General features: G+C 64.4%; 42 protein-coding genes and 2 tRNA genes (2 of these 44 cut by a window edge). 21 read left to right on the top strand and 23 right to left on the bottom strand.

All coding sequences use genetic code 11. The features are described from left to right. The 5 genes from AC1DRD_RS08970 to AC1DRD_RS08990 form a co-directional block, all read right to left on the bottom strand. Positions 1–1,083: the 5' portion of a sensor histidine kinase gene (locus AC1DRD_RS08970; RefSeq protein ID WP_478041117.1), read on the bottom strand. Its footprint begins 21 nt before the window's first position; the window shows 1,083 of its 1,104 coding nt (coding positions 1–1,083); it begins with the start codon at positions 1,081–1,083; its stop codon lies beyond the left edge, outside the window. A 193-nt stretch (positions 1,084–1,276) separates the two neighbouring features. Beyond that, on the bottom strand, positions 1,277–2,293 hold the full coding sequence (gene rtcA / locus AC1DRD_RS08975) for an RNA 3'-terminal phosphate cyclase (protein ID WP_478041118.1): 1,017 nt from the start codon (positions 2,291–2,293) through the stop codon (positions 1,277–1,279). 103 nt (positions 2,294–2,396) lie between these two features. Then, a complete protein-coding gene (locus AC1DRD_RS08980; RefSeq protein WP_478041119.1) occupies positions 2,397–3,623 on the bottom strand; it encodes an RtcB family protein in 1,227 nt (408 codons plus the stop codon). A gap of 793 nt (positions 3,624–4,416) precedes the next feature. After that, complete coding sequence (locus tag AC1DRD_RS08985) at positions 4,417–5,964, bottom strand: vWA domain-containing protein (RefSeq protein ID WP_478041120.1); 1,548 nt, start codon at positions 5,962–5,964, stop codon at positions 4,417–4,419. Between the two features lie 17 nt (positions 5,965–5,981). Further along, positions 5,982–6,059: transfer RNA gene (locus AC1DRD_RS08990), tRNA-Pro, on the bottom strand. A 262-nt stretch (positions 6,060–6,321) separates the two neighbouring features. Between AC1DRD_RS08990 and rtcR the strand changes: the two genes are divergently transcribed. Further along, entirely contained in the window at positions 6,322–7,914 is a 1,593-nt protein-coding gene (gene rtcR, locus AC1DRD_RS08995) for an RNA repair transcriptional activator RtcR (RefSeq protein WP_478041121.1), read from the top strand. 138 nt (positions 7,915–8,052) lie between these two features. Next, positions 8,053–8,126: transfer RNA gene (locus AC1DRD_RS09000), tRNA-Gly, on the top strand. Positions 8,127–8,859: 733 nt separating this feature from the next. On the opposite strand, the gene AC1DRD_RS09005 is transcribed toward AC1DRD_RS09000, so the two are convergent. After that, a complete protein-coding gene (locus AC1DRD_RS09005; RefSeq protein WP_478041122.1) occupies positions 8,860–11,772 on the bottom strand; it encodes a TonB-dependent receptor domain-containing protein in 2,913 nt (970 codons plus the stop codon). Positions 11,773–12,111: 339 nt separating this feature from the next. On the opposite strand from AC1DRD_RS09005, the gene AC1DRD_RS09010 reads away from it, so the two are divergent. Then, the gene (locus AC1DRD_RS09010) at positions 12,112–13,656 is read left to right on the top strand and encodes a peptide MFS transporter (protein WP_478041123.1); all 1,545 of its coding nucleotides are present in this window, start codon (positions 12,112–12,114) and stop codon (positions 13,654–13,656) included. Positions 13,657–13,845: 189 nt separating this feature from the next. Beyond that, complete coding sequence (locus tag AC1DRD_RS09015; RefSeq protein WP_478041124.1) at positions 13,846–16,764, top strand: TonB-dependent receptor; 2,919 nt, start codon at positions 13,846–13,848, stop codon at positions 16,762–16,764. A 323-nt stretch (positions 16,765–17,087) separates the two neighbouring features. Here the strand turns inward: AC1DRD_RS09015 and AC1DRD_RS09020 are convergent, their stop codons facing one another. After that, positions 17,088–19,826 (bottom strand): DUF5695 domain-containing protein, encoded by a 2,739-nt coding sequence (locus AC1DRD_RS09020; protein ID WP_478041125.1) that lies wholly within the window; start codon positions 19,824–19,826, stop codon positions 17,088–17,090. An 8-nt stretch (positions 19,827–19,834) separates the two neighbouring features. Next, on the bottom strand, positions 19,835–22,138 hold the full coding sequence (locus AC1DRD_RS09025) for a S9 family peptidase (protein ID WP_478041126.1): 2,304 nt from the start codon (positions 22,136–22,138) through the stop codon (positions 19,835–19,837). A gap of 408 nt (positions 22,139–22,546) precedes the next feature. Between AC1DRD_RS09025 and AC1DRD_RS09030 the strand changes: the two genes are divergently transcribed. Genes AC1DRD_RS09030 through AC1DRD_RS09045 form a run of 4 tightly spaced genes read left to right on the top strand, consistent with a single transcriptional unit; the run spans position 22,547 to position 29,292 of the window. Next, positions 22,547–24,922 (top strand): beta-L-arabinofuranosidase domain-containing protein, encoded by a 2,376-nt coding sequence (locus AC1DRD_RS09030; protein ID WP_478041127.1) that lies wholly within the window; start codon positions 22,547–22,549, stop codon positions 24,920–24,922. Positions 24,923–24,951: 29 nt separating this feature from the next. Next, complete coding sequence (locus AC1DRD_RS09035; protein WP_478041215.1) at positions 24,952–25,953, top strand: Ldh family oxidoreductase; 1,002 nt, start codon at positions 24,952–24,954, stop codon at positions 25,951–25,953. Between the two features lie 2 nt (positions 25,954–25,955). Beyond that, the gene (locus tag AC1DRD_RS09040) at positions 25,956–27,728 is read left to right on the top strand and encodes a DUF885 domain-containing protein (RefSeq protein WP_478041128.1); all 1,773 of its coding nucleotides are present in this window, start codon (positions 25,956–25,958) and stop codon (positions 27,726–27,728) included. 1 nt (position 27,729) lies between these two features. Next, a complete protein-coding gene (locus AC1DRD_RS09045) occupies positions 27,730–29,292 on the top strand; it encodes a family 43 glycosylhydrolase (protein WP_478041129.1) in 1,563 nt (520 codons plus the stop codon). A 69-nt stretch (positions 29,293–29,361) separates the two neighbouring features. On the opposite strand, the gene AC1DRD_RS09050 is transcribed toward AC1DRD_RS09045, so the two are convergent. Together AC1DRD_RS09050 and AC1DRD_RS09055 are read right to left on the bottom strand one after the other, a co-directional pair. Beyond that, positions 29,362–30,543: a M24 family metallopeptidase gene (locus AC1DRD_RS09050; RefSeq protein WP_478031469.1), complete on the bottom strand. Its 1,182-nt coding sequence runs from the start codon at positions 30,541–30,543 to the stop codon at positions 29,362–29,364. Next, the gene (locus AC1DRD_RS09055) at positions 30,540–31,775 is read right to left on the bottom strand and encodes an NAD(P)/FAD-dependent oxidoreductase (RefSeq protein ID WP_478041130.1); all 1,236 of its coding nucleotides are present in this window, start codon (positions 31,773–31,775) and stop codon (positions 30,540–30,542) included. The genes AC1DRD_RS09050 and AC1DRD_RS09055 overlap by 4 nt, the downstream gene beginning before the upstream one ends. Before the next feature lie 80 nt (positions 31,776–31,855). Between AC1DRD_RS09055 and AC1DRD_RS09060 the strand changes: the two genes are divergently transcribed. Genes AC1DRD_RS09060 through AC1DRD_RS09080 form a run of 5 tightly spaced genes read left to right on the top strand, consistent with a single transcriptional unit; the run spans position 31,856 to position 37,484 of the window. Then, positions 31,856–32,770 (top strand): dihydrodipicolinate synthase family protein, encoded by a 915-nt coding sequence (locus AC1DRD_RS09060; protein WP_478031466.1) that lies wholly within the window; start codon positions 31,856–31,858, stop codon positions 32,768–32,770. A 12-nt stretch (positions 32,771–32,782) separates the two neighbouring features. Next, positions 32,783–33,781, top strand: coding sequence for a 4-hydroxyproline epimerase (locus AC1DRD_RS09065; protein ID WP_478041131.1), 999 nt, complete (start codon positions 32,783–32,785; stop codon positions 33,779–33,781). Positions 33,782–33,812: 31 nt separating this feature from the next. Next, positions 33,813–34,469 carry a GntR family transcriptional regulator gene (locus tag AC1DRD_RS09070; RefSeq protein ID WP_478031464.1) on the top strand — a complete coding sequence of 219 codons (657 nt, stop codon included), beginning with the start codon at positions 33,813–33,815 and terminating at the stop codon, positions 34,467–34,469. 21 nt (positions 34,470–34,490) lie between these two features. Further along, a complete protein-coding gene (locus AC1DRD_RS09075) occupies positions 34,491–35,903 on the top strand; it encodes an amino acid permease (protein ID WP_478041132.1) in 1,413 nt (470 codons plus the stop codon). 3 nt (positions 35,904–35,906) lie between these two features. Next, positions 35,907–37,484, top strand: a complete 1,578-nt coding sequence (locus AC1DRD_RS09080) for a glycoside hydrolase family 27 protein (RefSeq protein WP_478041133.1) — start codon at positions 35,907–35,909, stop codon at positions 37,482–37,484. A 158-nt stretch (positions 37,485–37,642) separates the two neighbouring features. Here AC1DRD_RS09080 and AC1DRD_RS09085 read toward each other — a convergent pair whose 3' ends face one another. Both AC1DRD_RS09085 and AC1DRD_RS09090 read right to left on the bottom strand, forming a co-directional pair. Beyond that, on the bottom strand, positions 37,643–38,374 hold the full coding sequence (locus AC1DRD_RS09085; RefSeq protein WP_478041134.1) for an RES family NAD+ phosphorylase: 732 nt from the start codon (positions 38,372–38,374) through the stop codon (positions 37,643–37,645). After that, positions 38,371–38,784 (bottom strand): MbcA/ParS/Xre antitoxin family protein, encoded by a 414-nt coding sequence (locus AC1DRD_RS09090; RefSeq protein WP_478031545.1) that lies wholly within the window; start codon positions 38,782–38,784, stop codon positions 38,371–38,373. The genes AC1DRD_RS09085 and AC1DRD_RS09090 overlap by 4 nt, the downstream gene beginning before the upstream one ends. A 393-nt stretch (positions 38,785–39,177) precedes the next feature. On the opposite strand from AC1DRD_RS09090, the gene AC1DRD_RS09095 reads away from it, so the two are divergent. Further along, a complete protein-coding gene (locus tag AC1DRD_RS09095; RefSeq protein WP_478041135.1) occupies positions 39,178–39,948 on the top strand; it encodes a class I SAM-dependent methyltransferase in 771 nt (256 codons plus the stop codon). A 91-nt stretch (positions 39,949–40,039) separates the two neighbouring features. On the opposite strand, the gene AC1DRD_RS09100 is transcribed toward AC1DRD_RS09095, so the two are convergent. From AC1DRD_RS09100 to AC1DRD_RS09110, 3 genes are read right to left on the bottom strand one after another with little or no spacing between them, the layout of a single operon-like run. Continuing rightward, positions 40,040–40,417, bottom strand: coding sequence for a hypothetical protein (locus tag AC1DRD_RS09100; RefSeq protein WP_478041136.1), 378 nt, complete (start codon positions 40,415–40,417; stop codon positions 40,040–40,042). Beyond that, positions 40,414–40,944 carry a CYTH domain-containing protein gene (locus tag AC1DRD_RS09105; protein WP_478041137.1) on the bottom strand — a complete coding sequence of 177 codons (531 nt, stop codon included), beginning with the start codon at positions 40,942–40,944 and terminating at the stop codon, positions 40,414–40,416. The genes AC1DRD_RS09100 and AC1DRD_RS09105 overlap by 4 nt, the downstream gene beginning before the upstream one ends. Continuing rightward, on the bottom strand, positions 40,941–41,708 hold the full coding sequence (locus tag AC1DRD_RS09110; protein ID WP_478041138.1) for a competence/damage-inducible protein A: 768 nt from the start codon (positions 41,706–41,708) through the stop codon (positions 40,941–40,943). Before AC1DRD_RS09110 ends, AC1DRD_RS09105 begins: the two co-directional genes overlap by 4 nt. Positions 41,709–41,760: 52 nt before the next feature. On the opposite strand from AC1DRD_RS09110, the gene map reads away from it, so the two are divergent. Then, on the top strand, positions 41,761–42,588 hold the full coding sequence (map, locus tag AC1DRD_RS09115; protein ID WP_478041139.1) for a type I methionyl aminopeptidase: 828 nt from the start codon (positions 41,761–41,763) through the stop codon (positions 42,586–42,588). A gap of 16 nt (positions 42,589–42,604) precedes the next feature. On the opposite strand, the gene AC1DRD_RS09120 is transcribed toward map, so the two are convergent. Continuing rightward, entirely contained in the window at positions 42,605–42,952 is a 348-nt protein-coding gene (locus AC1DRD_RS09120; RefSeq protein WP_478041140.1) for a DUF2200 domain-containing protein, read from the bottom strand. A gap of 3 nt (positions 42,953–42,955) precedes the next feature. Next, positions 42,956–44,119, bottom strand: a complete 1,164-nt coding sequence (locus AC1DRD_RS09125; RefSeq protein ID WP_478041141.1) for a sterol desaturase family protein — start codon at positions 44,117–44,119, stop codon at positions 42,956–42,958. 110 nt (positions 44,120–44,229) lie between these two features. Here AC1DRD_RS09125 and AC1DRD_RS09130 point away from each other — a divergent pair, with 110 nt between their 5' ends. Continuing rightward, positions 44,230–46,401 (top strand): PQQ-dependent dehydrogenase, methanol/ethanol family, encoded by a 2,172-nt coding sequence (locus AC1DRD_RS09130; protein WP_478041142.1) that lies wholly within the window; start codon positions 44,230–44,232, stop codon positions 46,399–46,401. A gap of 90 nt (positions 46,402–46,491) precedes the next feature. On the opposite strand, the gene AC1DRD_RS09135 is transcribed toward AC1DRD_RS09130, so the two are convergent. Beyond that, positions 46,492–47,289: a helix-turn-helix domain-containing protein gene (locus AC1DRD_RS09135; RefSeq protein WP_478041143.1), complete on the bottom strand. Its 798-nt coding sequence runs from the start codon at positions 47,287–47,289 to the stop codon at positions 46,492–46,494. 119 nt (positions 47,290–47,408) lie between these two features. Between AC1DRD_RS09135 and AC1DRD_RS09140 the strand changes: the two genes are divergently transcribed. Then, the gene (locus tag AC1DRD_RS09140) at positions 47,409–48,254 is read left to right on the top strand and encodes an alpha/beta fold hydrolase (protein WP_478041144.1); all 846 of its coding nucleotides are present in this window, start codon (positions 47,409–47,411) and stop codon (positions 48,252–48,254) included. Here AC1DRD_RS09140 and AC1DRD_RS09145 read toward each other — a convergent pair. Further along, positions 48,251–49,327, bottom strand: a complete 1,077-nt coding sequence (locus AC1DRD_RS09145; protein ID WP_478041145.1) for a S41 family peptidase — start codon at positions 49,325–49,327, stop codon at positions 48,251–48,253. The genes AC1DRD_RS09140 and AC1DRD_RS09145 overlap by 4 nt on opposite strands. A gap of 83 nt (positions 49,328–49,410) precedes the next feature. On the opposite strand from AC1DRD_RS09145, the gene AC1DRD_RS09150 reads away from it, so the two are divergent. The 3 genes from AC1DRD_RS09150 (at position 49,411) to glnA (ending at position 51,952) form a co-directional block, all read left to right on the top strand. Further along, on the top strand, positions 49,411–49,917 hold the full coding sequence (locus tag AC1DRD_RS09150; RefSeq protein WP_478031444.1) for a MarR family winged helix-turn-helix transcriptional regulator: 507 nt from the start codon (positions 49,411–49,413) through the stop codon (positions 49,915–49,917). Positions 49,918–50,048: 131 nt separating this feature from the next. After that, positions 50,049–50,387 (top strand): P-II family nitrogen regulator, encoded by a 339-nt coding sequence (locus AC1DRD_RS09155; RefSeq protein WP_478041146.1) that lies wholly within the window; start codon positions 50,049–50,051, stop codon positions 50,385–50,387. Positions 50,388–50,539: 152 nt separating this feature from the next. Continuing rightward, positions 50,540–51,952 (top strand): type I glutamate--ammonia ligase, encoded by a 1,413-nt coding sequence (gene glnA / locus AC1DRD_RS09160; RefSeq protein WP_478041147.1) that lies wholly within the window; start codon positions 50,540–50,542, stop codon positions 51,950–51,952. Positions 51,953–52,135: 183 nt separating this feature from the next. Here the strand turns inward: glnA and AC1DRD_RS09165 are convergent, their stop codons facing one another. From AC1DRD_RS09165 to AC1DRD_RS09175, 3 genes are all read right to left on the bottom strand, one after another. Further along, complete coding sequence (locus AC1DRD_RS09165; RefSeq protein ID WP_478041148.1) at positions 52,136–54,226, bottom strand: TonB-dependent receptor plug domain-containing protein; 2,091 nt, start codon at positions 54,224–54,226, stop codon at positions 52,136–52,138. A gap of 161 nt (positions 54,227–54,387) precedes the next feature. Further along, a complete protein-coding gene (locus tag AC1DRD_RS09170) occupies positions 54,388–56,010 on the bottom strand; it encodes a M56 family metallopeptidase (protein ID WP_478041149.1) in 1,623 nt (540 codons plus the stop codon). 2 nt (positions 56,011–56,012) lie between these two features. Then, on the bottom strand, positions 56,013–56,396 hold the full coding sequence (locus AC1DRD_RS09175) for a BlaI/MecI/CopY family transcriptional regulator (protein WP_478041150.1): 384 nt from the start codon (positions 56,394–56,396) through the stop codon (positions 56,013–56,015). A 218-nt stretch (positions 56,397–56,614) separates the two neighbouring features. Here AC1DRD_RS09175 and AC1DRD_RS09180 point away from each other — a divergent pair, with 218 nt between their 5' ends. Next, complete coding sequence (locus AC1DRD_RS09180; RefSeq protein WP_478041151.1) at positions 56,615–57,397, top strand: hypothetical protein; 783 nt, start codon at positions 56,615–56,617, stop codon at positions 57,395–57,397. On the opposite strand, the gene AC1DRD_RS09185 is transcribed toward AC1DRD_RS09180, so the two are convergent. Beyond that, positions 57,398–57,671, bottom strand: the end of a protein-coding gene (locus AC1DRD_RS09185; RefSeq protein ID WP_478041152.1) for a quinone oxidoreductase family protein. 701 nt of this gene lie beyond the right edge of the window; 274 of the gene's 975 nt are visible here — the last part of the coding sequence; its start codon lies off the right edge, out of view; it ends in the stop codon at positions 57,398–57,400.

The following is a 57,671-nucleotide window of genomic DNA, read 5'->3' on the forward strand; positions in this document are numbered from 1 at the left end:
GGAAGTGAAGGATGCCCGCGTCACCGAGACGGTCAGTCCCGGCCCCGTATCCGAATGCTCGACGCTTGCGCCCAATTGCTTGGACAGCGCCTTGATGATGGTCGTACCCAACCCGGCCTCCGCGGGTATTTTTTGAGGGACGGACCGGCCTACGCCGTTGTCGGAGACGGTAAGCTTCCAGTCGGGCCCCTTGACCTCATAGGTCACCATGATCCGGGCATCGGCCTTGCCGCCGGGAAAGGCATATTTGATCGCGTTGATGACGAGCTCGGTCACGATCAGCCCCAGACTGACCGCGGTAGCCGATTCGATCATTCCCTCATCGGCCATTGCTTCGATAGTGACGGGACTTGCTTCGCCGATCATCGACGCCGCCAGCCCGGCGCACAATTTGGCGAGATAGGTAGCAACGTCGATCTGATCGATGCCGTCGGTGGTGTGGAGATATTGCTGGACCGCAGCCACCGACATCACGCGTTGATGGGCGTCGTGCAAATGGCCCCTGGTCTCCTCCGACAGCACCGCCCGCGCCTTCAACAAGAGGATGCTGGCGATGATCTGGAGGCTGTTGGCGACCCGGTGGCGCATCTCTTCGAGCAGAACCTGCTTCTGGCCGAGCAGATCTTCGGTCTGCGTCAGCAGCGCGCTTTTCTCGCGCTCGATTGCGCGCCGCGCAGTGATGTCGCGGAAAGCCAGCAGGATGGTGATGTTCGGGCTGTCCTGGTAGATGACCTTGCGGGCATTCAGCAGCATGATCCTTCGCCCGACATCGGGAAAATCATGCTCGACCTCGAAATTGTCCATCGCGATGCGATCCGGAATGACCGTCTCGAGCAAATGACGCAGCGCGGGGATATTCCACTGCCCATCCCCCAGATCGAACAGCAGGCGGCCGTCGGTGTGGTGGGCTTCGACCTTGAAGACCTCGTAGAAGGATCGGCTCGCGGTAAGCACGCGAAACTCCTCGTCCAGAATCAGGAACGGCTCGGGAATCGTATTGACGATCGCCAGCGCGAGCACTTGTGCCTCGGCGAGATCGTGAATCGGATCGATGGGAATGCCTCCGCTTGCAGGCGGGAGCACGTTCGTCTCTCGGTTGCCGTTGCCTGCGGGGCGGATGGGCAATGCCGTCCTATACCATCACCCGCCAGCGCGACCTAGGGCATCGTTCGTTTGGTGGCACCGCCGTCGCGCTTGCTTCCTCACCCCCGCGATTAGTCCACAAACCGCAATTTTCGCGGTTTGTGGGATAATGGCTTCGATCCACCTCAGCTGCCTATTTGCTCTGCACCAAATGGCTACCGTCCGGTAGCTGCTCGAACGTCCAATGCTGGCCGGTGAACCGCTGGATCACCTCCGCTGCCGTCCGCGCGTGCTGGCTGGGCTTCACCGTGGTGAAACTCCCGCCGCCGGCAAGTGCGAATGGCAGCAGCAACTGGTCCGCCAGATAGGGACCCGCGAAGGCGTCCGACGCGAGGAATCCCGCCATCCGCTGCGCTGCCGTCTTCGCCAGCGATTCGGCCGATACGCCCAATTTGCCGAACCCGGTCACCACTTCGACCGCGTTCTCGAACACTGCCTCGAGCAACAACGCGTTGCCCGGGCCCTGCTCCTCGGGCAGCTGACGAACCGAGAAGGCGTCCTCTGGCCAGTCGGGCAGCAGCTTGCGTGCAACCTTGATCTCGCGGTCGGCGATGTCGAACGGAAGTCCGGCGAACAACGCGGTGGCCGAGACCGACTTCAACGGACCACGATCGAGACACTCCAGCGCCGACAGCTTGCCGGGCGTGATGTCGATTTCGATCCGCCCGCCGCCGCGAGGGAAGAAGCCATGTCGCGTCAACCGCGCGGACACTTGCGGTCCCATCCGGTTGATGACCGGCAGGAACGCGCGCTCGATGAACTCGAACGGTGGCGCCATCATGTTGTGCGTGCCGCCTTCCAGCGCCAGCCGCGACGGCGCGTCGGCGAGCAACAGCGGCATCAGCACGGTCTGCAGCACCAGGCTGGTGCTGCCCGCCGTACCGACCGCGAAACGATAGTCGCCGGGCACGATGCGACCCGGCGTGAAGGTCAATTCGGACGAGCCGACCGACACGCCCTCGCACACCGCGCCGCCGATCGTGAGCGCAGCCTCGATCGCGGTCACATGCTGACGCATCAGCCCGGGCTTCTCGCGCCCGCCGCGAATGTTCGTGATACGAAACGGCTGGCCCGTGACCAGCGACAGCGCGAGCGCATTGCGCACGACCTGTCCCCCGCCTTCGCCTTCCGATCCGTCGATGATGATCATGGTGTTTCTCTTATGATCGGTGACGCGTGTGGAGGTTTTCCGCGGCCGCTTGCGCGGCCGGTGAAACGGGGCGGCATCGCCCCGCGATGCCGCTTATCCCGTTTCACCCCTTCACGCACACCACCTGCTTCAGCGTGTGGACGACCTCGACCAGGTCCGCCTGCGCGGCCATTACGGCCTCGATCGGCTTGTAGGCCTTGGGCGTCTCGTCGATCACGCCCTCGTCCTTGCGGCACTCGATGCCCGCCGTGTCTGCGATATGCTCGTCGAGCGTCACCAGCTTCTTGGCGGCGGTCCGGCTCATCACCCGACCGGCACCGTGCGAGCAGCTGTCGAACGATTCCGGGTTACCCAGCCCGCGCACGATGAACGACTTGGCGCCCATCGATCCCGGGATGATGCCCATCACGCCCTTGGCCGCGCGAACCGCGCCCTTCCGCGTCACCAGCACATTCTCACCGAAGTGATTCTCGCGCTGGACGTAATTGTGGTGGCAGTTCACCGCCTCCATTTCCGCGTCGAACGGCTTGGCGATCTGGCCCCGCAGCGCGCGGATGACGTTGGTCATCATCATGCGCCGGTTGAGCGCGGCGAAGTCCTGCGCCCAGCCGACCGCCTCGACATAATCGTCGAAATGGTCGGTCCCTTCCGGGAAGTACGCCAGGTCCTCGTCGGGCAGGTTGATATGCCATTTGCGCATGTCCTGCTTGGCCAGTTCGATGAAGAACGTGCCGATGGCATTGCCCACGCCGCGCGATCCCGAATGGAGCATGACCCACACCCGCTGCTCTTCATCGAGGCACAGCTCGATGAAGTGGTTTCCGGTGCCGAGCGTGCCGAGATGCACGAGGTTGTTCGTGTTCTTGAGCCGCGGATGCTTGTCGCAAAGCCGATCGAACCGCTGCGCGAGCGTCGCCCAGGCCTCGACGATCGGCGCCGGCGGGTCACCCCAGGAGCCGTTGTCGCGCTTACCGCGTCCGACCACACGGCCGTGCGGCACCGCCTGTTCGATCGCCGAGCGGATCGCTTCGAGATTGTCCGGAAGGTCGCTCGCGACCAGCGAGGTGCGCGCCGCCATCATGCCGCAGCCGATGTCGACGCCAACCGCCGCCGGAATCACCGCGCCCTTGGTCGGGATCACCGAACCGACGGTCGCGCCGATGCCGACATGGACGTCGGGCATGACCGCGACATGCTTGAACACGAACGGCATCTGCGCCGCGCGCGCGAGTTGCGCTCGCGCGCCGTCTTCGACCGGCACCCCGCGCGTCCACATCTTGATCGGCACGCCGCCCTCGACATGCTGGTAATCGTACGTCGTCTCGGTCATCGCGACCTCCTTCGTTCATCATGGTGCCGGCGACGAGGCGTGGCGAGACATTCTTGCTGAGCTATCCGGTTGCCCGGAGGCGGAATTGAACCACCGACCTCCTGCCTCTCGGCAGGTGCTCTACCTGTAGCCCCACCGGCATTCGCCGACTGAAATTTGGGTGCTGGCGACGAGGTGAGGCGGGACACCCGGATTGCTCCGGGGCGGAATCGAACCGCTCGGCCTTTCGGCCTTTACCGATGTAGTCCCGCCGGCATTCGCCAGCTTGTATCTGCGGTTCCGGCGACGAGAAATGCGAAAGACGGCCCCCTAAGGGACATCGTGACAAGATGTAGTCCTTGCGCGGCATTCGCCGGATTTAGTCGTTCATGGCGACCAGGTGTTTGACAGACGTTCCTGCTCTACCAACTGAGCTACGGGCCCGTGGAAGGCCCGGCGGGATTCGAACCCGCGACCTGGCGATTAACAGTCGATGTAGTCCGTCAGGCATTCGCCATGTTGATCTCGTCCACGGCGACGAGAGTTGGAGGACATTTGTGCTCCACCGACTGAGCTACCCGCTTGCGCGGAGCGGGAATCGAACCCGCGACAACCATGTAGTCCTGCCGGCATTCGCCGTGTTGTTGTTATGGGCCGTGGCGACGAGGAACGGCGAGACGCGGTCCTTAAGCTACGTTCCGGCGGCGGGATTCGAACCCGCATCTCCCATCCGGCCTTGCGGCTTTCCGGGCGCTTTACTCGTCGGACCATCTTGGCGGATGTAGTCCCACCAGCATTCGCCACGACCCGGTTCTTATACCTCCACTTGCTTGATGATCTCGACCCAGTCGCGCGTCTCGCCGGAGACGAACCGCGCGATCGTGTCGAACACGGCGTCGGAGAATCCCCCGACGTTGAGGATGTCCGCCCGGCTCTGTGCCTGCGTGGTCCCGTACGGCTGGATGTCGATGCAGACGAGCCTGGCGTCCGGATTCCGGCGCTTCAGCTTGTGCCACTCCTCCATCGTCGCCGTCGACCCGCGCCGGCTGGCATCGACCCAGGACTCGTTGTCCGAGACGATGACCACCAGATCGACCGCCGCCCGTTCGGCATTGAGCAACGCCAGCGGTGCCGAGACGTTCGTCCCGCCCCCGCCGACCGCCGCCAGCTTCGCCGCATTGACGGCGATACAGGCATTGGCCTCGAGCTTCAGCTTCACGACCCTCTGCTCGAACGGCAGAACGCGCGCGTCCCGGTTGCTCCGCAGCATCGCCGCCGCGACCAACGCCGCGACATCGACGCACCGGACCTTCGACGAAGCACCCTTGCGGTAGCCCGTCGCCGGCGATCCCATCGACCCCGATACGTCAGGGCAGACGACGATCCGGCCCGGCACTTTCGGCACGCCCCGGAGCGACAGCTCCAGCGCTTCCTCCAGCGCCGCCTGGACCTTGAGCGGCACGCTATCGCCGACCTGACCCAGTGCCACCATCAACTGATAGGGCATGGGCCGGACCGCCCGCAGCGCGTCACGGTCGACCAGCCGGGCCGCAACCGCATCGGTAACCCCGTCCACATCGTACGCGCCGTTGCGCGCCAGCGTGTTGAGGTTCATCCGCAGCGCCTGCCACCCGATGCGACCGGCGAGCTCACCCCATTGCGCCGCGGTCAGCGGGCATTGAGTAAGCCACTCGAACGGCACCGGCGGGAGCGGCAACGTGCCGTCCGCCTTCCAGGCCTCGAACGCGACGATTTCGGCGGGCAAAGCCGCGACGTCATAGGGACGCCCGATCTGCCAGCCATAAAACGCCTTGCGCGCGGCATCGGCCGGCTTGGGGTGAACCATCCGGACGATGTCGGCGAGGCTCGGGGCACTGCCCGTCGCCGCCGCCATCAATTGCGGCATCGTCGCCTGCTCCAACCAAAGCTGAACCAGCCGCTTCGGCCGCGTGCCGAGCGACGTCCGCCCGACCTGCCCGGAACGCATGATCTGCACGAAATTGCGCAGCATCCGCCCGTTGTGGATCACACGGTTGAACACCGCGACCGACAAATCGGGATCGGCGACCGTGAGATACGCCGCCAGCAAGGCCGGCATGTCCTTCATGGCACCCGACGTGCGAGCATAGATCGCGGCCTGCGCCACGAAATACGGATCGACTGCCTTGGCCGCCTTCAGCACGTCGGCGAGTTGCGTTTCCGCCACACCGTAGAAATTGTCCGCCAGCGTGCCGGTCGCGGCCAGCTGCGCGAGCTTGGCTTCCGGCCCATAGGCAAAGGCCGGCGCTCCCTCGCGATTCATCGCGTCGGAGCGCGGCAAAAACTTCGCGACCGCCGATGCGAAAAGTCCCTTGTTGGCCATCGTCCAACTCCTTCATTTGGTCAGGGCGGCAGGATTTGAACCTGCGACCCCCGGCTTCCAAAGCCGGTGCTCTGCGCAGCCTGAGCTACACCCTGTGAAATCCCTTTGGGGCGGCCGGCCTATTCCGGCCGCCCCCGTCTGCTTCCGCTACCGAGAAGGCCGAAATATCGCCTCGCTCGATGCCAGCTACACAGCAGGAGGCGTGCCAGTTGCACGGGTATCGCGCCGAAAATCTCACAAGATGCTGATTATAATACAATAAATTGGCAGTGCGCATGAACCACCCTCCAACGCCCCAAGGTCACCGCTCCGCATTTTGTGATCGAAATTGATAAGGATTTATCCTACAGGATAATCATGAAGCCGCTTACCGTCATCGGATTCCTGGGCTCGACCCTGGATGCCAGCAAGTTCGGGCCATCGCGCTGGAGCAAATGGCGGCCGAGCGTCGGCCTGACGATGCACGAAGATTTGCGCGTCGACCGCTTCATCCTGATCCACGGCAGCGCGCATCGCAGGCTCGCCGAATATGTCGCGGAGGACATTGCGTCGGTGTCACCCGAGACGAATGTCGAGATGCGCCTGATCGACTTCCGTGATCCCTGGGATTTCGAGGAAGTGTTCGGAAAGCTGCTCGACTTCGCCCGCGCCGAGCCCTTCGATCCCGAGGCCGAAGACTATCTGGTGCATATCACCACCGGTACGCACGTCGCGCAGATCTGCCTCTTCCTGCTGACCGAAGCGCGCTATCTGCCGGGTCGACTGCTGCAGACGCAGCCGGAGCGCGGTTCGCCAAATCCAGCGGGGACCTGGAATACGATCGACCTCGACCTGTCGCGCTACGACAGTATCGCCACGCGCTTTGCCGTCGCCAGCGTCGAAAGCGCGTCATTCCTCAAATCGGGCATCGACACGCACAATGCCGCCTTCAACCGCATGATCGATGAGATCGAGCGGGTCGCGCTACGCTCGAAAGCGCCCATCCTGCTGATGGGACCGACTGGAGCCGGCAAGAGCCTGCTGGCGCGGCGCGTCTACGAGCTCAAGAAACTGAAGCACCAGATTGCCGGCCCGTTCGTCGAGGTGAACTGCGCGACGCTGAAAGGCGATGGCGCGATGTCGGCGCTGTTCGGGCACCGCAAAGGCGCGTTTACCGGCGCGGTCGCCGACCGCCCCGGCCTGCTGCGCGCCGCCGACAAGGGCATGCTGTTCCTCGATGAAATCGGCGAACTCGGACTCGACGAGCAGGCGATGATCCTGCGCGCGATCGAGGACAAATGCTTCCTGCCGGTCGGCGCTGACAAGGAATCGTCATCCGAGTTTCAACTGATCGCCGGTACCAATCGCGATCTGGGCGTAGCCGTGGCAGGCGGGGCGTTTCGCGACGACCTCTATGCGCGCCTGAACCTCTGGACCTTCACCCTCCCCGGCCTGGCCGACCGACGCGAGGATATCGCGCCCAATCTCGATTATGAGCTCGATCGCTTTGCCGAGCGCGAAGGCGAGCGCGCCAGCTTCAACAAGGAAGCCCGTCAGCGCTACCTCACCTTCGCGACCGCACCCGACGCCCGCTGGCCCGGCAATTTTCGCGACCTGGCGGCAAGCGTCACGCGCATGGCCACGCTGTCGCCCAAGGGACGGATCGACCTGGACTGCGTCGAGGCGGAGATCGTGAGGCTCAAGCGGCTATGGTCGGGCCAGACCGACGATGGCCTTGGCATTTTAGCCGGCGTGCTCGATGCCGATGCGTTGAGTGCGGTCGATCCGTTCGACCGCGTCCAACTGGCCGAGACGATCCGCGTTTGCCGCACAAGCCGCTCGCTGTCCGAAGCCGGCCGCACCCTGTTCGCAGCGTCGCGCGCTCGCCGCAGTTCGGCCAACGACGCGGATCGGCTGCGCAAATATCTCGCCCGGTTCGGATTGGACTGGGTGACGGTTTCGGGGATTTAGCGGCCGGCAAGCGGGGTCATTCGCACCGCAAATACCGTTGACCGCCGTCCGGCGAGTGTGGCACTGGCCACCCCGCTGAACATCCAACGGCACGAAGCACGGCAAAACACGTGCGGTCATGCAGCCAAATGTTCCGATGCGGGTGTAGCTCAATGGCAGAGCAGAAGCTTCCCAAGCTTACGACGAGGGTTCGATTCCCTTCACCCGCTCCACCGGAAACCATTCGCACTAAGGCGTGAGCACTGCCCTCCGAAGGCAGCGGCCACAGGTTCCAATCCTGTCGGGTGCGTCACGATTTCAACGACTTAACAGCTTGCACGAGGCGCAGTACGGAAAACATCCTCGGACAATCATGGGCGTTGCGGCGGGCCAACGTCGCGACCAGCCTAATTGAGACCTGACCCAGCGCGAATCGCCCGCTAGGAGTGTTGGCTTCCGACAAAGGAAGCTCAGGTTCTCAGATAACGATCTGATTTTACGTAAAAATATTCCAACCAACCGCTGGTTACCCCGCGTTTTTCCCACCACTTGGTCAAAGATTTATTGGAGCGGAGTGGCACTGCTTGCGACCGCGATGCGCCCCAATCTCAGGCGTTCAGCTATCCAACTCACTCTCCCACAAGCGGACATTTGATCCCCAGTCGGCGAGGCCTTCACTTAGCGAATTTACTGAAGCGACTAGCGCGAAGGGCCGGTGGAGCGCCGCCACATTGGGACCTCTTACAAAGGAAGCTGTGAGGCGCATCTCTATCAGTGCGCGACGTGTGGTTGGAAGACGTCGAGTCGGTCGGGTTCGACGGCGTTGGAGGCCTTCGCAAACAAGCGCGCGATCGCCATCTGGAGCGTGCCGCATTTCGATCAAAACGCAGCACGCTCCAGGCCCGAGGCAGCCCGACGGCCCATGGGCCGACGCGCTCCCGATGTCCGCTGCGCCAGTACCGTCGGCTAGAAATTCACCGTCGCGCCGATGAAGATGGTCCGCCCGAGCGGATCGTATACGCCGGGATAGGTATTGCCGTTGCCGAACGCCGACAAGATACCCGCGGCGATGGCTGGCGGATCCTTGTCGAGCAGATTGTTCACCCCCGCGCGGAACTTGAAGGCTTTGGTGACAGGCACCGTCGCGGCGAGATCGAAGTAACTATACGCGCCGATCCGGTTGTTCACGACACTGGGCGCTCCAAAGGGGGACAATTTGGTCGAGCCGAGATACCGCCAGGACAATGACAGCGTCGTGCCCTGCTCCAGGACCCAGGTCGTTCGCATGACATGGCGCCATTCCGGCGAAGGCTGGCCGCAGGTGTAACCATACAGTCCCTTGCATTCGGTCGTGCCTTGGCCGGGCAGCGGTTCGGCGGTCTGGTTGATCAGATAGGTACCGACCAGATTGAGATTGAGCTTGCCGAGGCTTCCGAGGCCGAGCGTATAGTCGGCGGTGACGTCGATCCCCGATGTCTTGAGGAAGCCGGTGTTGAGCGTGGTGGAGACGATATAGCCGTCGGTTCCGAAGATCGCGCCGCTGCGGGGGTCGCGGTGGAACAAGCCGCAGAAGAACGGATCGCTCGTCTCCACGCACTTCTCGATGATCAGCGAGGGGTCGATCGAACCGATATAGCCATTTACCTTGATGTGGTAATAATCGACCGACAGCGAGAAATTCGGGACCTGCCTGGGCGTCAGCACCAGGCCGACGGTATAGGTGTCGCCGATCTCCGGCTTCAACGCGAGATTGCCTCCGCCAAGCGCCGAGCAGGTGTCGGCCGGACAGGCGATGACATGACCATATTGAGCGGCCGACACGCCGGTTATAGCGCAGGCTGTCGCGCTGGCGTCGGGCGTAGCACCCGAGCATGGATCTTGCGCCGCGACATTGCCGACCTGCTGCGAGGCGAACAGTTCACCGATATTGGGCGCGCGGATCGCGTGGTTATAGCTTGCGCGCAGGCGCAGCATGTCGACCGGGCGCCAGGCCAGTTCGCCCTTATAGGTGAAGACGTTGAAGCTCGACTCGAAACCCGTCGACTGCTGCGAATTCTTGTAACGCGAATAGCGGAGCGCGCCGTTGACCGTAAGTTCGCGGAAGAACGGCTTGTCCTCCAGGATCGGGACCTCGATCTCGCCATAGCCTTCGATCACGCGGATGCGACCGTCCGCGTCGGTGGTGCCGCCTTGCTTCGCGATAGCGTCGCCGGTGAAGGTGAGCGTCTCGAGCCTGTGCTCTGCACCAAGCACCAGCGAGATGCCCCGCGATGCCCAGGGGCTGGTGATGCCATATTGGCCGAGATCGCCGGTGATGGTGCCCGAGAACACCGTCTGCCGGTTACGGCCCGCCGTGTTGCTGGGGCTGAACAGATAGGTCGCCTGGTCGGCGGTCACCCCATTGGCCTGAAACACATTGGCAGGGATGCAGGACGGATCGGAGCCGTCCACGACAGATCGGCAGGTGGGCGTGCCATTGACCGTTACCACGTCAAGCGCCCGCTGCGCTTTCACATTGTCGACGTTATTGAGATAGGTCTCGTCGAAATTCACTCGCGAATGCAGGTAGTTGAGGTCGTAGGTTAGACCCCTAGCGATCTCGCCGCGAAGGCCGGCGGTCCAGCGATAATCCTCGTGCCGGAGATTGTCGCGGCGCGGCGCGATCGCCAGGCGATAGCCGATCAGCGTGGGCTGCAGGGTGGCGGTTCCGGCATCGGCGCCGCACAAGGCAGTGGCCTGGCTCGTGCCCAATAGCGGACTGTTGCAGGGTACGTTGAACGTGGTCCCGAGGAACAGCGCGGAAGGCGCGGCCTGCGAAAAGGTGTGGTCCCGCATGTACATGAAGCTGCCATAGGCCTCGGCGGCGGGACTGAACTTGAACTTGGCGAAGCCGCCGGCGGTGACGCGGTTGTCGGAACGCTGGAAATAGTTCGTGGGAGCGTAATTATACGCGAAGCTCTGATCATAGGGCACCCAGTTCCGGCTTCCTTCCTTCACGTTGGTGAAGGTGATGCCTTGATTGGGGCCCGCGAGCGGAACGAATGTGCCATAGGGCGTGTTGCTGGATCCGCCGCACACCAAAGCGGTCCCGGCGTCGTCGGCCGGCTGCAGCGCACACGCCGACACGTCGCGGCTCGATTGCAGGGCTGGGTCGAAGTGCCGGTAGCCGGCATACACCGTGATGTTGCCGCGATCGCCCGCAAAATTCTTGCCGAACGCGATGTTGAGGTCCTGCTTGGTGCCATCGTTGACGGTTCGGGGCGCCAGGTCGAAACCGCGGCTGCGCATGATCGAGCGCACATCGTCATTACCGTTGCCGTGCTGGGCAAGGCTGACCTGCGCATCGGCGCGCAAGCCGTTGAGATTGTCCTTGATGATGAAGTTGACCACGCCGGATAGCGCATCCGAACCATAGACCGCTGACGCGCCGCCCGAGACGATATCGATGCGCTCAACCAGCGCGCTCGGCACGAAATTCAGGTCGACTGCCTGTTGCGGCAACAGGCGCCGACCGTTGAGCAGGACCAGCACTCGGCTCGAGCCCAGGTCGCGCAGATTGATGTTCGACGTGCCGTCCGATCCGTTCGACACGTTCTCGTTCGCGTCCGCGGTGAACTGCGGCAGGCGGTTCAGCACACTCTCAACCGTCGTGGCGCCCTGATATTGGATTTCGTCGCGGCCGACGATGGTGAGAGGGCTATTGCTCTGAAGGTCTGAGCGGCGGATGCGTGTGCCGGTTATGAGAATCTCGCCGCCCTCCTGTTCGGGCGGCGCGGCGGAGTCCGTCGAAGGGGTAGCCGCGACCTGAGCCATTGCGCTCGTCGACAGCAACGCCGCCACCAAGGCGGCGGAAGCCGCCGCAAATTTCCCCTTTGCCACGCCCATCCTCCTGATTGCCTGCTGTGCAGATCAGTATGACGAATGGCATCGTGGGTCAATTATTTTATACGATATCCGGTATACCGTTGTTTTTGCCAGCCGATGTGCTCGATCTGGCAAGGAAGCCGGAGCGATTTCGCGTTGCCCTGAACATTATACTATATACTATCAAGCGATGAGATCAGAAAAAGGTGCTCAGCAAGCGCTGAGGTTGTCTGTCGTCAACCGCAGGTTGATGGTGTCCGCTGAGAGGGCCGTCTCCTTTGCGCCTGGCGCGCGCGCGGCCGATCTGTGGCGAACAGGCGCGCCACCAAGGACGCGTACCGTGAGCTGCCGATAATGGTCGGCCCAGATCTGAGTGATCCGCCCAGGGCTGATGCGTTTGCGGTCGTCGATAACGGCACGAGAGGCGGAACCTTTCTCGGCCATCCGCTCGGGCTTTTCCTCTTATTTTTCCTCGAGATGTGGGAGCGCTTTTCCTATTACGGCATGCGCGCGATCCTGATCTTTTACCTCACCAAGCACTTCCTGTTCGCCAAAGATCATTCCTATGCCGTGTATGGCGCCTACACCTCGCTGGTCTATATTACGCCGGTTATCGGCGGGTATTTGGCCGATCGCTATCTTGGCGCGCGCAAGGCGGTGATCGCCGGTGGCATCTTTATCGTCATCGGCCACCTGCTGATCGCGGGGTTCGAAGGGCGGGTCGGTGAGCAGGGCCCGTATCTCAACGGCTTCTACTTTGGATTGGCGGCGATCGTGGTCGGCACCGGCTTTCTCAAAGCCAATGTCTCGGTGCTGGTCGGACAACTCTATGCCCGCGACGATATCCGCCGCGATTCCGCCTTCTCGATCTTCTATATGGGGATCAATACCGGCGCCTGGCTCGGCCCGATCTTCATCGGCATTCTCGGCGAGACGGTCGGCTGGTCCTATGGTTTTGGCGCCGCGGGCGTCGGCATGCTGCTCGGACTCGTCGTGTTCGTGCTGTTCCGGAAAGCCCTGCACGGCGCCGGTCCGCCGCCTTCGGCTCAACGGCTGGCCGCACCCGCATTCGCCGGACTATCGCGAGAGTCGCTGATCTATATCGGGGCAATTGGCGCTACCGGCGTGTCATGGTGGTTGATCCGTTCGCAGGACACTGTCGGCCTGCTGTTGATCGGGTTTTCGGTGCTGACGGTGAGCTACATCGTCTACCGATCGGTCTGGACTCTCTCGCCGGTCGATCGCGACCGGATCTTCGCGGCGCTCTTCCTGGTGGCGCTCAGTCCGCTGTTCTGGGCGCTGTTCGAGCAGACCGGATCGTCGCTCAACATATTCACGGACGAGCGTGTCGACCGCGTGATTTTCGGCTGGGAGGTCCCGGCATCGGTGTTCCTGTCGATCAACTCGGCCTTTATCATTCTGCTCGCGCCGGTCTTCGCCTGGGCCTGGAACTGGCTCGCCAAGCGGCGGCTCGAACCGAACGTGCCGTTGAAGTTTGGCCTCGGCCTGGTCCTGGTCGGGTTGGGATTCCTCGTGCTTGTCGCCGGTGCGGCCGGCGGCGGTGCGCTGACACCCGCGGTCTTCATCGTCCTGCTCTATCTGTTCCATTCAATGGCTGAGCTGTGCTTCTCCCCGATCGGCCTGTCGTCGATGACCCGGCTGCCGATCGCCAGCATGACCGGCTTGATCATGGGCACGTGGTTTCTTTCGACCGCCGCCGGCAATTTCATTGCCGCCTTGATCGCGCAAGCCACCGGCGGCGCCGGCGGCGGGCCGGACACAATCTTGCACGTCTATGCCAATATCGCCTGGTTCTCGATGGCCGTGGGCGTCGCGGTGATGGCGCTTAGCCCGTTCGTGATCCGCCTGATGCACCTGGAGACGATCGGCGATTCGTGACGGGTATCGAGGGGGCTCCGCCAACCTGCGGGGGACAATTTTCGTCTGCCGCATGCGTCTCGAATTCTGCTTTTCCGTTCCACTTAAAATGTCAGACAAGTAACTTGTATACTTTATATTGTATGTCATATAATGCCTGGCTGGAAGCACGGCGGAGCGCCTTTGCTAAAGTTGGGGGTGGATTTGGCGATGAAGACGAAGGTCGTTTTAAGCCTTGCAAGCTGCGCATCAGCGCTGCTCGCCACGAGCGTTCCTGGCACTGCGTCGGCGACGCCGTTGACCGCAGGCACGCAGACCGCGGCGTCGGCAGAGCCGGTCAGTAAAGCCGATCGCGCCGCGGCCCGGCGCAAGGCGCGCGCGGAACGCGCGGCTGCGCGGCGGCGGGACAAGGCCGTCAAGCAGGCGGCCGCGACTGGTGCCGACACCGTCACCTACGTGGGCGCGGAAGGCAACGATATCGTCGTGGTCGGCTTGCGGGGCAGCCTGAAGTCTGCCCGCGATCGCAAGCGCAATTCCAAACAGATCGTCGATTCGGTGGACGCGGAGGATGTCGGCAAGCTGCCGGACAACAACGTGCCGGAGGCGCTTGCGCGCGTGTCGGGCGTGCAGATCGACCGCTCGCATGGCGAAGGCACCGGCGTCACCATTCGCGGCCTGAGCGACGTGCAGACGACGATCAATGGCAATGAGGCATCGAGCGCCGGCTCGCGCTCGCTCAATCTCGCCGATATCCCCGCCGAGTTGCTCAAGTCGGTGCAGGTCTACAAGACCCGCAGTGCGGACCAAGTCGAAGGAGGTATCGCCGGTACGGTCAACGTCGAATTGCGCCGTCCGCTCGATCTGAAAAAGGGCCTGACGATCGCCGGCAGTTTCCGCGAGACCTTCTCGGATCTCGGCGACACCAAGAGCCCCTATGCCAGCCTGCTGCTCGCCGAGCGTTTCGACACCCCGATCGGCGAGATGGGCTTCCTGCTCAACGGCTCATACACCAAGAATAATTATTTCGAGAATTACATCGTCAGCGAATCGCCGCAGCAGATCGGCTTCTTCACTGGCAGCCAGTCCAACGCGCAGTTGCCCGTTGCGCTGCAGGACACGATCATTCCCTATGCCATCAATTATGGCGTTGAATCGGGATCGATCAAGCGCCCGTCGCTTAATGCTTCTTGGCAGTGGCGCGCGAACGAGCATCTCGATTTCGTCCTCGAAGGATCGTATCTCGGCGTTCGCTCGAACGACGAGCGCAACAATCTCCGCATTCAGACCAATAGCGATCAAGGTTCCTATAGTAACCTCGTCGTCAACCCAGATGGAACAATCCGTTCGGTGACGATCACGAATAACGGCCCCGAGGGTGTCCAAGGTGGCCCGCTCAACATCTATCAAAAGACCAAGAGCGACACTTACAACGCCAATTTCGAGACGCACTGGCATTCGGACAAGGTTCAGATCAATTTTGGGACTCAGTATAACTGGTCAAATCTGCACCAATATTTTGACCAAAGTCAGTACCGCCTTACGGGCGGCAACGTGATCAATGTCGACTTCAATTCGCCCAACGTCCCCGGCGGCGGCCCCTTCGTCACTTACCCGAATACCGACATCGGAAATCCGGCCAATTACAAGCTGTACCAGATCCACGATGAACGCGGCACCAACAACGACACGATGTTCGCGACCAACCTCGACTTCACCGTCCAGACCAGCGCGACGGGCCTGTTGCGATCGGTGCAGTTCGGTGCGCGCTTCACCAAGCACACCATCGCACGCGATTACGGCTATCGCGATGCCTTCTACTTCAATACGGCCGCCGCGCCGACGATGAACGCGGTGGGCAGTGCGACCGGCATCAGCGTCGCTGCGACGACGCCGGATATCTCGGGCGCGCCGACCTGGTACCATCTCGGCGGTGCCAGCTTGTTCGACAATTTCACCGCGATGCGGAACTACCTCATTGGCAACGGCGCCGATCTCACCGGGCGCGATTGGACGCTGTCCGAGCCCGCGACCACCGACCCGGGCGAAAGCTTCAAGGAGCATGAGCGAACCTTCGCTGGTTATGGCCAGCTCAACTACGGCTTCAATGCGCCCTTCCCGGTAGATGGCACGATCGGCCTGCGCTACGTCAACACCTGGGGTACGGCGGTAAGCTCGCGCTACGCATGGAAGGCTTTCCTGCCCGACGGCACGCCCGATTATGGTCAGGGCGTGGCCTTCATCCCGACCGGCAGCAAGGTGAATTACGTCGACCTGTTGCCCAGTGCGACGGCGATCCTGCACTTCACGCCGAAGCTCCAGTTGCGCCTTTCCTATACCCACAACGTCGAGCGCCCGGACTTTTACAGCATGCGCTCGGCCGTCAACATCCTCGATGCGACGACGGCGGGCCGGGTCTATGCCGGCAATCCGAATCTGAAGCCGACCCAGGAAAACAATTATGATGCCTCGCTCGAATATTACTGGGGCAGTGGCAATATGGCCTCGCTGGGCACGTTCCTGAAGAACCAGACCGGGTTCATTTATTATACCGAGATACGCGAGGCAGTTGTCGGCTTGGCCCCCAATCCCAGAGCTGCCGACGGCCTGTATATTGTCGGCAAGCCGCGCAACGCCGGGCCGGGCAAGATCTTCGGTTTCGAGGCGCAGGTGAACACGTTCTTCGACTTCCTGCCCGGTTTCGCGAAGCATTTCGGCATCAGTGCGAACTTCACCTATATCCCGAAAGCGTCGCTCCAGCTCGCCTACGCGGATGCGGCTGCGGATACCCAAGGGCTGTATGACGCACCCTATACGTCCAAATATTCCGGCAATCTGGCGCTTCTTTATGACACGCCGGTATTCAGCGCCCGCATCGCCTACAATTATCGTTCGAAGTACAAGACCGGCATCGATTATGTGAACCCGGGATATTCGATCTACACCCGGTCGACGTCCCGGCTCGACGCGGCCATAAACTATACGCCGTTCAAGTTCGTGACCTTCAGCGTCGAAGCCACCAACCTGTTGCACGATAACGCCGCCTCCTATTTTGGAGCGTACGACGCGCTTCCAGTGGGTGTCCGCGTCCAGGCACGGACGATCCAGACCAGCGCGCGTTTCAGGTTCTGATGACTCGCCGGTAGCTGTTCGGGCATTTGGGAGGGGCTGCGACAGACGTCGCAGCCCCTCCTTGGATGTGGCGTCGGAGCTACGGGCCCGGGTTCGGCGCCGCGGTGTCGCAGTCCGGCTCACGAAAGCCGAAGACGTCGCGATAGACCTGCCGGACATGTTCGAGGTGCCGCGCGGCCAATTCGGCCGGCGCGAGTTGCGTGTCGTTTCCTGTTCAGCGGAACGCGAAACGCGCGCGCTGATACTGGACTGGCACTATTGTCGGCGAGAGGGCCACGGCCAATTGCCCGGCGACGCAGGCTGGCGCGGCGCTGGCTGGGGCGTCAGCGCGGCGTCAAGACGACGGTGGTTGGCACGGCCGACAGCGTAATCGTGCGGGCACCGCGCTCTTCGGTTCCAGCCGTGGTGGCGTAGTGCCGCCCGGCCTTGGTAGTGGTCTCGACGAACAATCGAGCCGCAGGCGTCGCGGCATTGGCCGGGTCGAGCGTCAGCGTGATCGTGCCGGTCGTCGGAGCATAGACGGCATTGGCGATCTTGCCGGCCTCGAGCGTGATCCACGTACCCGTCGGCGCCACGAACAGCCGCGTGCGCGCGCCATCCCTGGGCACGACGCTGACAGAATCGCGAGCCTTGGTCAGGTTCCCGCCATACGAGACCCAGCCGAAGGTGGGATCGTCGATCAGATAGGTCGCCGCGGCATAGGCATGGCCGAAGAATCCCATGCCATAGTCGCCGGTATAAGGGTCCCATGCCATGCGGTCCGGCCAGGAATGGAACGCGGCCGAACCGAAGCCGTCGCGATCGATATTGGTGATCCCCCCCATCATGCCACCATAGGCGACGCGCAATAGATGCGTGTCGGCCGGATTGGCGCGATAGGCGTCGAACAACGGCACGGCGTTGAGCGTGGAGCCATAATGGTGGATCTGCCGTTCGATCCGCGGAAATTTGCCCCCGTAGAGGAAATCCCAATAGCGGCGGGCATTGCCGTTATAGCCCCAGCTCGGAATGGTGGGATCGTAGCCGAGGATCGCCTCGCGCGTCGTGTCAGCCTGTGGCTGGTATCCGAAATAGCGCATCCAGGCGTACACTTCGGGCTGGCCGGTAGAGTCCCACGCCATCTCGCTGCCGAACGGATATTGCAGCGTCTTCCAATGGTCGGCGCGGCCCTTCATCAAGGTTTCCATATTGGCGGCTTCGGCGGTCAACCCCTCGCGCTTGAGATCCTTGAGGATGTCGACGAACACGTCGCCCTCCATCAGCCCGAACTGCGTGTAATAAGGCGCATCGCGCATCATCGCGGTGACGGTGCCGTAGGCGTGCTCGAGATACCAGCGCCAGTCGTGCCGCGTCACCAGCCCGGCATGGTTGCGCGCGAGGCGGTAAAGCACCCAATGCCCGATCGCGACATGCGGGTAATTATAGGCCCGGCCGAGATCGTCGGCATCCTTGTGCGACCACGATGTCCAGTTGCGCCAATTCTCGGCCGGGTCGTAATAGCCGGGATGCTCCTTGGGGTCGTAGTAGAAGATGCTCTTCTTGACCGCGCCGGCATGCTCGCCGCTGGCCACCTGCAGCTTGCCGACGACGGTTTCGTCAACCAGCTGCTCGAGTTTGCCGACCTCGGCCGCGTCAGGATTGTCGAGTTGCTTCATCATCGCCGCAACCCAGCTGCCGGCGCCGCCTTCGTCGCTCATCCCCGCGATCCACACGCGCGGTTCCTGGGCGAGGATCTTGCTGGCCTCGCGGTCGTAGGACAGGATTGCGGGGGCGCGGCGGAACGGATCAGCCTTGTCGTCGAACCATTGCCTGGTCGTGGTGAAACGACCGATATCGGCCATCGCCTGCTCGAGCGGCTTGGTGATGTAGTAACTCACCGTCTGCACATTGCCGTCGGCATAGGTGATGCTCAGCCGCGCTTGGCCCCAGCCATGCGCCTGGATATCGTAGCGCGCCCAGCCTTTGGCCGATGCGGTTGGCGTCGCGACCAGGGCGCCTTGCGGATAGGATTCGATCTTGGCAACCGCGCTGGCATATTTCAGGAACAGCGACGCGCGCAGATCGGTCGGTATGACATAGCCTGGAATGCCGACCGCGACCGGTCGGCGCTGCGCCGCAAGCGTGCCCTCGATCGCCCGAATAGTGGGCGATTGCACGAAGCGGACGCCGACCTCATGCCGCTCGCCCGGCGCCAGCATGATGCTGGTCGGCACATTCCATTGTGTGCCGGCCTTGCTCCATTCCTTGTCCGCATAGCCCTTTGACGCGACGGTCCAGTCGTAAAAGCCTTCCGACGTCTGGCTACGGGGACTTTTCTCGGTGAAGGTCGTGTCCTTGGGGACGCCGCGGTCCCATGGCAGCGGGACATAGGCCTCCAGCGGGCTGCGGCCCTCGGGCAGGACGAGCAAAGCGGGGCCCTTGCCGCTCAGTCGCGTGACCTGCAGATAACCGGCGTCGCGCCCGATATACGGATCGACAAAGCTCGCCTCGGCATGCGCCTGTTCGAGCGTGCGGTCGTCGATGATGTTGTCGAACACCATCGGCATGCCGAGCACACCGATCTCGACAGGTGCGTCTGACGTGTTGACCAGCGTGAAGCGCAGTGCCGGGGCTCCACGGACGTTTACCCAGCGGCGCTCGATCCGCAGCGGGATGTCGCTCCCCATCGACGCGGTGATATCCGCCGCGGCCACGGTCATGCCGCCGGTCGGCAGCGGCTTGATCGGGGCGCGATGGTGTGCCGAAGCGAAGTCGCGCCATTGGCCGCCGGCCATACGGAGCCGGATATCGATGTCGCCGACATGGTTGAAGCCGTCGCCCTGGCGCTCGGCCTCGCGCTTGCCGGGGACGAAGTCGAACGCCGGATCGGCAAGCGGCGACAGGCCGGCGAGAGTCTGTGTGTCTCGGCGTAGGATAAGCTGCAGGGTGCCTATCCGCAGCGTTGTCGTCGCGATCGGCGGATAGACCGGTTTGGTCGGCTTGCCGTCCTGGGCCAAGGCGGCGAGCGGCAGCGTCGCCACCAGCGCCAGCAGCGAAACACGCGACATTGGGAAACGAGTCATCGGAGGTCTCACTGATTGGCTGCGGCGGCCAGCGCTGCTGGCTTGGCGGTCTGGTCTTCGAATTCGGCGCTGGCCGGCGGAGCTTCGTCGAGCAGGTTGCGGACGAAATAATCGCGGAATTTGCGCCAGAAGAAGGGCTGGGCAACGCGGTGCGTGGTGTTGGGCAGCACTGCCATGTCGAAACTACGATGCGCCTGGATCAGCGCGGCGCCGAGGCGGAAGCTTTCGGTGATCGGCACGTTATCGTCGATATCGCCATGGATCAGCAGCAACTTGCCCCGCAAATTGGCCGCGACGGAGATGTTCGAATTGCGATCCCACACGGCGGGGTCCGGATTGCCCATCGTCACTTCGGGCCACCATGCCTTGTCGAGCCGCAAGTCGTGATTGCCGGATGACGCGACCGCGACCTTGAAGAAATTCGGGCGGCGCAGGATGAAGCGCGCCGCGTCATAGCCGCCGGCCGATCCGCCATAGACGCCGGCCCGGCTGATATCGATATAGGAGTAGCGCGCCGCCATTTGCCGGATCATCGCGATATGATCGTCCAGACCGACTTCGCCGAGATTCCGGTAGGCGGGCAGGCGGAAGGCCTGGCCGCGCTGCGACGTGCCGGTCGCGTCGATCACCACGACGATCGCACCGATCTGCGCTACGCTGGCCGGACCATTCGTCAGCGCGTCGCCAAAGGCGCTGGGGACGACGTGCATCGTCGGGCCGGTGTAGACATTATCGATCACCGGATAGCGTCGGGTCGGGTCGAAGTTCGCCGGGCGATAGATCATCGCATAGAGTGGTGTCTTGCCGTCCGCCGCGAGGCCCTTGAACGGCTCGGGCATGGTGAACCCGCTCGCGATCAGCGCCGAGGCGTCGGCATGGCCGAGCTCGTACACGATATGCCCGTCGCTGGTGTCGCGTACCACGGTGCGCGTCGGCACTGTCGGGCTCGACATCGCGTCGATCGCGAAGCGGCCGTCCTCTGACACGTGCACATCGTGTTCGAGCGGTTCGGGCGTCAGCAGGATCGGCCGCGTGCCATCGAGGTTCACGCGGTACAGCGCGTGATAATAGGGATTGCGATCGGCTTCGCGGCCGACCCCGGTGAGCAGTATCGAGCGGTGTTCGGCATCGACATGCTCGATCGCCGTCACTTCCCAATTGCCCCGGGTCAGCGGCAGGCCGCCATTGGGATCGTCGGGCCGCACCAGATAGAGCTGCGCCCAACCCGAGCGCTCCGACACGTCGAGTTCGCCGCCGAGTTCGGGGGCGGGCTGCAGGAAGCTCGAGGTTACCGTGACGATCGGCTTCGTCGCCTCCCGCGCGGTGACGGTCGAGGCGCCGGTGACAGGGTCGGAAGAATAGACGACGAGCTGGCCATAGCCGCGCTCGATCCACATCGAGCGCACCTTGCCCGCCGACCAACCCATGTCGGGGTCGGCCGGGTAGAGCAAGGATTCGCTCGGTACCTGCAGCGGCACAATCTTCGCCCTGCGATGCTTGAGCGCAGCCTCGACGTCGATCACGAGGCGGCTCGCCTGCGGCAGCTTCGATGCGCCCGCGAGCGGATAGACGTACGAGAAACTGCGCGGATAGAAGGCGTCCGGCGGAGTCTCCTGCGTCATGGTCAGCCGCTGAACCCCGGTCGTGTCGAGCCGCCAGGTGAGGATGCGCTTGCTGTCGGGCGACCAGCGGATCGACACCGGGAGCACAGGGTCTTCGGTACCCTGTTTGAGGATATCCGACAGCTCCGCGATGCCGCGGCCATAGGGCCTGTCGCGCGTGCCGTCGGTGGTTAGCGCGACCTTGCGGCCGGTCTTCAGGTCGATCGCCACGAGGTTATGGTTCTCGGCGACGATGCGGAAGCGACCATCGGGTGAAGTGGCGTCGTCGCCCTTGGGCGAACCTTTCGCCGCTTGGGCCAGAGTGCCGTCGCTCTTGAGCATCCAGCGCTTGTCGAACGCGCCGAAGCTCAGCGTGCCGGCCGCGACGTCATATTCGGGGTCTTCGAGGTGGAGCTCGGCCGGGACGACCGGCTTGCCGGCCGCGCTGGACAGGAGGCCGGCCAACGCCGCCTCGGCAATGACAGGGCGCGCCTGCCGCGTCGCCAAGTCGAGAAAGAGGATCTCGCGCTTGTCGGCGGCGCCGCGCCGGAAGAGGATGCCATTACCATTGTCGATGAAGCTGGCGTCGAGATTCTGGTCGACGATCAGCGCACGCATCCCGGCACCGAGATAGCGGTCGGCAAGCTTGTAGCGCTGTTCGACGGTGGGCGCGGTACCGGTCGGGCCGGCCAACGCCGCAGCGGGAATCATTGCGCAGGCCACGCCCAGCAGGAGTGCCGCGCGGGCTCTTCCGGGGGCGGTCTGATGAACGGGCGGCATGACACGAGACGGCACGGCAATCCCCCTTTCGCCAATGTCTACAGCAGGCGGCCCTTCGCGCGTCAACAAATATTATACAGTATATGATCATCCCATGATCCATAACGCAGCCATGCCCGAGGAGCGGGCTGCCTTATGGGCGCACAACATCACGCGTGGAGGCATGCCAAATCAAAAATGACATCTTTCCAGCGCTTTGGTGCGGTCCGCGATAATTGCGTCTGCCCCCCTCTGCAGGACTCGATGTATGGATCCTTGCGCCAGCATATGCCGCGTTCGGCGATTGACCTCGCTGAGCAGACACAGTAATCGTATACAGTATTCTACGGGGAATGGCATATGCAGAGCACGCGTCGCGAATTGATGGCCGGAGCGGCGGCGCTGGCCGCGCTGGCGGGGCCGTCTGCCGGTCTTGCCGCGATCGCGCGGGGAGCAGGATTGCCGCGCAACGCCAAGCCCCTGCCGCTCTCGGCGGTGCGCTTGCGGCCATCCGATTATGCGACCGCCGTCGAGGTCAACCGCACCTATTTGCTGCGGCTGAGCGCGGACCGGCTGCTGCACAATTTCCGCGCCTATGCCGGGCTCGCGCCCAAGGGTGAAATCTATGGCGGGTGGGAAAGCGACACGATCGCCGGCCACACTCTCGGCCATTACATGTCGGCGCTGGTTCTGATCCACGAGCAGACCGGCGATACGCAGGCGAAGGTCCGCGCCGACTATATCGTCGACGAGTTGGCGGCGGCGCAGGCGGCGCGCGGCAACGGCTATATCGGCGCGATGCAGCGCAAGCGGAAGGACGGCACGGTCGTCGACGCGATCGAGATCTTCCCCGAACTCATCAAGGGTGAAATCCGTTCGGGAGGGTTCGACCTCAACGGCGCCTGGTCGCCCTTCTATACCGTCCACAAACTCTTCGCGGGCCTGCTCGACATTCATGCCAGCTGGGGAAATGCTAAGGCGCTGTCGGTCGCAGTCGCGTTTGCGGGCTATTTCGAGCCGGTCTTCGCGGCGCTCAGCGACGCGCAGATGCAGGAAATGCTCGGCACCGAATATGGCGGGCTCAACGAAAGTTTCGCCGAGTTGTCGGTGCGCACGGGGGACCGCAAGTGGCTGGCGATCGCCGAGCGCTTGTACGATCGCAAGGTGCTCGATCCGCTTGCTGCCCAACAGGACAAGCTCGCCAATTTCCACGCCAACACGCAGGTGCCCAAGCTGATCGGACTGGCGCGAATCCACGAACTGACCGGCGAGCCCGCCAAGGCGACCGCAGCGCGCTTCTTCTGGCAGACAGTGACGCAGCATTACAGCTACGTCATCGGCGGCAATGCCGATCGGGAATATTTTTCCGAGCCTGACACGCTCAGCCGCCATATCACCGAGCAGACCTGCGAGCATTGCAACACATACAATATGCTCAAGCTGACACGGCAGCTGTATAGCTGGCAACCCGACGGCGCGTTGTTCGACTATTATGAGCGCGCGCATCTCAACCATGTGATGGCGGCGCAGAATCCCAAGACCGCGGGCTTCACCTATATGACGCCGCTGCTCACGGGTGCCGTCCGGGGTTATTCCACACCCGCCGACGATGCTTTTTGGTGCTGCGTCGGCACCGGCATGGAAAGTCACGCCAAGCACGGCGAGTCGATCTTCTGGGAAGGCGAGAGCGCGCTGCTGGTCAACCTCTACATCCCCGCCGACGCGACGTGGCGCGCGCGCGGCGCCGTGCTGACGCTCGACACACGATATCCCTTCGAACCGACCTCGACGCTGACCTTGGGCAAGCTCGCCAGGCCCGGCCGGTTCGCGATCGCGCTGCGCGTGCCGGGCTGGGCGGCGGGCAAGGCGGCGGTGACCGTCAATGGCCGGCCGGTACGCCCCAGCTTCGCCGGTGGTTATGCGATCGTTCAGCGCAGATGGAAGGCGGGGGACGCGGTCGCGATCACGCTGCCGCTCGACCTCCGTATCGAGGCGACGCCAGGTGACGGGAAAACGATCGCAATTCTGCGTGGGCCGATGGTGCTGGCGGCCGACCTCGGCACGACCGAAGGCGACTGGGCCGGCCCCGATCCGGCACTCGTCGGCGCCGACGTGCTCGGCGGTTTTCGCGCTGGCGCGATCCCGGCGATCTACACCACCAGTGGCGTGGTGCGGCCTGGCGATCTGACCTTCGTCCCATTCTACAAGCAATATGAGCGGCGCAGCGCGGTCTATTTCAAGCACTTCTCGGAAGGCGAGTGGAAGACCGAGGAAGCGGCCTATGTCGCTGAACAGGCGCGGCTCAAGGATATCGCGGCGCGCTCGGTCGACGTCGTCCATCTCGGCGAGATGCAGCCCGAGCACGATCATGGCCTGACGTCCGACCAATCATGGCCGGTCAGCTATCGCAATCGCAATGGGCGCGATGCGCGCGCCGGCGGCTTCTTCGAGTTCACGATGAAGGCCAAGCCCGGCCCGCTCGTTCTGCAAGCAACCTATTGGGGCGAGGAGCGCGGGCGGGACTTCGACATCCTGGTCGACAATGTGAAGGTCGCGACGCAGCATCTTGGCGCCGACGCGCCCGGCAAGTTCGTGGACATCGAATATCCGCTGCCACTCGCGCTGACAGACAAGAAGACGCAGCTCAAGGTACGCTTCGTGCCGCACGAGCGCAGCACGGCGGGTCCGGTGTTCGGGGTGGTGCTGTTCACGGCCAGGCCCGGCGCCACCAAGTGATCGACGCCGAAACGTCGCCTACCGTCGTGATGACGCTTGCGGAGGTCCGCGCGCTCGCGCGTAGCGTGTTGCTGCGCGTCGGGCTGTCGAGCGACCATGCCGATGCGGTCGCCGAGACGATGATGGCGGGCGAGCGCGATGGCTGCGCCTCGCACGGGCTGTACCGCCTGCTGGTTGCCGCCAGGAGCGTGCGCGCGGGAACGGTGGTGGCGGACGCGACGCCGGTGCTGTCCGAACCGGCGCGCGCGCTCGTGCGAGTCCAGGGCGGTGGCGGCTTCGCGCAACTGGCGTTCGAGACCGGCCGGGCCGTGCTGGCCGATAAGGCGCGCCGCCACGGCATCGCCGCGCTGGCGCTCAACAATGTGGTGCATTTCGCAGCGCTCTGGCCTGAGGTCGAGTGGCTGGCGGGAGAAGGGCTGGTGGCGCTCGCCTTCACGCCGAGCCATGCCTGGGTCGCACCTGCCGGCGGCACGCGGCCGGTGTTCGGAACCAATCCGATCGCGTTCGGATGGCCGCGGCCGGGCCGCGAACCGTTCGTGTTCGATTTCGCGACCAGTGCGGTCGCGCGGGGCGAGATAGAATTGCACCGCCGTGCCGGCAAACCCGTGCCCGACGATTGGGGTTATGACGCGGACGGGCAAGCGACGACCGACGCCAAGGCGGTGCTCGACGGCGCGATGCGCACCTTCGGCGGACACAAGGGCTCGGCACTGGCGGCGATGGTCGAATTGATCGCGGGGCCGTTGATCGGCGACCTGACCAGCGCTCAGTCGCTCGCCGCCGACGGCGGCGCGGGTGGGTCGCCACTCGGCGGCGAACTGATCGTGGCAATCGACCCGGCCGGCTTCCTCGGCGACCAGGTCGAAGCGCATCTCGCCCGCGCGGAGAGCCTCTTTGCCGCGGTCGAGGGACAGGGCGCGCGCTTGCCCTCGCAGCGCCGTTATGCAGCGCGCGCTGAGAGCAAGGTCCACGGCGTGCATATTCCGGCGCAGTTGCTCGCCGATATCGACGCCTTGGTGGCAGGAGCATGACGATGCGGTACGGTTGGCTGACTCTGGCGCTGGTGCTGGGCACTTCACCGGCCGCCACCGGTGCGGCGGAACAGAAGGTCGCGAGGCGCGCGATCTCGGCCGACGACCGGCTCAAGGCGATCTACACCGCCGAATATGCGTGGCGGCAGAAGATGCAGGGTCCCGACGAGAACAGCCCAGCGGACACACGGGCCCGTCTGCCCGATGTCGGACCGCAGGCGCAGGCGGCGAAGCTCGCGCGCTGGACCGACACCGAGCGGCAACTCGCCACCATCCGTATCGCCGACCTCTCCGCCACGGCGAAGGTCGATTATGCAGTCTACAAAGGACAGATCGACGCGTTGCTCGCCGCGCAGATCTATCGCGAGTATGAGAAGCCGCTCAACTCGGACACCAGCTTCTGGGGCGATGTCGCGGAGTCGGCGCGCGGGCGCTTTCATGACGAGGGCGACTATCGCAGCTACATCGCGATGCTGCGCGCCTTGCCGCATTATTTCGACCAACAGATCGGCAATATGCGCGCGGGATTGCAGCGCGGCTTCACGCCTCCGAAAGTAACGCTGCAGGGACGCGACATCGGCGTGGCACAAGTCGCCGAGGCCAGGTCGCTCGCCGACAACCCGCTCTACGCACCCTTTGCGAGCTTCCCCGCGACGATCCCCGCCGCGACACAAGCCGCGCTGCGCCGCGATGGAGAAGCAGCGCTCGCGGAGGCCGCGGTGCCGGCGCATGCCAAGCTGCTCGCTTTCCTGCGCACGGAATACATCCCCGGCGCGCGCACGACGCTCGCTGCCTATGACCTTCCCGACGGCAAAGCCTATTATCAGTCGAAGATCCGCGAATTCGTCACGCTCGACATGCCGCCGGAAGCGATCCACGCGATCGGAGTCGCCGAAGTCGCCAAAATCCATGGGCAGATGCTCGATGTGCTGCATCAGGTGAAGTTCGACGGCGACCTGCCGGCCTTCCTGCACTTCCTGCGCACCGACCCGCGCTTCTATCCCAAGACGCCGCAGGATCTGCTCAACCGCGCGGCGTGGATCGCCAAGACCTTCGACGGCAAGGCGAGCGACTGGTTCGGCCGCCTGCCGCGCAGCCGCTTCGCGATCAAGCCGGTGCCGGCGGATCTGGCACCTTTCTATACCGGCGGGCGCGGTGGCCCGGGCATCTACCTGGTCAATACCTGGAACCTGCCGTCGCGGCCTTATTACCAGATGGTTGCGCTGACGCTGCACGAATCCGCTCCCGGCCACGCCATGCAGATGCCGCTCGCCGCCGAGAATAGCGGTCTGCCGCAGTTTCGCCGCGACGCGTATCTTTCGGCCTATGGCGAAGGCTGGGCGCTGTATTGCGAGAAGCTTGGCGACGACATGGGGATGTATGACGATCCCTATGACCGCTTCGGGATGCTGAGCTATCAAATGTGGCGCGCCGCTCGATTGGTGGTCGATACCGGCATTCACACCCAGGGCTGGAGCCGCGAGCGCGCGCAGCAGTTCCTCCACGACAATACGGCCTTGTCGGATCACGAGATCGAAACCGAAGTCGATCGCTATATCGCGTGGCCGGGCCAGGCGCTGAGCTATTACATGGGCGAACTCGCGTTCCAGAAGGCGCGCGCGCGGGCCGAAAAGGCGCTGGGCGCCAGGTTCAATGTGCGGGCATGGCATGACGCCATGCTCCAGCTCGGCTCGGTGCCGTTGCCGGTGCTAGACGCGCGCACCGACCAACTGATCAAGGATGGCGGCAAGGGCCCCTATCCCGACGAGGAATGACGTGAAGCGCCCTTCCCTTCTCATCGCGCTGCTGGCGGCGGCCCCGCTCACTGCGCAAACCATGCCGCGCGCGGAAAAAATCCACAGCAGCGGCAATCCGATCCTCGCTGACGGGCGCTATTATTCTACCGATCCGGCGCCCGTGGTGATCGGCGACAGGCTGTGGATTCTCGCCGGGCGCGACGAGGCCCCACCGGGCGTCAACGACTTCATCATGAACGAGTGGCAATTGCTCGCGACCAGCGATCCCGCAACCGGCGACTGGACGCACTATCCCGCGATCGCGCGACCCGAAACACTGTTCAAATGGGCCGAGCCGGGTCGTGCCTATGCCGGACAGATCGTCCCCGGCCGCGACGGGAAATTCTATCTGTACGCGCCGGTGCTCGAGGCGAAGAGCGATGCGCCCGACCGTTTCGCGATCGGCGTCGCGGTCGCCGACAATCCGGTCGGGCCATGGCGCGATGCCCATCCTTTAGGACCGATCATCTCGCAGCGGACACCCGAGCGCAACACGATCCAGAACATCGATCCGACGGTGATGGTCGATGATGACGGAACGCCGTTCATCTATTGGGGCACCTTCGGCCAGCTGCGCGGGATGGCGCTCGACCGCGACATGATCACGGCGAGGGGACCTGAGGTACGGGTCGAAGGACTTCGCGGCTTCTTCGAGGCGCCATGGCTGATGAAGCGCAAGGGCGTCTATTACATGCTCTACGCCGGCAATAACGCCGGACCCGACAGCGATTGCACGCCGGCGGTGTATCATGCGTGCATCGCTTACGGCACGGCACCGTCTCCGCTTGGCCCCTGGACCTATCGCGGCGTGATCCTCAAGCCGGTATCGTCGACGACGTCGCATTCGGGGGCGGTCGAGTTCAAGGGCAAATGGTATCTCGCCTATCACACCGCCGATGCCGTTGGCGGCGGGCATTTCCGGCGCAGCGTGGCGCTCGACCGGATCGCATGGGACGATAGCGTCACGCCGGCGTTGATCCGCCCGGTCGTGCCGACGCGGCTGCCCCAGCCCGCGCCACGCGCCACGCGCAACATCGCCGGGTCGGCAACCGCCTTTGCCTCGAACATGCCCGTGCCGGTGCAATATTGGATCAACGCGATCAACGACGGCATTCGCCGCGACTCGCCGTTGCCACCCGACATGTGGGGCACGTGGGTGCCCGACGCCATTCCCGCGCATCCATGGATCGAATATCGGTGGAACAAGCCGGTCACGGTCAACGGGTCGCGTCTCTGGTTCTGGGGCGATCATCCGGCCGGCGCGGGCGAAGGCGTCGCGCCGCCGAAGAGCTGGCGGATCGACTATTGGGACAGCGGATGGAAGCCGGTGCCGCGTGCGAGCGGCTATGGCACTGCGGGCGCGGCCGCGCAGGAAACGCGCTTCGCCGCCGTCACCACGCGCTGCCTGCGCGCAACCTTCGACGCGTCGCAGGCGGCTGGCGCCACCGCCGGTGTCGCGGTGACCGAGTGGGAAGTGCTCGCGCCCAAGCCGGTGCCGCCGGTCGCGGCCGGCGCGCATCGGCCAGAGCCCTGCGGCAAGTGAGCCGCCGGCAACGGCGATATGCGACCGCGGCTTCGATCGCGGGGCAAGTTTCGCGCCGCCACGATCCGATCAGGTGGCGAAAGGGCGGTCGAGCGACGGCTGTGGTTCGGTGAACCATGCCGCGCCCGTGTCGGTCACGTGGAAATGGTCCTCGAGCCGAATGCCGAAGCGGTCGGGCACGACGATCATCGGCTCGTTCGAAAAGCACATGCCCGGCGCGAGCGGCGTGCGGTCGCCGCGCACCAGATATGCCGGCTCGTGGATCGCGAGACCGATGCCGTGGCCCGTGCGATGCGGCAGTCCGGGCAGCTGGTAGTCGGGGCCAAGCCCGGCGCGCTCGAGCACGGCTCGTGCCGCCGCGTCGACATCTTCGCAGGGCACGCCGGGCCGCACCGCGGCGAAGGCGGCGGCCTGCGCTTCCTTTTCCAGCGTCCATAATGTCCGGACATCGTCGTCGACTCGGCCGAAGGCGTAGGTGCGGGTGATGTCGCTGTGATAGCCGTCGACGGTACAACCGGTATCAATCAGGACGAGGCTGTTCTCCTCGAGCTTTTGGTCGCCAGGCAGCCCGTGCGGGAAGGCAGTGGCCTGGCCGAACTGAACCGCGCAGAAGGTCGATCCGGCCGCGCCGAGCGCGCGGTGCGCGGCGTCAATGAAGCGAATCACTGCGCTCGCTGCGATACCGGGCGCGAGAATGCGCGCCGCGCGGCGTTGCACCTCGAGCGTGATCGTCTTGGCGTGCTGCATCAGCGCCAGTTCGGCGCCGGATTTGACCATGCGGCACCCGTCGATCGCGGCGCTCCCGTCGATCAGTCTGCATCCGCGCGCACGCAAATTTTCGCCGTAGTGGAATGGCAGGAGCGGATCGACCGCAAGCGTCGCTCCGGCCGGCATCATATCGGCGAGGAGGCCCGACGGGTCGATGTCCTCTTCCCATAAGGCCACCTCCGCCGGAATTTCCAGGACCGCCTCTAGCGAGCCACGTTCGAACGCCGGACAGATCAGGCGAGGCTCGCCAACCACTGGCAGCAACAAGGCGACCAGCCGCTCGGTCGGGCTCCACGGGACGCCGGCGAAATAGCGCAGGCTGGGGCCGGCATTCACAAGCAAGGCGGTGGCGCCGATAGCGTCGGTCAGCGCGCGGGCGCGGTTCAGGCGGGCGCCGCGCTCGTCGCGTCCGATCGGCGGTGGCGGCGCCGGCCATGGAGGAAGGGTCGCCAGTTCGTCCGTCGCGTTTGATCCACCAATCATCGTTTGCCTCCCTTACCGCCGAACCGCTCGAGATCGAATGGGGCCATGTCGATGCCCTCCGGCGTCTCGTCGACCATCGCCGCGATGATCTCCGCCGTAATGGGCGCGAGGGTCAATCCGAGATGCTGATGGCCAAAGGCATAGAAGAGATTGTCGGCACGGCGCGAGCGACCGATTGCCGGGAGATAGTCCGGCAAGGTCGGCCGCGAACCCATCCAGCGAGTGAACGGCTCGTCGATCGCCAGCCCAAGTTCCCTGACATGCCGTTCGAGGCGCTCCCATTTGCGCGGATCGGGCGGGGCGTCGGTGGCGTGGATCTCGACGAAGCTCGCCGCCTGGACCTGGTCGGCGAAGCGCGTGACGATCATCGAGCGGTCTTCGAACACGATCGGCGGTAGATCGGACGGCCAGCGCCTGGCCGTCCCGCGGATATGATAGCCGCGCTCGGCGACGATCGGCGCGCGGTGGCCGATCGCCTCGACCAAGGGGCCGGAACGGACACCGGCGGTGACGAGCACCCGGTCGCTTTCGAGGCCGGGAACCACGGCCCGGCCGTCTTCCAGCACCAAGCCCGCATGCTGCGGGAGGATCGTGCCGCCTGCCGCGCGGAAGGCATCGCTCAGCGCGGTGGCGAGCGCGTCCAGATCGGTGATCTGGGCAGTGCCGGAGAAACAGATGGCGCCGGCGACCGGTGCCGTCGTGACCTTCGCCAATTCTGCTCGCTGTTCCGCAGTCGCCTCGGCGAAGCGCGCCGTCCCGGTGTCGGCGGCGGCCCAGGCCGCGCGCCCGGCCGCCGCTGTGGCGGCGCTTTCCCACATCACGCAATGTCCGGCGTCGCTGAGCAGGCCCGGGGCGCCGATTGCCGCGACCAGTCGCTGCCAGGCGGGCAGGGCCTCGGCGAGCAGCGTGCCGAGCGCGCGCCTACCCTTCTCGAAACGCGCCGGCCGCGAGGCAGCGATCATACGCAGCGCGAACGGCAGCCAGGTCGCGATACCGGCAAGCGGCAGATCGAGCGCGCCGCCCCGCACGAACAACCGACCCGCCGCCGAACGCAACGTCGCGACCGACGCGAGCGGAGCGACCTGCTCTGTCGCGATGTGTCCCGCATTGCCCCATGATGCTGCATCGCGGCGGACGGATTGCTCCAGCAGCGTGACCGCGTGCCCGGACCTGGCCAAATGCAGGGCACAACAGAGTCCGACAACGCCGCCGCCAATGACCGTAATCTTCAAACCGATTATCCCCTATTGCTCCGCAGCAATTCATTTCGTATACCGTATTCCAGATGAAACAGAAGGACGGATTTCTCAAGATGGCAATCGGTTGGAAGGGTGTTTTTCCGGCAGTCACGACGCAGTTGCGCGCCGATCTGTCGATCGACCTGGACGACACGCAGCGTGTTGTCGACAACCTGATTCGCGACGGGGTGACCGGTATCATCGCGCTCGGCACGGTCGGCGAAAACAACTCGCTCATGTATGACGAAAAGGTGTCCGTCCTGACCGCGATTGTCGAAGTCGTGGCGGGGCGTGTGCCGGTGCTCACCGGCGTTTCGGAATATGATACGCGCCGCGCGGTGCGCTATTCGCAGGCAGCCGAAAAGGTGGGCGCCGACGGCCTGATGCTGCTGCCGCCAATGGTCTACGTGCCGGACAGCCACGAGCTCGTCGCCTATTTCAAGGGTGTCGCCAGCAATACCGCGCTGCCGATCATGCTCTATAACAATCCGCCGGCCTATCGTACGGTGATCGACAAAGGGGTGTTGGCCGAGTTGATCGACGTACCCAACATCGTCTGCATCAAGGAATCGGCGCCCGACACGCGCCGGTTCACCGATTTCCGCAACGATTTCGGCGATCGTTTCGTGCTGTTCGCCGGGCTCGACGATGTGGCGCTCGAAGGACTCTACCTTGGTGCGCAGGGCTGGGTGTCGGGCCTGACCAACGCCTTCCCCAAGGAATCGGTCGGATTGGTGCAGGCGTTCGAGCGCGGCGATCACGTCAAGGCGCTGGAGATCTATCGCTGGTTCATGCCTTTGCTGCATCTCGATGCCGAGCATGATCTCGTGCAGTCGATCAAGCTTGCCGAGGAAGTGATGGGCCGGGGTTCGGAGCGCGTGCTTCCGCCGCGTTTGCCGCTGATCGGGGAGCGTCGGGCCGAAGTGATCGCGATGGTCGAAAAGGCCGCGGCGACGCGGCCGACGATTGAACTGGCCAAGGCTGCCTGAGGCAAAGCGGGCGTGCGCCATACCTTCTTCTGCATAGACGGCCACACCGCCGGCAACCCGGTCCGCCTGGTCGCGGGCGGGGCGCCACTGCTCAAGGGCGACAGCATGTCCGCTCGGCGGCAGGACTTTCTTGAGCGGTTCGACTGGATCCGCACGGGTTTGTGCTTCGAACCGCGCGGGCACGACATGATGTCGGGAGGCTTCCTATATCCGCCGACCACGGCCGATGCAGATATCGGCATCCTGTTCATCGAGACCTCGGGGTGCCTGCCGATGTGTGGGCACGGCACGATCGGCATGGTGACCTTCGGGCTCGAGCATGGGCTGATCCAGCCTGCGATCCCGGGGCAATTGCGCATCGAAGTGCCCGCCGGCGCGATTGACGTGCGCTATACGGCCGAAGGCGATAAGGTAACGGCGGTGAAGATCACCAACGTGCCGGCCTATGTCGCCCGCCGCGGCCTCGCGGTCGATATCGACGGAATCGGGCCGCTGACCATCGATGTCGCCTATGGCGGCAATTTCTACGCGATCATCGAGCCGCAAGGCGCCTATACGGGCCTCGATGCGCTCGGCGCGGCGCGGCTGGTGGAATTGAGCGGGCGGATTCGCGAAGCCATTCGCGCGCAATATGAGCCGGTCCACCCGCTCGACCCAACGATCCGCGGGGTGAGCCATATTTTGTGGGCGGATGCGCCGCTGGCGGACGGCGCCGACGGGCGCAACGCTGTATTCTATGGCGACAAGGCAATCGACCGCTCGCCCTGCGGGACCGGCACATCGGCGCGTCTGGCGCATCTCGCGGCGACGGGACGGCTGTCGGTGGGCGATCGCTTCGTACACGAAAGCTATATTGGCAGCCGTTTCATCGGCCGCGTCGAAGCCGAAACCATGGTGGGCGACGTGCCGGCGATCATTCCGTCGGTCGAAGGATCGGCAATTGCCACCGGGTTCAACACGATCTGGATTGATCGCGCAGATCACTTCTGGGAAGGCTTTCAGGTACAATGAGTAAGCCCGCCGTTTTCCGGAGGATCCCAGCATGAGCATCGTCGTCCGAACTTTATCGGAACGCGTTTTCGAGATCGTCCGCGAGCAGATCGTGACCGGTCAATTGCCGCATGATCTGCCCATTCGACAGGACGCGCTGGCCGCCGAACTTGGCGTCAGCAAGATACCGTTGCGCGAGGCGCTGGCGCGGCTCGAGCAGGAAGGGTTGCTCACCAGCCACGCAAATCGCGGCTATTTCGTGCAACCGATGTCGAGCGCGCAGGCCGAGGAAATCTTCGAGCTTCGTCTGGCGATCGAGCCGGTCGCGGCCGCGCGCGCGGCGCGCTATGCCACTGAAACCGATCGACGCGCGGCGATCGAAACATTCGAACGGCTCGATCGCGCGGCATCGGACAATCTTCCCGAAGTGGCGATGCGCAATCGCGACTTTCACACCGCGCTCGTTCGGCCCGGGGACCGTATCTTGACCACCCAGGTCGTCGAGCGGCTCACGATCCTCGCCGAGCGCTATGTCATCGCGCATCTCGCGCCAGCCGGCCGCGATCAGCGCGCTCATCTCGAGCATCGCGGCCTGCTCGATTCCTGGCTGGCGCGCGACGAGGCGGCCATTGTGTCATTGCTGAGCCAGCATATCGCCGCGACGCTCGATGATCTGAGATTGCAATTCGCGGCGTCCGCCGCGACCTGATTCACCCTTCCAGGAGAGGTCATGTTCGGACCACGTAAGTCGCTCGACAGCGTTACGAGTCACCCCGAGAACGCACGCCTCGCCAAGACCTTGAGTTGGCCGCACCTTGTCGCACTAGGCGTGGGCGCGATCGTCGGCACCGGAATCTATACCCTGGTCGGGGTCGGTGCCGAGCGCGCCGGGCCGGCGGTGATCCTCGCCTTCGTCATTTGTGGCCTTGTCTGCGGGTGCGCCGCACTTGCTTATGCCGAGCTGGCGACGATGATTCCCGCCGCCGGCAGCGCCTATACCTTCAGTTATGCGGCGCTTGGCGAAGGCATCGCCTGGGTGGTCGGCTGGAGCCTGATCCTGGAATATTCGCTCGCCTGCTCGACCGTTGCGGTCGGCTGGTCAGGCTATCTCGTCGGCTGGATCGAATCCGCCGGGGTGCATCTTCCGCATGTCTTGCTGGTGGGGCCGCACGGCGGGGGCATCGTCAACCTGCCCGCGGTCGCCGTCGCGCTGGCGGTGATGGGTATGCTCGTCGCCGGCACGCGCGAGAGCGCGACGCTCAACATCATTCTGGTGGTGATCAAGCTGGTCGCGTTGGGGATCTTCGTCGGCTTCGCCAGCCCCAATTTCCACGCCGCCAACCTGCATCCGTTCATGCCCTATGGTTTCGGCAGCGATGGCAAGCATGGTGTGATGGCGGCGGCGGCGATCGTGTTTTTCGCTTTCTATGGCTTCGACGCGGTGGCGACCTCCGCGGAAGAGACCAGAAATCCGGCACGCGACCTCAAAATCGGTATCATCGGGTCGATGCTGTTGTGCACGATCATTTACATGGCCGTCGCCATCGCCGCAGTCGGCGCCTTGCCCTTCACCGCGCTGGCTAACTCGCCCGAGCCGCTGGCGCTGGTCTTGCGCAATCTCGGCCAGCCGCTCGCGGCGCATCTGATCGCGCTGGCGGCGATCATCGCCCTGCCCTCGGTCATCCTGGTGATGATGTACGGGCAGAGCCGGGTGTTCTTCGTGATGGCGCGCGATGGCTTGCTGCCGCGCGGGCTGGCCAAGGTGTCGAAGCGCACTGGCGCGCCGACCCTGATCACCCTGCTGACCGGCGCGACGATCGCCGCCGTCGCGGGCATCTTCCGGCTCGACGAGATCGCGGAGCTCGCCAATGCCGGAACCCTGCTTGCCTTCATTTCCGTCGGTGCGTGCCTGATGGCGTTGCGGCGAACCGCGCCCGATGCGGAACGACTGTTTCGGAGCCCGGCGCCCTATGTCGTCGGCACGCTGACGATCCTCGGATGCCTGTATCTGATGGTCAGCCTGCCGCCGATGACGCTGTTGCGGTTCGTCGGCTGGAACGTCATCGGCCTGATAATCTACTTCGCCTATAGCCGCCGGCGTAGCGAGGTCACGCTGGGCACGGCACCGGCCGCAGCGCTTTAGATCATGCCCGCCGTCAAGATCCTGGCCGCGTTTGTCATCGCGTGTCTCGGACTGGTGCTCGCCGCGTCGCCGGCCGCCGCCCAGCCGCTCAGCTTCATCCCTGCGGACGGTCCCTATCACCTCGCCGTCGTCTTCCCCGATGCGCCCGCCAATCCCGGTATTCGGATGCTCGAACTGAACCGGACGGCCGACAAGCGAGTATCGGGCAAGCTTGTCTCCGACTGGTATGGCAACATGACGATGGACAACATCGTCGTGACCCCGACGCTGCTGACGTTCGACATACGCAACATCAACACGCCGGGGGTACCGATCCGCCACTGGACCGCGCGCGTCACGCCCCAGGGCATCGCGCTCGAGGGTGGCGTCTGGGATTCGAAGGTCGCGCTGGTCGGGCGGCGTGCCAGCGACGCGGAGGCCGCCGCCCTGACGTTCCACGAGACGGCGCTTCCGCCCCTGACGACATTAGCATCCGATGGTTTGGCGAAGACGCCGCCAATGGGGTGGAGCAGCTGGAACAGGTTCGCCGAAAAGATCGATGATGCGACGATCCGGGCGATCGCCGACGCGATGGTGACGACGGGCTTGCGCGACGCGGGCTATCTTTATGTCAATATCGATGACGGTTGGCAGGGCACGCGCGGGCCCGACGGTCAGATTCGCCCCAACGCCAAGTTCCCCGACATGAAGGCGCTGGCCGATTACGTGCACTCGCGTGGCCTGAAGCTCGGCCTCTATTCCTCACCGGGGCCGCGGACCTGTGCCGGTTACGAAGGCAGTTATGGCCATGTGCAGCAGGATGCCAGGACCTTTGCCGGCTGGGGCGTCGACTATCTCAAATATGATCTGTGCTCGGGCGAATGGTTTTATGCCGACGCCGACACAGTCCGACGCAGCTATGCCGAAATGGGCGCCGCGTTGCGCGCGACCGGGCGCCAGATCGTCTACTCGCTATGCGAATATGGTCGCTTCCGCGTCGGTACCTGGGGCCGCTCGGTCGGCGGGCATTTGTGGCGGACGACCGGCGACATCACTGACGATTATGCGACGATGGCCCGGATCGGGTTCGAGAAGAATGGCGATCCGACCGATGCCGGCCCAGGCGGGTGGAACGACCCCGACATGCTCGAGGTCGGCAATGGCGGCATGTCGGAGGACGAATACCGCACCCATATGACATTATGGGCGATGTCCGCCGCGCCGCTGATGATGGGACATGACGTCCGCACGACCAGCGAGTCCGCCAAGCGCCTGCTGGAAAATCGTGGCGTGATCGCGATCGATCAGGACCCGAAAGGGGTTCAGGGCAAGGCGGTGCGCAAGGACGGCGCCACGGAGATATGGCTCAAGCCTTTGGCGAGCGGTGGCTATGCAATTGCGCTGTTCAACCGTGGCGAGGCGCCCGCGACGATGACGGTGACGCCCGATCTTGTCGGGTTGTCGACGATCGGGGCGTTGCGCGATGTGTGGAACGGCGCGCCGGTCGACGCCAGGGTGACGCGCTTCACCGTCCCCGCGCATGGCGTGGTCCTGCTGGAGTCGGTCCCTAGAGGTCGGACAGGCACAGTAAAGCCGACCTGACGGTCGAGCGCTCCAGCCCACCCTCCACCGACGTCCATGCGAGGCTTTGCAACCCGCTGAAATCTTGGGCACTTCCGCTCCGTCGAGCCAGCGAAGGTTGCGCGCACCATGCGTAGCCGGACAGATTGGGGGCGTTTCGAACCAGAATGCCTCGGCCGTCAAAGCTGACTGGGGGACACATCCACGACGCGGAACACAGCCCCCGTCCCTGCATCGCGCACGAGATCGACACCCATACCATCCCAATGGTAATCGAGGTGTCGGCCTTGCACAGGATCTGAAGCGCAGTCAGGGTAGAATAAAGCGACACATTCTCCCCCTGCGTGCCGGACGCTGGGGTAGACGACGCCATCAGCTCCATCCGCTTTAAGCGCCATCGCCAGCCTTTGAGATGCCCTATAGCTGTCCGGATCGAGTGCCGGATCGGCCGGATTGGCGCTTCTCAGGTCATGCAAGTCTGCGCTGACCGAAAGGACGATCTCCCGGAACTGGGAGGTCCAGCCGGGCGCTTCCGCAGTCCGGGTCATGAACCGCGCATGGTGATGGATCGTTTCGAACAACGCCGTCTCGAAAGCGTTTCCGACATATAGCACGCCATAGCTGCCATCCGTGAAGCGGCTCGGCCGGTCCATGCTGGCGTGGGTGAACGGTGCCATCAAATAGGAGGCGCCGTTTCCGCCGACCCGGCGCTCGGTCGGAACCAGATCGAGGTTGCCGATCGTGGCCATGATGCGCGGGTTCGTTTTTTGCTCTGCAGAAATCAGCAAGGGCCAGTCGGCAGGGTCGGCGATGTCTTCGAACAGGTCGATCGGCGGAAAAGTGCTGCGGATGATCCTGACCGCGGCGGTCCACTCAATCCTGCTGACCGGGAGAGTCTCCCGTTCGCTCACCAGCCGCCGCGCTCGGCATCGAGATAGCGGCGCACACGCATGATGTCGGTAAGTTCGCCGCCGAGCATGACATCGAGTGCGCTCGATCCTGCAAAGGCTGTATTGCTTGCCTTGATCCAGGCATAACCCCGCTGGGCTTCGGAGAAGACGATCCGTAGCGCCTTGTGGATGCCCATCAAGTTGGAGAGGCGAGCCGCGCCATCGCGTGAGACCCGGCCCGGCCCTTCAGCTTTCCAGCGCCGATAGGAACGCACCGGCATATCGAGCAGCGTCGCGGCCTGCTCGTCGGTGAGCTCCCATTTCCCGAACAGGTTCAGTACCGCCCTGAACATCGCGGCAGCCTCGCTCTGGGTTATCGGATTCGGACGAAATGCCGGAGCAGCAGTATCAACGGGTTGCAAAGCCAGCATGGCGGTTCTCCATATGGCACCATATACGTAATTTAATGCCATTTGGCAATAACCGCCTCGTTTTCCGACATCGGTCGGGACCGATGAACGGATGACCGCTTTCCGGTTGCCCCAAAAGGCCATCCAATGGCTGTCGTGCCGCAGGCAACCGTCGATTTCGTCCACTTTCCCACCCCCTGCAGTTCATAGAGGGTGATCAGGGAGGTGCGGCACGTTGCTATGCATGCGCATCGGTCGTTTGGGGCGCAGCCGACCTAGGTTGGACTCGATCGTGTTGAGACGGAGATGCGCGACAATCGGAGTCCCAAGAGAAGCCGCCTGCGGCGCCATATGATGAAACAAGCTCGACTTCGGACTCCCAGAACTGGCGTGCTTGCGCGCGACGGAGGACAGATGATCCACGCCCCGATGTCCCTAGGCAAAAACCTGGTTCAGTCCGCATTTGCGCGGTGCGGCTACAGGATCGTAAGAGCCGATCCTGGCGCACGGTATCGGCCGACCTCCGCCGATGCGCGCAACGCCGCGAGCTTCCTCCGGGCAATCCTTCCGGTGGTGCAGCACAACGCGCTGACCGGAGAATGGCCGACACCGGCATTCCTAGAGCACTATTTCGACGCAAGCCGTCTGGCGATGGCGCGCCTGCTACTCGATCGATGCGATGCGGAAGGCGTCGACATTGCCGGCAAACGCGTTCTGGACATCGGGTGCCACGCGGGGTGCCTGTTGCATCTCATACGCGCAAGGTATCCGGACTGCTCCCTCTCCGGATGCGACGTCAGCGATGTGAAGCTGGCGATGGCCAAACGGGCCTGCCCTGATGCCGAACTGTTCTTCAGCGCGCTTTCGGACCTCCCGGAGTCATCAAGCTACGACGTGGTGTTTCTGATGGAAGTGCTGGAACACACGGTGGATCCTGAAACGGTCGTCAGGCGCTTGCTCGACATAGTGTCAGCCACCGGCACGCTCATCTTGACCGTTCCCGATGGGCGGGAGGACCACCTTCCCGCCAAGGAATATCATTCGGAATTCGAATCCTATGCGGGCCACATCAACTTCTGGAGCCTGGAAAGCTGGCGCTATTTCCTCGCCCGGATCGCTCCTGAACGGACGCTCCGCACGGGCCAATTGCCGACCGGACACTTGTTCGCCGCGTTGAGCATGTAGAACGCGATCCGGCAGACCTGTGCTGGAGCGGGCTCGCGAGAGAGCCCGCTCGGTCTTCGAACTCAACGGGCCGCGGCTGTGGCATCGCCACCTATTGGGGCGCCGGGCTCGGGCTCGCGCGTCGGAAGCCACCCTTGGGTTGCGGAACGCCGCTGACGGTGAAGGTGCCGCCGGGAACCAGCGTGATCACGTATTCGCCCTGGTCGTCGCAGGTCACCAGCCATACCGGCTGACCCTCATTACGTGGCTTTTCGGCGATCGAAACGATCTTCTTGCAGGTATAATTGGCGTCGTAGATCGCGCGGAACAGGGCGACGCGCTGCTGCACCGCATTGAGCGCGCGGAATTTGACCTCGACCGGATCGGGCGTTGCCGGAGCGGCCGGCGCCGCAGCGTTGCCGCCGGCACCCCCGCCGCCACAGCCGGCAAGCAGGATCGCAGGCACCAGCATCATCGCACCGATCTTCATCGCTCGTCTCCTTCTGCTACCGTGACAACGCGTGGGGCGCTCGTCGCGTGCCGCCCGTCTATCGCAAGTGTACCGCCGGCATAAGCGACGTCCTCGGTGACTTCCTCGGCGCACCAGGACGGCAGGGCGATCGCTGCCAACTCAGCATCGTCGTCCGCGGATATCTCCGCGAGCATCAGTCCGGCCAGCGCGCCCTCGAACACGTCGATCGCGAACCCGCCGCCGACGTCGTGCCGCCGTTTGACCAGCACCGCCGCCGGCAGCGCGGCCAGTGCGTCATATTCAGCCGCGTCAAGATAGATGTTGGTCATCGGCCGCGACGACAGGCCCGCGCCGGGATATTTCTTGCCGAGCTTGTGCACTACCGATCCGTCAGGCGCGGTCACGCGGCGTAACCGCAAGCCGGTGCCGGGCAAATAGCGATCCTCGACCAACCGCGCCGTCGCGGAATCGAGTGCGGGCGCCAGTTCCCGATCGACTAGGAAGCGCCGCTCACGTTCGATGATGCTGTACTTGGGCGCAGTCAAATGCCGTCCGCGACGACCTCTCGGCCCGCCGCCTCCAGTCGTGCCGTCAGATCGGCAATAGTGGTGTCGACCAATGCCTGATCCGGACTCCGCACCACGAAGTTGGCTCCTACCCGCCCATCGCGGAAAAACGGATAGCTGCCGATCGCGACCCCTTCATGCGCCTTTTCCGCCTCGCGCAAAATGTCGGCAACCTCGCTCTCGGGTACCCAGCACCCGATCGAGCGGCTGACCACCGGACGGCCGCCCTCGAGCTTGCCGGTCAGTCCGTCGAGCATCCCCGCGGTGATGTGCGGCACGCCCGCCATGACGAACAGATTGCCGATGCGGATGCCCGGCGCGCCCGACATCCGGTTCTCGATCAAATCGGCGCCCTCGGGCACGCGCGCCATCCGCTTGCGCGCCTCGGTCAGCCCGCCGCGGCTTTCGTAATAGCGCTCCAACGTGGCGACCGCCTTGGGATGATAGGTGACGCCCACCCCCAACGCCTCGGCGATCGCGTCGACGGTGATGTCGTCATGCGTCGGGCCGATCCCGCCGGTGGTGAAGAGATAATCGTTGCGCGCGCGCAGCTGGTTGACCGCCTCGACGATCGCTGCGGTGACGTCGCCGACGACGCGAACCTCGGCCAGCCTGATGCCCTGGACGTTGAGCCACGCGGCGATCTGCGCGACATTCTTGTCCTGGGTGCGCCCCGACAGGATCTCGTCGCCGATCACGACGAGCGCCGCGGTCCAGATCCTCTCATTCGCTTGGCCGGTCATGGGGTCAGCGATAGCCTCGCAAAATCGGCGCGTCATCGTTATATCGTTCGCCATGACCGAATATGTGACTGTCACCAGCGACATGAACCTCGCGCGCAACGGCGCGATCAAGCTCTATGGCCGCGACGCCTTCGAGGGCATGCACCGCGCCGGGCGCCTCGCCGCCGAAACGCTCGACATGCTCGTGCCGCACGTCGTGCCGGGCGTGACCACTGCCGAGCTCGACGATCTGATCCGCAATTTCATGATCGCCGGCGGCGCCGCCCCCGCGACGCTCGGCTATCGCGGCTATACGCATTCGAGCTGCATTTCGATCAACCATGTCGTGTGCCACGGCATTCCGTCCGACCGCCAGCTCAAGGATGGCGACATCGTCAATATCGACGTGACACCGTTGCTCGATGGCTGGCACGGCGACACTAGCCGGATGTATCTGGTCGGCGACAATGTGCCGATCAAGGCGAAACGGCTGGTCGACGTGACCTATGAATGCCTGATGCTCGGGATCGAGCAGGCCAAGCCCGGCAACACGATGGGCGACGTCGCGCATGCCATCCAGACGCATGCCGAGCGCCACCGCTTCGGCGTGGTGCGCGATTTCTGTGGGCACGGCGTCGGCAAGCTGTTCCACGACGCGCCGGAAGTCGTCCATGTCGGCCGCCCGGGCACTGGACCCGAGCTCAAGCCCGGCATGATCTTCACGATCGAGCCGATGATCAACATCGGCAAGCCCGACGTCAAACTGCTCGACGACGGCTGGACCGCGGTCACCCGAGACCGCTCGCTGTCGGCACAGTTCGAACATTCGATCGGCATCACCGAGGACGGCTGCGAGATCTTCACGTCGAGCCCCAAGGGGTACGACCAGCCGCCTTACTGACGTACGATCGAGCGCTTTACTGGCGGAGGATTTTTTCCATTGGCCGGCCCTTCGCCAGCTCATCGACCAGTTTGTCCAGGTAGCGGATTTCGCGCATCAGCGGCTCATCAATCTCCTCGATGCGCACGCCGCAGATCGTTCCGGTGATCGCGGATCGTGCAGGGTTGAGGCCGGGCGCGCGGGCGAAGAAATCCTCGAAACTCGCCTTGCTTGCCAGCTCTTCGGCCAATCCTTCGCGGGTATAGCCAGTCAACCAGCATATGATCTCGTCGACTTCGGCTCGCGTTCGGCCCTTCCGCTCGGCCTTGGCGACGTAATGGACGTACACGCTCGCGACGCTTGTCGCATAAATGCGATGCGACATCGCCTATTCCGCCTTCGCCGCGTCGATCGCTTTCTGGCTGCGCACGAACGGATAAGCGAGTTGCTTCAGATAGCCGTTCGGCATCTTCTCCGGGATACCGTAGCCCTGCGGCCAGCGCCCCGCCGGCAAGTGGAACGTGCCGAACAATTTGTCCCATAACGGAAAGTGGATCGCGAAATTGACGTCCACGGCTTCCGCCTCGAGCCCGTGATGCCAATGGTGGAAGCGCGGCGTCACCATGAAATGGCCGAAGCGGTCGAAATCGCCCTTCAGATTGGCGTGGACCAGCCCCGAATAGATATACACCAGGGCGACATAGGCCTGCATCACCGAGGGCAGAAAGCCGAAGGTCAGGAGCGGTAACGAGGTCACGCTGCGCAGCAGGATGATCTCGACGAAATGCATCCGCGCGCCGGCCAGCCAGTCCATCGCCTTGGCCGAATGATGGACCGCGTGGAATCCCCACAGGAACGGCACGCGGTGAAAGGCGCGGTGGAACCAATATTGCACGAAATCGGTCAGCAGCATCGCCTCGACGAATTGCAGGACCCAGGGCTGTCCGCCGATCGCCGCGCGGATGCCGGCGAGCGACACGGTATTGGCGTTGATGATGCTCGACGGCGCCAGCGCGAGATAGGTGAATATCTGCACGAGCATCGAGCTCAGCAGATAATAGAATAGATCCTCGCGCCATTCGGTGCGAAACAGGCGCTGGTCGCGGTTGTGCGGCCAGAACCGCTCGATCGGGGCGAACATCAACCCGGCGACGATCAGATTGACGACGAAGAAATCGACCCCGAAGAAGATGCCCCAATCGTGCGTCTCGCGCGGCGAGACATTTGCGCCGCCGAGCAAGGCCGCGGCAATGCCGATCGCGAGTGCGGCAAAGCCGATCGCCTTCTTCGTCCGCAGCATCAGGCTGAGCAATGCCAGCGCGTAGCTGGAGATCAGTACGGCATGGACGACCGGGCGGAACCACAAAGTCTTCTCGACCGCCTGCAATTCGGGCGTCGCGAACCAGCCCGGCCAGCGCAGCGCCACCACCAGCCCGAAGCCGGCGATCGCCAGGACGAGCGCGAAAAAGCCCGAATACCAGCCGCTGCCGAAATTGCGGATCGCGACGGGCGCTTCGAGCTCATCGCGCAAATGGTCGAGTGGATTGGCCATCGGTGTCCCCTATCCCGATACGGTTAAGCACCCTCTACCACGCAGCCCCCCGCCGCGCTATCGACTGCCCGCGACTCTTCGAAGAAAGAGTATGGCGGAGAGGTAACGACATGCGGACCTATATCGCGTTGCTGAGCGCGGCCCTGCTGGCCGGGTGCGGATCGTCGAGCGACAATTCGCCGGCGCCGTCGGGCGCGGTCGGTGCCGCGAAGATCGACTCCGCCTATCTCACCAGTGGTGGCTCGGGCGCAGACTGGGCGATGACCGGGTTCAATTACAACGAGCAGCGCTATAGCCCGCTGACCCAGATCAACGCCGGCAATGTCGGAACGCTCGGCCTGTCCTGGTTTGCCGACCTGCCCGACGCGCGCGGCCAGGAATCGACGCCGGTGGTGATCGACGGCACGATCTACGTCACCGGCCCGTGGTCGAAGCTGTTCGCGTACGACGCCCTCTCCGGCAAGAAGCTCTGGGAATACGATCCCGGCGTCGACAAGACCAAGGGCGTCCAGGCGTGTTGCGACGTGGTCAATCGCGGCGTCGCGGCGTGGAAAGGCAAGCTCTATCTCGGCACAATCGACGGCAGGCTGATCGCGATCGATGCGCCGACCGGCAAGCCGCTGTGGAGCGTCCAGACCACCGACAATGCCAAACCCTATACGATCACCGGCGTGCCGCGCGTGGTGAAGGGCATGGTGATCATCGGCAATGGCGGCGCTGAGTTCGGCGTGCGCGGCTATGTCACCGCCTATGACGCCGATACCGGCGCCAAGCGCTGGCGCTTCTATACCGTACCCAATGCCAATCTCGGCGCCGATGGCGAAGTGTCTGACGCGATCCTGTCCAAGGCAGCGAATGCGACCTGGTCGGCGAACGGCCAGTGGAAGCAATCGGGCGGCGGCGGGACGGTGTGGGATTCGATCGTCTACGATGCCGAACTCGACCAGCTCTATCTCGGCGTCGGCAACGGCTCGCCCTGGAACCATGGGCTGCGGTCGGAGGGCCAGGGCGACAATCTGTTCCTGTCGTCGATCGTCGCGCTCAAGCCCGATACCGGCGAATATCTCTGGCATTATCAGGAGACGCCGGCCGAAAGCTGGGACTTCACCGCCACCCAACCGATCATCCTTGCCGACCTGAATATGGGCGGGCAGCAGCGCAAGGTGCTGATGCAGGCGCCCAAGAACGGCTTCTTCTTCGTCGTCGACCGCACCAACGGCAAACTGATCAACGCCGGCACGTTCATCAAGACGGTCAATTGGGCCGACAGCTACGACCTCAAGACCGGTCGACCCAACGAGAATCCCGACGCGCGCTTCTACAAGACCGGCAAGCCGTTCCTCGCGGTGCCGTCGGCACTGGCCGCGCATAATTGGCAGCCGATGAGCTTCAATCCCAAGGCAGGGCTGGTCTACGTCCCCGCGCAGGAACAGGTCGGGCTCGCCTATATTCCGCCCGATGCCGCGGGCGGCGCGCGCGAGCCGATCGGCTTCAACGTCGGTACCAATATGGCGGCGGGGATGTACCCGCACGACGCCAAGATGATCGGCGCGATCACAGCGGGCGCAACCGGCGCGCTGGTCGCCTGGGATCCGGTCGCCAACAAGGAACGCTGGCGAGTCGATTACCCGACGCCCTGGAATGGCGGTACGATGACCACCGCCGGCAATCTGGTGTTCCAAGGCACCGCGCTCGGCGAGTTCCGGGCTTATGCCGCCGATAGCGGCAAGCAGCTCTGGGCCTATCCGACGCAATCGGGGATCATGGCGGGCGCGGCGACGTTCACGGTCAAGGGACAGCAATATATCGCGGTGCTGACCGGACGCGGCGGCGCGCTGCCGCTGTCGATCGGCTATGCGATCGGCGCGGCGAAGAATGTCCCCAATCTGCCGCGCCTGCTGGTGTTCAAGCTGGGCGGTACGGCGAAGCTCCCCTCGCTCGTCCCACCTGCGACGGCGCCATTCAACCCGCCGCCGTCGACGGCGACACCCGGCCAGATCGCCCAGGGCCAGCAATTGTTCGGCCGCTATTGCCAGGTCTGCCACGGCGCGAGCGCGGGCGGCGGCGGCGTCCTCCCTGACCTTCAGCGCTCGGCTGTGCTGGCCGATGCCGATACATGGAAGTCGATCCTGATCGACGGTGCACTGGCCAAGCAGGGCATGGTCAGCTTCGCCAAGGTGATGAGTCCGGAGCAGGCGCAACTGATCCGGCTCTATGTGATCGACGAGGCGAATTGGGCGAAGAAGAATTTGCCGCAGGGGGTGGAAGGCACGGGTAAATAGCTCGCACCACCATCGTCATCCCAGCGAAAGCTGGGATCTCAAGCCGCATCGCGTCATCGCTAGAGACCCCAGCTTTCGCTGGGGTGACGGTTAGGGTGCTGGCGGGCAAAGTTCCCGCATCGCCTCCGCCGTCTGGGCGTCGGCGGGCAAGAAGGTTTCCAACGCGAGATCATCCAGCGTCAGGTCGATCGGCGATCCGAACACCGTCCGCGCGCTGTAGAAGGATAGGATGCGATCGCCGCGCTGAAACCGGAACGGCACCGCCACCCCGGCGAAGTCGCGCGGCCGGACGTCCGACGCCGGCCCTTTGGGATAAAGCTCCATTTCCTCGCGCAACGCGATCAGTGTGGCGTCGCCGCTCTGCGCGATTTCGCGGTCGAGTTGCCGCAGCAGGAAGCCGCGCCATTCGGCGAGGTTGACGATGTTCTTCGACACGCCGTCGGGATGAAGCGTCAGGCGCAACACGTTGACCGGCGGTTCGAGCAAAGCGGAATCGACGCCCTCGATCAACGGCGCCAGCGCGCGATTGGCCGAGATCATCGTCATGTGCCTGTCGACGATCAGCGCGGGGAACGGCTCGTGCGCGGACAGCACCGTTTCGAGCGCCGCGCGCACCACATCGAGCGCGGGATCGGCGAGATCGCGTTCGGGGAAAGCGGGCGCAAAGCCGGCGGCCAGTAGCAAGGCATTCTGCTCCCGGCGCGGCACATCGAGCTGTTCGGACAGGCGCAACAGCAACTCGCGGCTGGGTCGCGCGCGCCCGGTTTCGACGAAGCTCAAATGGCGAGGCGAGACATCGGCATCGAGCGCGAGGTCGAGTTGGCTCACCCGCCGGCGCGCACGCCAGTCGCGCAGCATTGCTCCCACCTCACCCGACATCTGCACCATGAGCCATCCTTTCGGCGGCCATCCTAGCCGCCCCGCGCCGACGCGCCATTACCTGTCAGGTAATTGGTTCGGCTGCAGCAATCCGCATCATGGCGGCACCACCCCCAAGGAGAACAGCCATGTACGCGATCGCCGACCTCGCTCCCCGCCAGACGCTCCGCCCGAGCCGCGGCCTGATCCCCACTCCCGACGGCGAGCAGCTTTACTATGAGGATATGGGTAATGGCCCAACGCTATTGTTCGTCCACGGCTGGGCAATGAACACCGAATTCTGGGAGCGCCAGACCGCCGACCTGGTCCGTCAGGGGCATCGCTGCGTCGCTTATGACCAGCGCGGCTGCGGCCGGTCCTCGCCCGCCGCTACCGGGCACGACCTGGACGGCCTGGCCGACGATCTCGCCACGGTGATCGAGCGGCTCGGGCTCGACCGGGTGACGTTGGTCGCGCATTCGATGGGCGCCTGTCAGGTCGCGCGCTATCTGTCGCGCTATGGCGCGGAGCGGGTGGCCGGCGCCATCCTCGTTGCCGGCACCGCGCCAGGTCTGTTCCCCGATCCGGCCAGCCGCACCGGGCCGCTTGCAGCACAAGTCACCATGATGATGGCCGACCGCCCCGCTTATGTCGCGACGATGGCCGAGCCGTTCTTCGCGCCCGAGCAGGTGTCGCCGCACCTGATCGCCTGGGGCACCGGCTTGGTGCTGCGCGCGACCTTGCACGCGGCGATCGAGCATACCCGCACCAACATCAACGCCGACGTCCGCGCCGATATGGCGGCGTTCACCTGCCCGACCCTGATCATCCATGGCAGCGCCGACCAAAGCTGCCCGCTGGAGAGGAGCGCCGAGCTGGCGCACGCGATGATCCCGGGCAGCGAGTTGCTGGTCTATGAGGGTGCCTCGCATGCCTTGCCACTGACGCGCGGCGAGCAGCTCGTCGCCGACATCGCCCGCTTCGTTCGCGGTTAAGCGATCGCGCCGGCGCGCCTGAGTGCTTCCTGAAGCGCGAGCGTCGGCGCCACCGCGACGTCGGGGACGATCCCCGTCCCTTCCCAATCCTTGCCGGTCGCCGGATCGATCGTCCGGCCGACCGGCAGGAACACTGCCAGCCCGCCGCCGATCGGCTCGAATCCGCCGAAATGATTGGCACCTGCCGTCGTCTCGCCGATCAGCGTCGCGCGGCCGGTATGCTTGAAGGCGAGAGCGAGATGTTCGGCGGCGGACGCTGTGCGAGCCGAGGTCAGATAGAAGACCTTCGCACCGAACAGCCGGGTCTCGCCCGTCTTGGGCACGACATAATGTTCGGTGCGGACGATCCCCGGCGCCGCACCGCTCGCGGGGCGCATGAAGGCATCTTCGGCGAAGGGATTGCCGCGCGCCTTGGCGATCGACTCGACCATTTCCATCTGCACCAGCACCGCCGGCTTGGCGAAGAGATAGGGCAGAATCGCATTCATCTGCGCGACGCCGCCGCCGCCATTGTAACGGCAATCCACGATCACCGCCTTGGCCGCGGCATGCTCGCGCATGAAGCGGTCGCTCGCCGCGGCGATGTCGGGGTCGTCGGGAAATTCGGTGAAGCGGATATAAGCGACGTCTTTCGCTATCCAGCCGGCATCCTCGATCGGCGCGCGGCGGGGCGGCCGCGGGCCCGCCGGCGCACGAGGTGGCGCGGCGGGAGGCTGGGGTTTGGCCCCGTCCGCCGGTCGCGGTTGCGGCCGATCATTGGGACCGAGCATCGTCGCGGGCACGACGCGCAGATGGCGGTCGGGCGACACCGCCAACAAATCGGCGGTCAGCCGCTGGCCGAGTTCGGCGGGGTCGGCGATCTGCTTATAGGCACCGGCCGCCGCCTTTTGCCGCAGCATCGCGGCGTAGCGCTTGCCAATCTCGGGGATGACATAGCCGGTCTCGAGAAGGTCGGCGAGTGCGAGAGCGGGGTCGCCGGCGGCCGCGGCTGGCCCGTCCATGGCGATCGCGTTGCCACCGGTGATCGTCGCGATCGCGGCCGCCGATAGTCCCAAGAATATGCGCCGATCCATCCCTCAACCCCTCCGACTACATTTGTAAGCGTAAGCGCTTATACATTTTGCTCGACAGGAGTAAAGTGGCTAATAAGTGGGGTATGACCACGCACACTGCCGCCAGTTTCGGCACCGCGCTTCGCCGGCTGATCGATCATCTCGACGGCGCGCTGGAACAGGCATATCGCGAGGATGGGATCGATTTCCGCCCGCGCTATACGCCGGTTGTCCGCGCGCTCGTTGCCGACGGGCCACAGGGCATTCGCGCGCTGGCCGACCGGCTCGGCGTATCGCATTCGGCGGTCAGCCAGACAGTATCGCAAATGGCCGCCGCCGGCCTGGTCGCGGTGACGCGCGGCGAGGAGGATGCCCGCCAGAGGATCGTCGCGCTCACCCGCGCGGGCACTGCGCTGCTCCCCCGGCTGGAGGACCATTGGCATGCCGCGCGCGCCGCCACCGCGGCGCTCGATACCGAAACTGGGGGCGTGCTGGTGGAGGTGATCAACCGCGCCAATGCCGCGCTGGAAGCCAGGCCGTTCGCCGATCGACTGGCCTCGGTGCGCAGCCGTCGTGCCGCGCCAACGGGCAGTCGAAACAGGGCTGCCTAATTTCGAGGCATTTGCTAGAGCCGATACCGGCTCCCGCTCGGCCCACGCTCTTCGCGCGCGAGTTCTGGCACGCTTTATGTAAGGCTGATGTGCAATCAACCCATAGGGCAAGAGACGGGGGACAATTCCGCGTGAAGAAGATCGAAGCGATCATCAAGCCGTTCAAGCTGGACGAGGTGAAGGAGGCGTTGCACGAAGTCGGTGTCAGCGGCATCACCGTGACCGAGGCCAAGGGCTTTGGCCGCCAGAAGGGCCATACCGAACTCTATCGCGGCGCCGAATATGTCGTCGACTTCCTGCCCAAGGTGAAGCTCGAAGTGGTGGTCGAGGACTCGATGGCCGAACGCGTGGTCGAGGCGATCGCGCAAGCCGCGCAGACCGGCCGTATCGGCGACGGCAAGATCTTCGTCATGCCGGTCGAAACCGTGCTGCGCATCCGCACCGGCGAGCGCGACGAAGCAGCAATCTAGGGCAGCGACCTGAAAAAAGACGACCGACGCCCAAGTTGGGCAACTACGGCATTTGACGCACTGCAACATAATGTGACAGCAGGGCGCACGCACGAGCAACATGATTCTCCGGTTCGCCGGATTTACGACTGAAAGAGAAAGGGTCTGGGGTTATGGCGACGACAGCCAGTGACGTTCTGAAGAAGATCAAGGACGAGGAGATCGAGTGGGTCGACCTCCGCTTCACCGACCCGAAGGGCAAGTGGCAGCATTTGACCATGGTCTCGTCGGTGGTCGGCGAGGACGAGCTGACCGACGGCTTCATGTTCGACGGCTCGTCGATCGAAGGCTGGAAGGCGATCAACGAGTCGGACATGATCCTGAAGCCGGATCTCGACGCGATCTATGTCGATCCGTTCTCGGCGACGCCGATGTTGATCCTGGTCTGCGACATCGTCGAGCCGTCGACCGGCGAGCTCTATGCGCGCGACCCGCGTTCGACCGCCAAGCGCGCCGAAGCCTATCTCAAGACCACGGGCATCGGCGACACCGTCTATGTCGGCCCCGAGGCCGAGTTCTTCATGTTCGACAACGTGCAGTTCGAAACGAGCTATGCGACGTCTTACTACAAGATCGACGATATCGAGCTGCCGACCAATACGGGCCGCGAATATGAGGGCGGCAATCTCGGCCACCGTCCGCGCGCCAAGGGCGGCTACTTCCCCGTCGCGCCGGTCGACTCCGCGGTCGATATCCGTGGCGAAATGGTCTCGACCATGATCGAGATGGGCTTGCCCTGCGATAAGCACCACCACGAAGTGGCCGCGTCGCAGCACGAGCTCGGCCTGACCTTCGGCACGCTGACCACCACTGCCGATCGCATGCAGATCTACAAGTATGTCGTGCACCAGGTGGCCCATGCTTATGGCAAGTCGGCGACCTTCATGCCCAAGCCGATCAAGGAAGATAACGGCTCGGGCATGCACACCCATTTGTCGATCTGGAACGGCAAGGAGCCGCTGTTCGCCGGTAACGGCTATGCCGGCCTCTCCGACATGTGCCTGTATTTCATCGGCGGCATCATCAAGCACGCCAAGGCGCTCAACGCATTCACCAACCCGACCACCAACAGCTACAAGCGGCTGGTGCCGGGCTACGAAGCGCCGGTGCTGCTGGCCTATTCGTCGCGCAACCGCTCGGCGTCGTGCCGCATCCCGTACGGCACGGGCGCCAAGGCCAAGCGCGTCGAGGTCCGTTTCCCCGACGCGATGGCCAATCCCTATCTCGCTTATGCGGCGCTGTTCATGGCCGGCCTCGACGGCATCCAGAACAAGCTCCACCCGGGCGATGCGATGGACAAGAACCTGTACGACCTGCCCCCGGCCGAGCTGGCCGAAGTGCCGACCGTATGCGGGTCGCTGCGCGAAGCGCTCGACAGCCTGGAAGCCGATATGGACTTCCTGCTCAAGGGCGACGTGTTCTCGAAGGACCAGATCGAGGCCTATATCGAAATCAAGCGTGCCGATGTCGCGCGGTTCGAGATGACCCCGAGCCCGGTCGAGTTCGATATGTACTACAGCGCGTAAAGCGCGGCCACGACCGCGCTGGTGCGAGCCCAGCTTGCATATGCGCTGTCGGCCGGCCTCGCTCGCGAGGACCGACGACGCGGCTTTGCCGCGGCGGGACCAACAAAGAAGGGCGCCAGGAGCAATCCTGGCGCCCTTTTTCCCAACACTTCAGCTGCCTCGCCGAGTCGACGCGGATGACCGTCAAAACGTCCCACTAATCGTCAGCGTAAAGATCGGCCCGACCCGCTGGTGCTGGCGCTCCAGGAACGCCAGCGGCGCCACGTTGCGACGGCCGGAATAGACGTCGCGCCAATAGCGGACATGGCCGTCATTGAGGTTGAACACCTCGAAATTGACCTTCATCCCGCGTATATTCTTCAACTCGACAAAGGCGCTGACATACGGCCCTTCCCATTGCTGGTTGACCTCGTCGAGATAATAAACCGGGCTGTAATGGTCGAACGACAGGCCACCGCCCCAGGCGAATTGGGTGCCGGGCACGTCGTGCCGCAAGGTCAGCTGGGCCCAGCGATCATGCGTATTGCTGATCACGCGCGGCAAGCCCGTCAGCGGGTCGCGGACGCGGGCACGTTCGATTCCGATATCGGCGTCGAGCTTCGCCCCTTTCCAACCGATCGGATCGAACTGGATCGTGCTGATGCTCTCGATGCCCGTGCGCGTCGCGCGAGGCAGATTGCCCACCGCGTCGCCGTCGACCCCGACCGGGATATGATCGACGATGTCCTCGATCCGGAGATGATAGAGCTTCAACCGCGTCTTGCCCCAGCGGCCGAACGTGCGCGCGACTTCCGCGGTCGCTTCCCAACTTTGCGGCGGGACGAGATTGGGGTTGGCGTCGTTACCGCGATTGTTGGTGACGTCCTGGTTGGCGAGGAAATCCGAAAAGCTGATCTGGCCGACCCTGCGCTCGAGCTTGAGACTGGCATCCCAGCCGCGCGCCGGCCGCCATGCCAGCAACAGGCTCCCTTTCGGCCGGAAGAAACGCCGCGGCTTTTCGCCGCTGCCGCGTTCGCCGAGCTCGGAATATTCGGCACCGCCGGCCACCTGCAGATCGAGATTGGGCGACAGCGGCCGGCTCAGCGTCGCCAGCGCTTCATAGCGCGTCTCGGCGACGATGCCGCTGCCTTGCGGATAGGGAATCGAAAGATAGCTGCCATCGGGCCGGAGATTAGCGAGCGTGCTGAGCTGTTCGAACCTGTTGTCGGCGCGCTCGAGCGAGATCGTCCAGTCGTTCGGCCCGCCCTTCCAATGATATTCCAGCCGCCCCACGGTTTCGCTGGTTTTGGCATCCTGGCCATAGCGAATGCCGTCGCTGGGCGCTCCGCTGTCATAATCGGTGCGTTGGTCGAGGAGGAAGGGCGCGTGCTCGAAATGGCGCAGGCCGATGATCTTGAGCCGGCCGCCGCCCAGCGGCACCGAGATGTCGCCGTTCACGTCGTAGCGGAAGCCCCAGGTGTGATTGAGGCTGATCCACATATTGTCATTGCCGTCGGTGCGGATGCGGCGCTGATCATTGGCGCCCCGCTGCCAATAGGGATCATAGTCCATCGTCAGATTGGCCAGGATCCCGCCTTTGCCGGTATATTTGAGGATCGCGGACAGCTTGGCGTCGTCATTGCTCGACCAATTCACCTGGTCGCGGCGTTCGAGCAAGGTGCCGGTCGGCGACAGCACGCGATAGTCGTTGCCGCCCAGTGCGCCGCGAGACGGCTTGTTTTCGAGCGACACCGTATAATCCAGGCCACCGGTCGAGCCGTTATAGCTGATCGCCCCGGCGAACCAGCGCGGCTCGGCATAATGCGCGCGCACTTGCGGGCTCCAGCTGAAATTGCCGCTGCCCTTGCGATTGGTCTTGAGGATGACGTTCGCGACCTGGCCGGTCAGGCCGGCGATGCCGAACGAGGCAGCTTCCCTGACCTCGATGCGCAGCACTTCGCTGGCCGATATCCGTTGCAATTGCGCCGCCGCGCCGCCCGATTTGTCGGTCACGCGCTGGCCATTGATCAGCACGTTCTCCGACGCCTGGCCCAGCCCGCGCGTATCGTCGGCGGCGCGGATGGTGAAGCCCGGCACTTGCGACAGCATGTCATAGGCGGTCTGCGGGGCGAAGCGCGCGAAGAAGTCGGGCGTGAAGACGTTGGCGTCCTTGGGCGCGGCGTCGGCGCCGGCCGATGCGGAAGGCGTGTCCTGGCCGGCGAAAGCGGCGGTCGGGGCGCACAGGCCGGTCGCCAGCGCCAGAAGCCCAACGGCGCGCTGCAGGTGAGCGGGCATGATCTACTCCTTGATGTGTCTCGGCCGGGCGACGCGCTTTGGACGCGCGCCATCGGTCCGCGCCGCACGGTGCGGGCGAATGGGAGGGCGGAGTCGTGAGTGGTCGGTCGCCCTTGGGCGTTACTTGATGTTGCTTAGGGAACGGCGATTGCCGTCAGACCTTAGGGATCGCCGGCGGAACCCGCAGCTCGGAGCGAGGTCAATTCATCGGGGTCGGTGGTTTTGATACCCCGCGATCTGAGCTTGCGGACGAAATCCGCGGTGACGCCGACCGACCGCATGCCCTGGTAATCGTCGAGGCCACCCTTGATCCCGAACCCGCGCATCGCCGCGATATAGGCCGCGCTGAGGCCCATGTTGCGCGCTTCGATTACGTCATCCAGGCTGAGGCGCATGCCGGTCGCCCGCATATCGCGGGCATATTGCGGGGACACGCCGCCGGCACGCGCTTCCGCCAGATCGTCGCTCGACAGATTGGGAAATCCGGCCTGCGCCATCGCACGCTGATAATCGACGCTGATACCGAGTACGCGCATATTGTCGGCGTCATCGCCGTCGTCCGATGGGCGCGACGTTTGGGCTTCTTGACCCTGCCCTGCTGCGGGCGCCGCCGGCATCGTCGCCGATGGTGAGCCGGCGGCATTCGGAGCGGCGACGACGGGCGTGAGGCGCGCCGCACCGTCGCTTGTCGCGACCTGCGGCGACTCGGCAGTCGAGACGCCCGAGGCCGGGCGTTTCCCGGCAGCCGGCGCCTGCATCGTGGCGAGTGCCGTATGCGACGGCACAAAGGTTATCGCGGCGAGCGGCACCGCCATGCTCAACATGCCGGTCGCGAAACCCGCCACCCAGGAACGCCCGGACGGCCCGCGCGCCGGGCTCTGGTCGAGTACGCGCCGGACGCGACGGCCGAGCGAGCTTTTCGACGGCGCGACACCATGCGCGCCGAGCAAGGTGCCGCGGCATTGATGGCGCGCGACGCCGATCAGCAATTCGGCATAATCGGGCCCGGCGATGTTCGCCCCGAGCACGGCGTCGTCGGCCGCTTCCTCGCGCAATTGGTGCGCCTCGCGCGCCAACACCCAGGCCAGCGGGTTGAACCAGAATGCCGCGGTGGCGACCCGCGCCAGGATCAGCTTCGCCCAATCGAAATGGACGACGTGCGCCAGTTCGTGCGCGATGATCGCCTCGGCCTGTTCGGGTGCGAGCACCGCTGCGTCGTTGAGCAGGATGACGGGACGCATCAGGCCCCAGCTGACCGGCGAGCCGAGTTCGTCGCTCGCCAGCAAGGCGGTGCCGTTCTTGAACCCCATGCGCCGCTGCGCACGCGCCAGCGCGCTCAGCCAGACCGGGTCGACCAGCACCTCGGCGCGGGCGCGTAAGCCGACGAGCCGGAGCAATGCGGCGAGTGTCAGTGCCAGCAGCACGAGCGTGGGGAGAAGGAAGGCGTATCGCGCCGCGCCGGATAGAGCGCTGACCCATGGGGACTCGGCGGGCACGGCTGGCGACGCAACGGCGGCTATCGGAGCCGCCTTATCGCGTGAGGGGAGCGGCGTTGCCGTCTGCTCAACCGGATCAACCGCGGCGATCTGCGCCATCGGCGCGGGCAACGGGAGGTTCAGCGCCGGCAGCGCGAGGCTGGCGAGCGGCAAGGCGACGAGCGCGAACAGGCCGAGATGGGCAATGGTCGAACGCTCGGCGGCCGACCGCGCGCGGGTCATTCGCAGCAAGCCCAGCGTGACCGCCGCTACGAGCAGGGACTTCAGCGCGAGGAGGAGCAAGGTCATCGTCATTTCCCGCCCTCTCGTGCCTTACGAGCGCGGGCGATCGCCGCTTCGAGCTCGTCGAGTTCGCTCGTGTCGAGGTCCTCCGCCATGCCGACCAGGGCACTCGCCGCGCTGACCGGCGATCCCTTGAAGAAGGTCCGCACGATCTGGCTGAGCGCGGTTCGCCGCGCCTGATTGTCGGAGACGGTCGGCGAATAGATATAGCCGCGATCGCTGTCCTCGCGGCGCACGAACCCCTTATCCTCGAGCCGCTTGAGCATCGCGCGAACGGCCGAGCCGGTCAGCGGATCGGGCAGCGCGCTGCAGATCTCCGACACGGTGCGCGACCCGCCTTGATAGAGCAGGTCGACGATCTGACGTTCGCGCGGGGGCAGTTGCGGAAGCATGACTCACCTCTTGGCTACATTTGTAGCGTGCTACATTTGTAGCGCGACTGCAAGCGGAAAAATCACGGGGAAACCGCTCGCTGGCGCCATGCACCTGCATTTTCCCGTCAGCCTACCACCGAGCGCAGGTCGCTATTACCCGATCTGCACCCCGGAATGCGACGAACCGAGCGATCAGCCGTTGCCGCGGGAGACTTGCGCTCCTAGGCGGCTCGCCAATGCGGCTGTCCCTGCCCTTCGCTTTGCCCGACCGCCGCCGCACCGTCTCGTTCGTGCTGGCGCTTGTCGTCGAAGCATTATTGATCCTGGTGCTGCTGTTGTTCGGCCCGCATCTGACGCCGGCACCCAAGCCCGAACCGCGACGCGCGACGAGTTTCAGTTTGTCGCCCTCAAAGAAAGAAGCGGCAACTGCGCCCGAACATCGCACCAAGGCCCATGCCGCGGCCAAGCCCGCTTCCGGAGCGACGACGCCGATCCCGCCAATGCCGCCCGTCGTCACGCCGTCCAAGCTTCCGACGCCGCCCGCAGCACTCCCCGGCGTGTTGCCGATCACGCTCGGCGCCAGCGACATCAGCAAATTGAAATCGAGCGCGAGCAGCGACGACGGCGCGGAGACGGGCACCGACAGCAAGCTCGCTTACGGACCCGGCGAGGGCCCGGGCGGCCAGCCGCTATACAATGCCGAATGGTATCGCGAGCCGACCGATGCGCAGCTCAACGGCTATCTGCCGAAGGGGGCGCCGCCGAATAGCTGGGCATTGATCGCGTGCCAGACGATGCCGCAATTCCATGTCGACAATTGCCGCTCGCTGGGCGAATCGCCGGTCGGATCGGGGCTCGGCCGCGCGATGCGCGAGGCGGCGTGGCAATTCCTCGTCCGTCCCCCGCGCCGCGGCGGCAAGGTGCTGGTCGGCGCATGGGTCAAGATCCGGATCGACTTCACGCTGCGGCCGGCCAAGGCCGACAAGGGCGAAAGCGGGCCGCAGCTTCCCGAGCAGTGATCAGGGCAGCAGCACCGACGCGCCCTCGGTCTTGCCGGCTTCGAGCTGGCGATGCGCCTCGGCCGCATCCTCGAGCGCGAAGGTCTGGCCGATCTCCGGGTTGATCGCGCCCTTGGCCAGCATCTCGAACACGCGCGTGAACCCTGCGTCGCGCTCCGGCTTGGTCGCATAATAATGGAACATCGTCGGCCGGGTGACGAACAGCGACCCGTTCGTATTGAGCTGGCCGAGCGCGACGCCGGTCACCGGGCCGCTGGCATTACCGTAGCTGACG

Source organism: Sphingomonas sp. P4_G2, assembly GCF_056401155.1.

What these genes read in the sequence shown, in the direction of transcription:
- rtcA (WP_478041118.1), bottom strand. Translation starts at nt 2,293, where the DNA reads ATGATCATCATCGACGGATCGGAAGGCGAAGGCGGGGGACAGGTCGTG.
- AC1DRD_RS08980 (WP_478041119.1), bottom strand. Translation starts at nt 3,623, where the DNA reads ATGACCGAGACGACGTACGATTACCAGCATGTCGAGGGCGGCGTGCCG.
- AC1DRD_RS08985 (WP_478041120.1), bottom strand. Translation starts at nt 5,964, where the DNA reads ATGGCCAACAAGGGACTTTTCGCATCGGCGGTCGCGAAGTTTTTGCCG.
- rtcR (WP_478041121.1), top strand. Translation starts at nt 6,322, where the DNA reads ATGAAGCCGCTTACCGTCATCGGATTCCTGGGCTCGACCCTGGATGCC.
- AC1DRD_RS09010 (WP_478041123.1), top strand. Translation starts at nt 12,112, where the DNA reads ATGGTCGGCCCAGATCTGAGTGATCCGCCCAGGGCTGATGCGTTTGCG.
- AC1DRD_RS09015 (WP_478041124.1), top strand. Translation starts at nt 13,846, where the DNA reads ATGAAGACGAAGGTCGTTTTAAGCCTTGCAAGCTGCGCATCAGCGCTG.
- AC1DRD_RS09020 (WP_478041125.1), bottom strand. Translation starts at nt 19,826, where the DNA reads ATGACTCGTTTCCCAATGTCGCGTGTTTCGCTGCTGGCGCTGGTGGCG.
- AC1DRD_RS09025 (WP_478041126.1), bottom strand. Translation starts at nt 22,138, where the DNA reads ATGATTCCCGCTGCGGCGTTGGCCGGCCCGACCGGTACCGCGCCCACC.
- AC1DRD_RS09030 (WP_478041127.1), top strand. Translation starts at nt 22,547, where the DNA reads ATGCAGAGCACGCGTCGCGAATTGATGGCCGGAGCGGCGGCGCTGGCC.
- AC1DRD_RS09035 (WP_478041215.1), top strand. Translation starts at nt 24,952, where the DNA reads ATGACGCTTGCGGAGGTCCGCGCGCTCGCGCGTAGCGTGTTGCTGCGC.
- AC1DRD_RS09040 (WP_478041128.1), top strand. Translation starts at nt 25,956, where the DNA reads ATGCGGTACGGTTGGCTGACTCTGGCGCTGGTGCTGGGCACTTCACCG.
- AC1DRD_RS09050 (WP_478031469.1), bottom strand. Translation starts at nt 30,543, where the DNA reads ATGATTGGTGGATCAAACGCGACGGACGAACTGGCGACCCTTCCTCCA.
- AC1DRD_RS09060 (WP_478031466.1), top strand. Translation starts at nt 31,856, where the DNA reads ATGGCAATCGGTTGGAAGGGTGTTTTTCCGGCAGTCACGACGCAGTTG.
- AC1DRD_RS09070 (WP_478031464.1), top strand. Translation starts at nt 33,813, where the DNA reads ATGAGCATCGTCGTCCGAACTTTATCGGAACGCGTTTTCGAGATCGTC.
- AC1DRD_RS09075 (WP_478041132.1), top strand. Translation starts at nt 34,491, where the DNA reads ATGTTCGGACCACGTAAGTCGCTCGACAGCGTTACGAGTCACCCCGAG.
- AC1DRD_RS09080 (WP_478041133.1), top strand. Translation starts at nt 35,907, where the DNA reads ATGCCCGCCGTCAAGATCCTGGCCGCGTTTGTCATCGCGTGTCTCGGA.
- AC1DRD_RS09090 (WP_478031545.1), bottom strand. Translation starts at nt 38,784, where the DNA reads ATGCTGGCTTTGCAACCCGTTGATACTGCTGCTCCGGCATTTCGTCCG.
- AC1DRD_RS09095 (WP_478041135.1), top strand. Translation starts at nt 39,178, where the DNA reads ATGATCCACGCCCCGATGTCCCTAGGCAAAAACCTGGTTCAGTCCGCA.
- AC1DRD_RS09100 (WP_478041136.1), bottom strand. Translation starts at nt 40,417, where the DNA reads ATGAAGATCGGTGCGATGATGCTGGTGCCTGCGATCCTGCTTGCCGGC.
- AC1DRD_RS09110 (WP_478041138.1), bottom strand. Translation starts at nt 41,708, where the DNA reads ATGACCGGCCAAGCGAATGAGAGGATCTGGACCGCGGCGCTCGTCGTG.
- map (WP_478041139.1), top strand. Translation starts at nt 41,761, where the DNA reads ATGACCGAATATGTGACTGTCACCAGCGACATGAACCTCGCGCGCAAC.
- AC1DRD_RS09120 (WP_478041140.1), bottom strand. Translation starts at nt 42,952, where the DNA reads ATGTCGCATCGCATTTATGCGACAAGCGTCGCGAGCGTGTACGTCCAT.
- AC1DRD_RS09125 (WP_478041141.1), bottom strand. Translation starts at nt 44,119, where the DNA reads ATGGCCAATCCACTCGACCATTTGCGCGATGAGCTCGAAGCGCCCGTC.
- AC1DRD_RS09130 (WP_478041142.1), top strand. Translation starts at nt 44,230, where the DNA reads ATGCGGACCTATATCGCGTTGCTGAGCGCGGCCCTGCTGGCCGGGTGC.
- AC1DRD_RS09135 (WP_478041143.1), bottom strand. Translation starts at nt 47,289, where the DNA reads ATGGTGCAGATGTCGGGTGAGGTGGGAGCAATGCTGCGCGACTGGCGT.
- AC1DRD_RS09140 (WP_478041144.1), top strand. Translation starts at nt 47,409, where the DNA reads ATGTACGCGATCGCCGACCTCGCTCCCCGCCAGACGCTCCGCCCGAGC.
- AC1DRD_RS09145 (WP_478041145.1), bottom strand. Translation starts at nt 49,327, where the DNA reads ATGGATCGGCGCATATTCTTGGGACTATCGGCGGCCGCGATCGCGACG.
- AC1DRD_RS09150 (WP_478031444.1), top strand. Translation starts at nt 49,411, where the DNA reads ATGACCACGCACACTGCCGCCAGTTTCGGCACCGCGCTTCGCCGGCTG.
- glnA (WP_478041147.1), top strand. Translation starts at nt 50,540, where the DNA reads ATGGCGACGACAGCCAGTGACGTTCTGAAGAAGATCAAGGACGAGGAG.
- AC1DRD_RS09165 (WP_478041148.1), bottom strand. Translation starts at nt 54,226, where the DNA reads ATGCCCGCTCACCTGCAGCGCGCCGTTGGGCTTCTGGCGCTGGCGACC.
- AC1DRD_RS09170 (WP_478041149.1), bottom strand. Translation starts at nt 56,010, where the DNA reads ATGACCTTGCTCCTCCTCGCGCTGAAGTCCCTGCTCGTAGCGGCGGTC.
- AC1DRD_RS09175 (WP_478041150.1), bottom strand. Translation starts at nt 56,396, where the DNA reads ATGCTTCCGCAACTGCCCCCGCGCGAACGTCAGATCGTCGACCTGCTC.
- AC1DRD_RS09180 (WP_478041151.1), top strand. Translation starts at nt 56,615, where the DNA reads ATGCGGCTGTCCCTGCCCTTCGCTTTGCCCGACCGCCGCCGCACCGTC.